At 59.4% G+C, this 50,561-nt stretch carries 50 protein-coding genes and 1 pseudogene; 28 read left to right on the top strand and 23 right to left on the bottom strand.

The genetic code is table 11. The features are described from left to right. Positions 1–95 precede the first annotated feature (95 nt). The 6 genes and pseudogenes from QO005_RS22185 to QO005_RS22160 form a co-directional block, all read right to left on the bottom strand. The gene (locus QO005_RS22185) at positions 96–1,742 is read right to left on the bottom strand and encodes an FAD-binding dehydrogenase (RefSeq protein WP_307160207.1); all 1,647 of its coding nucleotides are present in this window, start codon (positions 1,740–1,742) and stop codon (positions 96–98) included. 192 nt (positions 1,743–1,934) lie between these two features. Next, positions 1,935–2,966: a peptidoglycan -binding protein gene (locus tag QO005_RS22180; RefSeq protein ID WP_307160206.1), complete on the bottom strand. Its 1,032-nt coding sequence runs from the start codon at positions 2,964–2,966 to the stop codon at positions 1,935–1,937. Next, positions 2,966–3,985: a flagellar motor protein MotA gene (locus QO005_RS22175; RefSeq protein WP_370878139.1), complete on the bottom strand. Its 1,020-nt coding sequence runs from the start codon at positions 3,983–3,985 to the stop codon at positions 2,966–2,968. The genes QO005_RS22180 and QO005_RS22175 overlap by 1 nt, the downstream gene beginning before the upstream one ends. A 198-nt stretch (positions 3,986–4,183) precedes the next feature. After that, positions 4,184–4,984: an inositol monophosphatase family protein gene (locus QO005_RS22170; protein ID WP_307160204.1), complete on the bottom strand. Its 801-nt coding sequence runs from the start codon at positions 4,982–4,984 to the stop codon at positions 4,184–4,186. Positions 4,985–5,320: 336 nt separating this feature from the next. Next, a pseudogene (locus QO005_RS22165) lies at positions 5,321–6,442 on the bottom strand (tetratricopeptide repeat protein); the annotation flags it as partial. Positions 6,443–6,450: 8 nt separating this feature from the next. Beyond that, positions 6,451–7,107: a thiamine phosphate synthase gene (locus QO005_RS22160; RefSeq protein WP_307160202.1), complete on the bottom strand. Its 657-nt coding sequence runs from the start codon at positions 7,105–7,107 to the stop codon at positions 6,451–6,453. 139 nt (positions 7,108–7,246) lie between these two features. Between QO005_RS22160 and QO005_RS22155 the strand changes: the two genes are divergently transcribed. Both QO005_RS22155 and QO005_RS22150 read left to right on the top strand, forming a co-directional pair. Next, the gene (locus QO005_RS22155) at positions 7,247–8,023 is read left to right on the top strand and encodes a sulfite exporter TauE/SafE family protein (RefSeq protein WP_307160201.1); all 777 of its coding nucleotides are present in this window, start codon (positions 7,247–7,249) and stop codon (positions 8,021–8,023) included. A gap of 81 nt (positions 8,024–8,104) precedes the next feature. After that, the gene (locus tag QO005_RS22150) at positions 8,105–8,365 is read left to right on the top strand and encodes an ArsR/SmtB family transcription factor (protein ID WP_307160200.1); all 261 of its coding nucleotides are present in this window, start codon (positions 8,105–8,107) and stop codon (positions 8,363–8,365) included. Between the two features lie 48 nt (positions 8,366–8,413). Here the strand turns inward: QO005_RS22150 and QO005_RS22145 are convergent, their stop codons facing one another. Beyond that, complete coding sequence (locus QO005_RS22145; protein WP_307160199.1) at positions 8,414–8,641, bottom strand: hypothetical protein; 228 nt, start codon at positions 8,639–8,641, stop codon at positions 8,414–8,416. Positions 8,642–8,697: 56 nt separating this feature from the next. Then, positions 8,698–8,871: a YdcH family protein gene (locus QO005_RS22140; RefSeq protein WP_307160198.1), complete on the bottom strand. Its 174-nt coding sequence runs from the start codon at positions 8,869–8,871 to the stop codon at positions 8,698–8,700. A 367-nt stretch (positions 8,872–9,238) separates the two neighbouring features. Between QO005_RS22140 and QO005_RS22135 the strand changes: the two genes are divergently transcribed. From QO005_RS22135 to QO005_RS22105, 7 genes are all read left to right on the top strand, one after another. Continuing rightward, on the top strand, positions 9,239–9,442 hold the full coding sequence (locus tag QO005_RS22135; protein WP_307160196.1) for a YdcH family protein: 204 nt from the start codon (positions 9,239–9,241) through the stop codon (positions 9,440–9,442). Between the two features lie 16 nt (positions 9,443–9,458). Then, the gene (gene purE / locus QO005_RS22130) at positions 9,459–9,956 is read left to right on the top strand and encodes a 5-(carboxyamino)imidazole ribonucleotide mutase (RefSeq protein WP_307160195.1); all 498 of its coding nucleotides are present in this window, start codon (positions 9,459–9,461) and stop codon (positions 9,954–9,956) included. A gap of 11 nt (positions 9,957–9,967) precedes the next feature. Next, positions 9,968–11,026: a 5-(carboxyamino)imidazole ribonucleotide synthase gene (locus QO005_RS22125; protein ID WP_307160194.1), complete on the top strand. Its 1,059-nt coding sequence runs from the start codon at positions 9,968–9,970 to the stop codon at positions 11,024–11,026. A gap of 164 nt (positions 11,027–11,190) precedes the next feature. Then, on the top strand, positions 11,191–11,316 hold the full coding sequence (ykgO, locus tag QO005_RS22120; RefSeq protein ID WP_003497670.1) for a type B 50S ribosomal protein L36: 126 nt from the start codon (positions 11,191–11,193) through the stop codon (positions 11,314–11,316). 101 nt (positions 11,317–11,417) lie between these two features. Beyond that, positions 11,418–12,035 (top strand): tetratricopeptide repeat protein, encoded by a 618-nt coding sequence (locus QO005_RS22115; protein WP_307160193.1) that lies wholly within the window; start codon positions 11,418–11,420, stop codon positions 12,033–12,035. Positions 12,036–12,045: 10 nt separating this feature from the next. Beyond that, positions 12,046–13,017 carry an alpha/beta fold hydrolase gene (locus QO005_RS22110; protein ID WP_307160192.1) on the top strand — a complete coding sequence of 324 codons (972 nt, stop codon included), beginning with the start codon at positions 12,046–12,048 and terminating at the stop codon, positions 13,015–13,017. A 179-nt stretch (positions 13,018–13,196) separates the two neighbouring features. Then, entirely contained in the window at positions 13,197–13,673 is a 477-nt protein-coding gene (locus tag QO005_RS22105) for a hypothetical protein (RefSeq protein ID WP_307160191.1), read from the top strand. A gap of 39 nt (positions 13,674–13,712) precedes the next feature. Here QO005_RS22105 and pyk read toward each other — a convergent pair whose 3' ends face one another. Continuing rightward, positions 13,713–15,152 (bottom strand): pyruvate kinase, encoded by a 1,440-nt coding sequence (gene pyk, locus QO005_RS22100; RefSeq protein ID WP_307160190.1) that lies wholly within the window; start codon positions 15,150–15,152, stop codon positions 13,713–13,715. Further along, positions 15,152–15,622: a DUF1036 domain-containing protein gene (locus QO005_RS22095; protein WP_370878138.1), complete on the bottom strand. Its 471-nt coding sequence runs from the start codon at positions 15,620–15,622 to the stop codon at positions 15,152–15,154. Before QO005_RS22095 ends, pyk begins: the two co-directional genes overlap by 1 nt. Before the next feature lie 319 nt (positions 15,623–15,941). Here QO005_RS22095 and QO005_RS22090 point away from each other — a divergent pair, with 319 nt between their 5' ends. The 3 genes from QO005_RS22090 (at position 15,942) to QO005_RS22080 (ending at position 17,691) form a co-directional block, all read left to right on the top strand. Then, positions 15,942–16,766, top strand: coding sequence for an N-formylglutamate amidohydrolase (locus tag QO005_RS22090; RefSeq protein ID WP_307160189.1), 825 nt, complete (start codon positions 15,942–15,944; stop codon positions 16,764–16,766). Continuing rightward, complete coding sequence (locus QO005_RS22085; protein WP_307160188.1) at positions 16,763–17,068, top strand: DUF1244 domain-containing protein; 306 nt, start codon at positions 16,763–16,765, stop codon at positions 17,066–17,068. The genes QO005_RS22090 and QO005_RS22085 overlap by 4 nt, the downstream gene beginning before the upstream one ends. Positions 17,069–17,436: 368 nt before the next feature. Then, on the top strand, positions 17,437–17,691 hold the full coding sequence (locus tag QO005_RS22080; protein ID WP_307160187.1) for a DUF2312 domain-containing protein: 255 nt from the start codon (positions 17,437–17,439) through the stop codon (positions 17,689–17,691). Positions 17,692–17,842: 151 nt separating this feature from the next. Here the strand turns inward: QO005_RS22080 and QO005_RS22075 are convergent, their stop codons facing one another. From QO005_RS22075 to QO005_RS22050, 6 genes are all read right to left on the bottom strand, one after another. Further along, positions 17,843–18,148 (bottom strand): PAAR domain-containing protein, encoded by a 306-nt coding sequence (locus tag QO005_RS22075; RefSeq protein WP_307160186.1) that lies wholly within the window; start codon positions 18,146–18,148, stop codon positions 17,843–17,845. 217 nt (positions 18,149–18,365) lie between these two features. Next, positions 18,366–19,181, bottom strand: coding sequence for a hypothetical protein (locus QO005_RS22070; protein WP_307160185.1), 816 nt, complete (start codon positions 19,179–19,181; stop codon positions 18,366–18,368). 12 nt (positions 19,182–19,193) lie between these two features. Then, complete coding sequence (locus QO005_RS22065; RefSeq protein ID WP_307160184.1) at positions 19,194–19,859, bottom strand: hypothetical protein; 666 nt, start codon at positions 19,857–19,859, stop codon at positions 19,194–19,196. After that, entirely contained in the window at positions 19,847–21,985 is a 2,139-nt protein-coding gene (gene tssI / locus QO005_RS22060) for a type VI secretion system tip protein TssI/VgrG (RefSeq protein WP_307160183.1), read from the bottom strand. Before tssI ends, QO005_RS22065 begins: the two co-directional genes overlap by 13 nt. A gap of 277 nt (positions 21,986–22,262) precedes the next feature. Further along, entirely contained in the window at positions 22,263–24,236 is a 1,974-nt protein-coding gene (gene mepK, locus QO005_RS22055) for a peptidoglycan L,D-endopeptidase MepK (RefSeq protein WP_307160182.1), read from the bottom strand. 191 nt (positions 24,237–24,427) lie between these two features. Continuing rightward, entirely contained in the window at positions 24,428–25,975 is a 1,548-nt protein-coding gene (locus QO005_RS22050) for a sigma-54-dependent transcriptional regulator (RefSeq protein ID WP_307160181.1), read from the bottom strand. Positions 25,976–26,123: 148 nt separating this feature from the next. Here QO005_RS22050 and QO005_RS22045 point away from each other — a divergent pair, with 148 nt between their 5' ends. From QO005_RS22045 to QO005_RS22000, 10 genes are all read left to right on the top strand, one after another. After that, positions 26,124–26,444 (top strand): hypothetical protein, encoded by a 321-nt coding sequence (locus QO005_RS22045; RefSeq protein ID WP_307160180.1) that lies wholly within the window; start codon positions 26,124–26,126, stop codon positions 26,442–26,444. Continuing rightward, a complete protein-coding gene (locus QO005_RS22040; protein WP_370878137.1) occupies positions 26,434–28,287 on the top strand; it encodes a M3 family oligoendopeptidase in 1,854 nt (617 codons plus the stop codon). The genes QO005_RS22045 and QO005_RS22040 overlap by 11 nt, the downstream gene beginning before the upstream one ends. Then, positions 28,284–29,444 carry an aminodeoxychorismate synthase component I gene (locus tag QO005_RS22035; protein WP_307160179.1) on the top strand — a complete coding sequence of 387 codons (1,161 nt, stop codon included), beginning with the start codon at positions 28,284–28,286 and terminating at the stop codon, positions 29,442–29,444. Before QO005_RS22040 ends, QO005_RS22035 begins: the two co-directional genes overlap by 4 nt. Beyond that, positions 29,429–30,076, top strand: coding sequence for an aminotransferase class IV family protein (locus QO005_RS22030; RefSeq protein WP_307160178.1), 648 nt, complete (start codon positions 29,429–29,431; stop codon positions 30,074–30,076). The genes QO005_RS22035 and QO005_RS22030 overlap by 16 nt, the downstream gene beginning before the upstream one ends. A gap of 146 nt (positions 30,077–30,222) precedes the next feature. Then, complete coding sequence (locus tag QO005_RS22025) at positions 30,223–31,665, top strand: homospermidine synthase (RefSeq protein ID WP_307160176.1); 1,443 nt, start codon at positions 30,223–30,225, stop codon at positions 31,663–31,665. A gap of 260 nt (positions 31,666–31,925) precedes the next feature. Continuing rightward, positions 31,926–32,294: an outer membrane lipoprotein Omp10 gene (omp10, locus tag QO005_RS22020; protein WP_307160175.1), complete on the top strand. Its 369-nt coding sequence runs from the start codon at positions 31,926–31,928 to the stop codon at positions 32,292–32,294. Between the two features lie 209 nt (positions 32,295–32,503). Then, positions 32,504–34,420, top strand: a complete 1,917-nt coding sequence (locus QO005_RS22015; protein WP_307160174.1) for a bifunctional metallophosphatase/5'-nucleotidase — start codon at positions 32,504–32,506, stop codon at positions 34,418–34,420. A gap of 126 nt (positions 34,421–34,546) precedes the next feature. After that, positions 34,547–35,581: a ferrochelatase gene (hemH, locus tag QO005_RS22010; protein ID WP_307160173.1), complete on the top strand. Its 1,035-nt coding sequence runs from the start codon at positions 34,547–34,549 to the stop codon at positions 35,579–35,581. Positions 35,582–35,657: 76 nt separating this feature from the next. Next, positions 35,658–35,912, top strand: a complete 255-nt coding sequence (locus tag QO005_RS22005; protein WP_307160172.1) for a hypothetical protein — start codon at positions 35,658–35,660, stop codon at positions 35,910–35,912. Further along, positions 35,909–36,334, top strand: coding sequence for a hypothetical protein (locus tag QO005_RS22000; RefSeq protein WP_307160171.1), 426 nt, complete (start codon positions 35,909–35,911; stop codon positions 36,332–36,334). Before QO005_RS22005 ends, QO005_RS22000 begins: the two co-directional genes overlap by 4 nt. Positions 36,335–36,395: 61 nt before the next feature. Here the strand turns inward: QO005_RS22000 and queE are convergent, their stop codons facing one another. The 3 genes from queE to queC are packed head-to-tail and all read right to left on the bottom strand — an operon-like array spanning position 36,396 to position 38,187. After that, positions 36,396–37,124 carry a 7-carboxy-7-deazaguanine synthase QueE gene (gene queE, locus QO005_RS21995; protein WP_307160170.1) on the bottom strand — a complete coding sequence of 243 codons (729 nt, stop codon included), beginning with the start codon at positions 37,122–37,124 and terminating at the stop codon, positions 36,396–36,398. Next, positions 37,121–37,477, bottom strand: a complete 357-nt coding sequence (queD, locus tag QO005_RS21990; protein WP_307160169.1) for a 6-carboxytetrahydropterin synthase QueD — start codon at positions 37,475–37,477, stop codon at positions 37,121–37,123. The genes queE and queD overlap by 4 nt, the downstream gene beginning before the upstream one ends. 2 nt (positions 37,478–37,479) lie before the next feature. After that, positions 37,480–38,187 carry a 7-cyano-7-deazaguanine synthase QueC gene (gene queC / locus QO005_RS21985; RefSeq protein WP_307160168.1) on the bottom strand — a complete coding sequence of 236 codons (708 nt, stop codon included), beginning with the start codon at positions 38,185–38,187 and terminating at the stop codon, positions 37,480–37,482. Between the two features lie 196 nt (positions 38,188–38,383). Here queC and QO005_RS21980 point away from each other — a divergent pair, with 196 nt between their 5' ends. Both QO005_RS21980 and QO005_RS21975 read left to right on the top strand, forming a co-directional pair. After that, positions 38,384–39,382, top strand: coding sequence for an SPFH domain-containing protein (locus tag QO005_RS21980; RefSeq protein ID WP_307160167.1), 999 nt, complete (start codon positions 38,384–38,386; stop codon positions 39,380–39,382). A 4-nt stretch (positions 39,383–39,386) separates the two neighbouring features. Further along, the gene (locus QO005_RS21975) at positions 39,387–39,845 is read left to right on the top strand and encodes an NfeD family protein (protein WP_307160166.1); all 459 of its coding nucleotides are present in this window, start codon (positions 39,387–39,389) and stop codon (positions 39,843–39,845) included. 164 nt (positions 39,846–40,009) lie between these two features. Here QO005_RS21975 and QO005_RS21970 read toward each other — a convergent pair whose 3' ends face one another. Next, a complete protein-coding gene (locus QO005_RS21970; RefSeq protein WP_307160165.1) occupies positions 40,010–41,005 on the bottom strand; it encodes a KpsF/GutQ family sugar-phosphate isomerase in 996 nt (331 codons plus the stop codon). A 200-nt stretch (positions 41,006–41,205) separates the two neighbouring features. Between QO005_RS21970 and QO005_RS21965 the strand changes: the two genes are divergently transcribed. Continuing rightward, positions 41,206–42,681, top strand: coding sequence for an outer membrane beta-barrel protein (locus tag QO005_RS21965; protein WP_307160164.1), 1,476 nt, complete (start codon positions 41,206–41,208; stop codon positions 42,679–42,681). A 422-nt stretch (positions 42,682–43,103) separates the two neighbouring features. On the opposite strand, the gene galU is transcribed toward QO005_RS21965, so the two are convergent. Continuing rightward, on the bottom strand, positions 43,104–43,991 hold the full coding sequence (gene galU / locus QO005_RS21960) for a UTP--glucose-1-phosphate uridylyltransferase GalU (RefSeq protein ID WP_307160162.1): 888 nt from the start codon (positions 43,989–43,991) through the stop codon (positions 43,104–43,106). Positions 43,992–44,483: 492 nt separating this feature from the next. On the opposite strand from galU, the gene QO005_RS21955 reads away from it, so the two are divergent. The 3 genes from QO005_RS21955 to QO005_RS21945 all read left to right on the top strand — a co-directional run bounded on the left by QO005_RS21955 (position 44,484) and on the right by QO005_RS21945 (position 47,616). Next, a complete protein-coding gene (locus tag QO005_RS21955) occupies positions 44,484–45,647 on the top strand; it encodes a lytic murein transglycosylase (RefSeq protein WP_307160208.1) in 1,164 nt (387 codons plus the stop codon). A 272-nt stretch (positions 45,648–45,919) separates the two neighbouring features. After that, positions 45,920–47,113, top strand: a complete 1,194-nt coding sequence (locus tag QO005_RS21950; protein ID WP_307160161.1) for an SGNH/GDSL hydrolase family protein — start codon at positions 45,920–45,922, stop codon at positions 47,111–47,113. Between the two features lie 182 nt (positions 47,114–47,295). Continuing rightward, positions 47,296–47,616, top strand: a complete 321-nt coding sequence (locus tag QO005_RS21945; protein WP_307160160.1) for a helix-turn-helix domain-containing protein — start codon at positions 47,296–47,298, stop codon at positions 47,614–47,616. 116 nt (positions 47,617–47,732) lie between these two features. Here QO005_RS21945 and QO005_RS21940 read toward each other — a convergent pair whose 3' ends face one another. Next, positions 47,733–49,433, bottom strand: a complete 1,701-nt coding sequence (locus QO005_RS21940) for a S8 family peptidase (RefSeq protein ID WP_307160159.1) — start codon at positions 49,431–49,433, stop codon at positions 47,733–47,735. A 243-nt stretch (positions 49,434–49,676) separates the two neighbouring features. After that, the coding region (locus QO005_RS21935; RefSeq protein ID WP_370878136.1) for a hypothetical protein at positions 49,677–50,561 on the bottom strand (885 nt) is incomplete at its 5' end.

Genomic DNA, 50,561 nt, shown 5'->3' with positions numbered 1-50,561 from the left:
CCTCACCATCCATCGCCAACCTCCAAAAGTTAGCGTTGAATCTGATTTGCGCCTCAAAGGGAATCCCAAACCATTAATTTGTCACTACAGCCTAATCACCTCAGAACGTTACGCCCGGCAATGCGGCCCGAAAACAGGCAGCCGCCCAGGAAGGTGCCTTCCAGCGCCTTGTAGCCATGCATGCCGCCGCCGCCAAAACCGGCGGCTTCGCCTGCGGCATAAAGGCCGGAAATAATCTGTCCGTCGCTTCCCAGCGCCTGCCCCTTGAGATTGGTTTCCAGCCCGCCCAGCGTCTTGCGGGTGAGGATATGCAGGCGAACGGCAATCAGCGGGCCATGGGCGGGATCGAGCAGGCGGTGCGGGCGGGCGGTACGCATCAGCTTGTCGCCCAGATAGGCGCGTGCGCCGCGAATGGCGGTGACCTGCGCATCCTTGCCGAAGCTGTTGTCGATCTGCCGATCGCGTGCCTCGATCTGGCTGCGAAGGCGGGCGGCATCCAGCCGGTTTTCGCCGGTCATGGCGTTCATCGCCGCCACCAGATCTTCCAGCGTGGAGCGCACGGCGAAATCCTCGCCCCGTTCCATGAAGGCCTTGACCGGTGCGGGCGGCTCTTTGCCCAGCCGCTTCAGCAGCAGACGGATATCCTTGCCCGTCAGGTCCGGATTCTGCTCCGAGCCGGACAGCGCGAATTCCTTGCGAATAATGTCCTTCGTCAGAATAAACCAGCTGTAGTCACTGTTGCGCGCCCTCAAGATTTTCAGGGTTTCCAGCGTATCGAAGCCGGGCAGCGCCGGTGCGGGCAATCTCTCGCCATCGGCATCGCACCAGAAGGAGGATGGACCGGGCAGGATGCGGATGCCATGGCCGGGCCAGATCGGATCGTAATTTTTCAGCCCCTCGGTATAGTGCCACATGCGGTCCGGATTGATCACCCGCGCTCCGGCAGCCTCGGAAATCGCCATCATCCGCCCATCGACATGGGCGGGCACGCCGCAGACCATGGAGGCTGGCGGCGTGCCGAGCCGTTCCACCGGCCAGTTCTTGCGCACCAGATCATGATTGCCGCCAATGCCGCCGGAGGCCACGATGACGGCGCCCGCTTCAAGCGCAAAGTCACCGGTTTCCGCGCGGCTGCTTGCCTCACCTCGCGCCACCGGGTCGTCGGCGAGCCGCATGCCAGTGACACCCGTGACCGCACTGCCGCTTTGCGTCAGATGATCCACCCGAAGCCGGAAGCGGAAGGTTATGCGCCCCTGCTCCGCCAGCGCCCGGGCCTCTTTCACGAAAGGTGCCAGCACGCCGGGGCCAGTGCCCCAGGTGACGTGAAAGCGCGGCACGGAATTGCCGTGACCATGAGCAAGCGCCCCGCCCCGCTCGGCCCAGCCCACCACTGGAAACCAGCGCATGCCCTTGGCATGCAACCAGGCGCGCTTTTCACCCGCGGCAAAATCAAGATAGGCCTCCGCCCATTGCCGGGGCCAGACATCGTCTTCACGATCGAAACCGGCGGAGCCGAACCAGTCCTGCCGGGCGAGATCGAGGCTGTCGCGCACTCGAAGACGGCGCTGTTCGGGACTATCGATGAAAAACAGCCCGCCGAGCGACCAGAAGGCCTGACCGCCCAGATTCTGCTCCCCCTCCTGATCGACAAGGCAGACACTGAGGCCCCGCTCAGCAGCCTCCACCGCCGCCACCAGCCCCGCAAGCCCTGCCCCCACCACGATAACGTCATAGGTCTCCATGCTTCCTCCCAGATGCAAAGAGATTTACTTTTACGAAAACGTCAATGGAACGCAAGCTGAAGCTGCAAGGCCGTCTTTATACCAAGGCTCGAAGATGCTGACGCATCCTCGCCTTTAAGAGATTTCGAAAAGGGAATACGAAATGTCATCTTCAATGACTCTTCGTATGACATCCCACACCTGGATTGGCTGCTATTTTTCGGTGAGTTTCAGCTCGATCCGACGGTTTTGCGCACGAGCCTCAGGGCTGTCGCCGGGGGCGATGGGCTGGAACTCGCCAAAGCCGGCCGCCGCCAGCCGGTCCGCCGGAACGCCCTTGGAAATCAGGAATTTCACCACGGAAATGGCGCGCGCCGAAGACAGCGCCCAGTTATCCGGATAGCGGCCATTGCCGGAGAGCGGCACGTTGTCGGTGTGGCCGTCCACGCGCAGCACCCAGTTGATATCCGGCGGAATCTCGCGTGCCAGATCGACAAGGGCGGCAGCCAGCTTGCTCATCTCATCCAGCCCTTGCGGATTGAGATCGGCGCCGCCGGAGGGAAAGAGCACTTCCGACTGGAAGACGAAACGGTCGCCAACAATGCGGATATTCTGGCGGTCGGACAGGATTTCCCGCAGGCGTCCGAAGAAATCGGAGCGATAGCGGTTCAACTCCTGCACCCGCTGCGCCAGCGCCACGTTGAGGCGCCGCCCGAGATCGGCAATCTTGGCCTGCGAGGACTGATCGCGCGCTTCAGACGCCTGAAGCGCCTGCTCCACCGCCGCGATCTGCGCCCGCAATGCGGCAATCTGCTGATTCAAAAGCTCGATCTGGCTCATGGCACGGGCGCTGACCTGCTGCTCGTCATTGAGCTTGCCGGTCAGATCGTTGATCTTCGCCTCGGATTGCGCCGCAGCACCGCTGCCGCTATCCAGCAGGCTTTGCAGCCGTGTGCGCTCGCTTTCGGACTGGGCGAGCGAGGATTGCAGATTGGCGAGCGTGTCTTCCAGATCCTGCTTGCCGCTCTTTTCCAGCGCCAGCAATTGGGTAAGTTCGGCGATCTGGTTGTTCAGCCGGTTCAGCACCTCATCCTTGCCGGTGATTTCCCGGCTCAGGACGAACTGCGCCACCACGAAGACGGTGAGCAGAAACATGATGGCAATGAGCAGCGTCGACAGGGCATCGACGAAGCCCGGCCAGTAATCGCCGCCCTTGTCCCGTCTGCGGTTGCGCGCCAGAGCCATTATTTGCTCCCGAGCTTGTCGTTCAGCCGCTCCAGCGTCTTGCGCATGGCGCGTGCATCTTCCTGCTGCGCCTCGATCCAGTCCCGCAGCATCTGCTGCTCATTGCGCATGTTCTTCACAAGGCCCTGAATGCTTTCCGCCAGACCGGCAATGGCTGCCGCCGAGCGATCGGCCCCGGTTGCGCCGGGCTGAGAGATACGTCCCAACTGCTCCACCAGACGGTTGAACTGCTCCGGCGCCATGCCGCCGACCCGCGCCCTGTCGGCAGGGTCGGCGCCGACATCGGTGACGGAGGAGAGCCAGTTTTCAAGCTCGGTGTAAAAGCGGTTCTGGGCGCGCCCTGCCTGCAGATCGAGAAAGCCGAGGATAAGCGATCCGGAAAGGCCGAGCAGCGAGGAGGAAAACGCCGTGCCCATGCCGGAAAGCGGCGCCGACAGGCCGTTTTTCAGCGTCTGGAGAATGTCATTGCCTTCGCCGGAGCCCGGATCGAGCGACTGGATGACACTGCTGATCGAGCCGATCGTACCGATCAAGCCCCAGAAGGTGCCGAGAAGGCCGAGAAACACCAGAAGCCCGATGAGATAACGGCTGGTATCGCGCGATTCATCAAGCCGGGTGGCGATGGAATCGAGAATGGACCGCAGCAGCGTGGCCGAAAGGGCGATGGAGCGGCGCTTGCCGATGAGCGCCCGCATCGGCGCGAGCAGCTTCGGCTCACGCCCCACCTTTTCAATCTCACCCACGGTCTGGAAATGGTTGAACCAGCGTACTTCCCCGATCAACCCGACGATATGGGCGAAGATCAGGATGATGCCGACGGCGAGAACGCCGAGAATAAGGCCGTTCAGCCCCGGATTGGTATAGAAGGCCTGCTCCGCCTGCCGGAACAGGATGGCGGCAATGAAGCCCACCAGAATAAGAAAGATCAGCATGGTCAGGATGATCGGCGCAGGGCTCGACAACTTGGCCCCCACCCGTGCCCGCGTCTCATCAGGCGCGTCCACATTGATCTCGTTCATCTCTGCCATGGTCACCACTGCCTATTTAAGGGTTTCGCCCGGAAGCTAGTTCAAATTCATGACGAAATGAAGCAAAAAGCCATACTATCCTACTGCATAATTCCTTGAACCGGAATCGATTAAGGATAAAATTATGCAGCAGATTTAAAGTGTTACAGCGTCCTTTGTGCCTTTGATAAAACGCCCGGCGCTGTAGCCTCAAGCCTTGGGCAGCGGACGGTTCACCACTTCCAGCAGTGCCTTCTGGATATATTCATTGCCGGCCACCACTTCACCGGTGCCGACGGCATCGGGGCCGCCCTTGAAATCGCTGACGAAGCCGCCGGCTTCGCGGATCAGCAGCACGCCGGCAGCGATGTCCCAGGCATTCAGGCCATTTTCCCAGAAGCCGTCAAAGCGGCCGCTGGCGACATAGGCGAGATCCAGCGAGGCCGAACCGAGGCGGCGAATGCCAGCCACTTCACCCATCACATGCCGAAGCTCGATCAGCGACTTGCCGTGATTGCCGCGGCCCAGATGCGGCACGCCGCAGCCGATGACGCAATCGGAGAGAACCCGGCGGGCCGCCACGCGGATGCGGCGATCGTTCATGAAGGAGCCGCCGCCCTTCTCCGCCGTGTAAAGCTCGTCCGTGGCCGGATTGAACACGACGCCCGCGACGATATCGCCATTGCGCTCCAGCGCGATGGACACGGCGAACTGCGGAATGCCGTGCAGGAAATTGGTGGTGCCGTCCAGCGGGTCGACGATCCAGCGATGCGAGCCGTCAGTGCCCTTGATCTCCTCGCCTTCTTCCCCGAGAAAGCCATAGGTGGGCCGTGCCTTGAGCAATTCGTCCCGCACCAGACGCTCGGCCTTCATATCCGCCTGGGAGACGAAATCGCCCGGGCCCTTCACCGAGACTTGCAGGTTCTGGACTTCGCCGAAATCGCGCGTCAGGGATTTTCCGGCCTTGACCGCGGCCTGAACCATAACATTGAGAAGGGCTGAGCGGGCCATGTGTGACGTCCTTGATGTCTCGATTTTGCGGCGTGGCCGGGCTCCGGGTCAATCCCGGAGCGGCGGAGAAGGTCGCGGGAAAACGACAGGCCGGTTCAAGACCACAAAAAACGGCAGATTTCAAGGGGCGGCGGTCGTTCCGGGTGCAGCCTCCGGCTGATCGCCCTTGGCAGGGGCATCGTCGTCGTCATCCATGGCTACGGAAGGATTAAGCGAAACTCCGGGAAGATCCTTGATTTCGCCGGGCCGTGGCTGATTTTGCGGCTTTGCTTCAGCGGCGGCTTTCGGGCTGTTGGCCGGCGTTTCAGCCTTGCCGCCGCGCTCGCGCTGATTGGCGCGGAATTTATTGGCCGCTTCCAGCGCCTGTTTCTGCTGGCTGTCCGGCAGGCCGAGATAGAAATCCTCCAACCCCGGATCGTTCAGCCCCGCCCGGCGGGACAGGATATACCACTTGGCCGCCTCGACCGGATTGGGTCTGGTGCCGAGCGCCAGCACATAGGCATGCGACAGACGGTTTTGCGCCGAGACATTGCCGCGAATGGCGGCAATCCGCAGCCATTTGAACCCGCCTTCCAGATCGATAGGGCCTTCAATGCCGTTGATCAGCCAGATACCCATATCGAGCTGGGCGGTATCGAAGCCGGAGCGGGCGGCGCGTTCCAGATAGCTGCGGGCCTTAGCGCGCTTTTCCTGCGGCAGGCCCGGCAGGCGGCGGTAGATCTGCGAAACGGCATATTGCGCATCGGCAATGCCCTGCTCGGCGGATTTTTCATAATAGGGCAGCGCCTCGCGCAGCCCCTTCTCGCCCGGCGTGCGTGACACGAGGATCTGGCCCCAGTTGAACTGGGCCGAGGCATTGCCCGCATCGGCGGCCTTATGCATATACTCTTCCGCCAGCGGCCTGTCAGGCTGCACAAAGCGGCCCTCCATCAGCATCAGCGCGTATTTGAACATGGCGGAGGGATCGCCTCCCTTGGCCGCCTCGCCATACCAGAAGGCAGCCCCCTTCATGTCGCGCTTGACGGCGAGGCCCCGGCTGATCAATTCGCCGATCAGCGTCTGGGCGGCTGGATCGCCTTTCTGGGCCAGCGGCAGCGCCTTGTCGAAGGCCGTGCCGAACAGGCCGCGCTGGAAGGCGCCATAGGCCTCGTCCACCTTGCCCGCAAAGGGCTTTTCCGGCGGCAGATCCGGCAAGGGCAGGCCCATGCGCTCCATCAGGGTAATGCCGCCTGCGGGCTGATCGGCGCCGTTGGACGGACGCTGCATCTTGCCCGCTTCGCCCGAGGGAGGCGGCACGGTGACGAGGCTCGGCACGCTCACATCCTGCCCCGGCGCGGTCTCGTCCTCAGAGACCGGCTCAAGCGGGGCCGCATCCTGCACCTGCGCAAGCGCCATGGGCGCGGCGAGACACGCCGACAGCAAAAAGGGTGCAGAACTCAGAAGGATGCGAAACGACATGAAAGGGTTCAATCTTCAAACCGTGGCGCTTTTTCGTCAAGCAGCGCATTTACTTCCGCCAGCACCGCCGCTGCCCGGGCAGGATCGGCAAACACCGCCTTGCCAAGCGCTGCGAACTCTGCGCCCGTCTCGGCAATGGCCAGCGCCGATTGCGGGTCCGTGCCGCCCATGACGATGCAGGGAATCTCGATCATGGCCGACCACCATTCGCCCAGCGCCAGGTTCTTGGAATGGGCTTCCGGCTTGATATCGCCATCCAGCTTGCCGAAGAACATGTAATCCGGCCCGGCTTCGCCCAATTCCAGCGCCTGATGGCGATCCATGGCGCCACTGGCGCCGACGATGAGCTTCGGCGTGAATTTTTCGACCGCCTCGGCCAGGACATCCGCCTTGCCAGTGATGTGCAGGCCATCGGCCTTGGCGCGGCCTGCGACACGGCTGTTATCCACCACCAGCGCTGCGGCCCCGGCCTTCTGCACGTCCGGAACGACCGCTTCGGCGCGCGCCTGGAAGTCGTGATCGTTCAGCCCGTATTGCGGCAGGATGACGGATGCCGCATCGCCGCCCCGCAGGGCATCGGCAATGATGCGGGCATACTCCGCCGGTGCATCCGGCAGATCGGGCGCGATGAGAACGAGGCGGCAGCGATTGTCTGGTCCGGTCATGGAATAATCCGTCTTGCTGAATGTCGGGCAACGAAGCATCTCGCCCCCTCGCCAGAAATCCGATAGACCGGACTGGCAAAAGGATCAACACCGGAGCGGCATCAGAGCCGCCGGCAACAGCGGCCTCTGGACCCTAATCATGATGTTCGACAGTCATTTCCTGCTGATCGCCGTGATCGCAGTCACGCTCGTGGGGCTTTCCAAGGGCGGGCTTGGCGGCGCCTTCGGGCTGATGGGCGTCCCCATTCTGGCCATGGCGGTGCCGCCCCTGCAGGCGGCAGCCATCTTCCTGCCGATCCTGATCGCCATGGATTGGGTGGCGCTTTATGCCTGGCGCCACCATAACGACCGGCGCACAATACTCCTGATGCTGCCTGGCGCACTGGCGGGGATTGCCATCGGCTGGGCCACGTCGGCACTGGTCTCCGGAGAAGCCATGCAACTGGTGCTGGGCGCCATCACCATCGTCTTTGCCGGACGCTATTTCTGGAATCGTTTAAAGGGGCGCGGACATGATGACGGGCAAGGCACGCGGCATCATGCGGGAAAGGCTAGTCTCTGGGGCGCCATTTCCGGCTATGGCAGCTTCGTCGCCCATGCAGGCGGCCCGCCTTTCGAAATCTATGCCCTGCCGCTGAAGCTCGATCCCAAATCCTATACCGGGGCCAGCGTGCGTTTCTTCGCCATTCTCAACGCCGTCAAGCTCATTCCCTATATTGCGCTGGGCCAGCTCGATCTTGCCAGCTTCAAGGTGTCGCTGAGCCTGCTGCCACTGGCCCTGGTCGCCACGCTGATCGGCGCGCGGATCGTCCGCCGCATGCCAGCCACCACGTTCTACCCCATCGTCTACGCCATGACGCTGCTGGCCGGGCTGAAGCTCTTCCGGGACGGACTGGTTGTATTCACAGTATTTTAGGCGTCGTTGAATAACCGCAGGATTGCAATTGTTGGTTATTGCAAGTAATTTCCTGCCTGTATTCCGTGACATAGGGCCGCCATGACCACCTCAGATCCGTTTGCCGCAATTGCCGATCCGAATCGCAGGCATCTTCTGGAGGAGTTGCGCCGCGCACCCCGAACGGTCAATGATCTGGCCCGCGGCCTGCCCATCAGCCGTCCGGCGGTTTCGCAACATCTGAAAGCCCTGCTCGATTGTGAGCTCGTTACGGTCACCAGCGAGGGCACGCGGCGCATCTATTCGGTCAACACGCCGGGCTTCAACAAGATGAACCTGTGGCTCGACCAGTTCTGGAACTGATGCGAAGAGTCATTGAAAATGACTCTTCGTATTCCCTTTTCGAATATCTCAAGCCCCTGATGCATTTGAGATATTCGAAATCTCTTCAAGGCGAGGATGCGTAAGCATCTTCGATGCCTTGGTATGAACCGATCCGGATTTCCTCTTTCCTTCAAACAAAAACCCCGAAAGCTTTCGCTTCGGGGTTTCCGGCATGCCGGTCATCATCCAGTCATGCCTATCCTGGAACTTGCTATCTACCATAGTGCCATTGGACATCGGGCTGTCAGGCACCATCAGTATGACCTATATGCATTGGCGGGAAAACTGGAAACAGTCTACCCTAAATGGGTTTAGTGGCGCGTCCTCCTCAGTCGCTCCATCTCATCCTTGATACGCAGTTTGAGACGCTTGATTTCGAGAATTTCACTGTCATCGGCAGAGGGAGAGGAAAGGGCGGCATGAAGCTTCTCCTCCAGAGCACCATGCTTTTTTTCAAGGGATTCAAGATGAGCCTGAATGGTCATTTGATTCTGTCCTTCCTTGTCTACCTCCAGCGTCCATTGCTGGAGCTTTGCGGTTTGCAACAGAAGTGTGACACGAAGAGACAGGATTGTCTAAGGCGAAAAGGCGGTTTGTCTGCGGCAATTTGGCGGCTTTCATGAAAAGTGAATGACGATAGGACAGCCTATCTGACCCAAAGCGATACAAATCTTGCGAGCAAGGAGCGATCTCCACACGCCGATATTCGCCGGAGGCAAGAACGAACAGACCCGGGTGCAAATTGCCCGCTTGCCTTACTTCCCGTTATCGCTGTTTGGTGATAGGAGCTTGCGCGATTCCACGCTGCATCGGATGAAAACACCGACAGTCATAAACAGGGGGAACAGGTATATGGCGGATCAGGATCAGGCGGAGATCAGGCTGCAGCTCGCACGCCTTCGCCAGGAGCACGAAGATTACGATGCAGCCATCAATGCCATGGTTCAGGTCGGATGCGAGGCCTTGCGCATCCAGCGCATGAAAAAGAAGAAGCTGGCGCTCAAGGACATGATTTCCAAGCTGGAAGACCAGGTCATTCCCGATATTATCGCCTGAGGAGGAGAGGCTGCCCATGCAAGACGAAAGACCGCCCGTCGCCATCATCATGGGAAGCCAGTCCGACTGGGAAACCATGAAGAATGCCGCCGATACGCTGGACGCGCTCGGCGTGAGCTACGAAGCGCGCATCGTTTCCGCCCACCGCACGCCGGACCGCATGTATGCCTTTGCCAAGGGCGCGCGGGACGAAGGCTTTCAGGTGATCATTGCTGGCGCAGGCGGGGCAGCGCATCTGCCGGGCATGGTCGCATCGCTCTGCCCGCTTCCGGTTTTCGGCGTGCCGGTGCAATCCAAGAGCATGTCCGGCCTCGACAGCCTCTATTCCATCGTGCAGATGCCGGCCGGCATTCCCGTCGGCACGCTCGCCATCGGGCGTGCGGGGGCTGTGAATGCCGCCCTTCTCGCGGCCCGGGTTCTTGCCATCCATGACGAAGATCTGGCAGACCGGCTGGACGACTGGATCTCCAGCCAGGCCGCTGCCGTGGCAGACTATCCCACCGACGATATGTGATTGACGAGACCATGACTGCAAAAACCATCGGGATCATTGGCGGCGGACAATTGGGCCGCATGCTCGCCATGGCCGCCGCCCGTCTCGGCTTGAAGACGATCATTCTGGAGCCGCAGGCCGATTGTCCTGCCGCGCAGGTGGCCAATACGCATCTCAAGGCCGCCTATGACGATGCCCAGGCGCTGGCGGAACTCGCAAGCCTGTGCGATGTCGTGACGTATGAATTCGAAAACGTACCGGTGGATGCCGCGCTCACTCTCAGCCGCAGCGTTGCCGTGTTTCCGCCGCCGCGCGCGCTGGACGTTTCACAGGACCGGCTGACGGAAAAGCAGTTCCTCAACGACAACGGCATCACCACCGCGCCCTTTCGGGCGGTGGACGATCAGGCCGGGCTGGAGGCAGCGCTTGCCGATTTCGGCGGCGAAGGCGTGCTGAAAACCCGGCGCTTTGGCTATGACGGCAAGGGCCAGCGGGTTTACCGCAAGGGTGAGAGCGCAGAAGGCGGCTTTGCGGCGCTGGGCAGCGTGCCCCTGATCCTTGAGGGGTTCATCCCCTTTGAGCGGGAAATCTCCGTCATCGCGGCGCGCAGCGAGAGCGGCGAAATTGCCTGCTACGATCCGGCGGAGAACGTCCATCGCGACGGCATTCTGCACACTTCGACGCTGCCCGCCCGCATCACCACGGAAACGGCGGAGGCTGCCCGCGCCGCCGCCCGCAAGCTGCTGACGGGCCTCAACTATGTCGGCGTGGTCGGGATTGAATTCTTCCTGATGGCGGATGGCGCGCTGGTCGCCAATGAAATGGCGCCACGCGTGCACAATTCCGGTCACTGGACGGAGGCGGCCTGTGTGATCTCGCAGTTCGAACAGCATATCCGCGCCGTGGCTGGCCTGCCGCTGGGGGCAACCGCCCGCCATTCCGATTGTATCATGACCAATCTGATCGGCGCGGATGTGGATGCGCTGCCCGCCTGGCTCACCAAGGACAATGTGCTGGTGCATCTCTACGGCAAGGCTGAAGCGCGCCCTGGCCGTAAGATGGGCCATGTCACGGAGCTCCTGAAAAGGTGAAAGACACCGGAAAATGGCGGAAAAACCGCCGTGCCGGTTGACATTTGGGCAGGTCACGGGCTATGAGCCACCAACCCTGAAACGGCGCGCCCCGCGGCGCGCTTTTCAATGTCAGAGATACCGGTGGAATCGATGGATTCCCTGGCAACCATGCGGACCGTAAAATGAAGATCAAGAACTCGCTGAAAGCGCTGAAGGCTCGTCACCGCGACAACCGTCTGGTTCGCCGCAAGGGCCGCGTTTACATCATCAACAAGCAGAACCCGCGCTTCAAGGCCCGCCAGGGCTGATATTGCTGCCCGCTGCCCATAGGCGCGGCGGGAATATGGCCTCAACAGATCTTGATGGCCAACAGCAGTAGACGTGCAAAATTCAGTTTGAAAGAAAGCGCATGCGCGATAGAGTTATCGCCATGCGCTTTCTTCGTTTGACCATGGCTCTGTTGTTGTTGGCCCCTGCCGCTTTGATGGCGCAGGAGCAAAAGGACACGGTGGAGCGGCTTGAAAACCCCGATGCGCAAAGTCTCGCCACGAAACCGGTGGCCGACTTGCTGGAGCAGTTGAAGCGCGAACGGCAGCCTGAGACCGCCAAGGCGATCAGCGGTGCGATTTTGATCGAATGGAGCGATTCGGGCAGCCCGACCGTCAACCTGATGATGCAATGGGCCGCGGATGCGCTGAAGAAGAAGAACAACGCAGCCGCCCTGGATTTTCTGGATCAGGCCATCGTTCTTGAGCCCGATTTCGCGGAAGCCTGGCACAGGCGCGCCACCCTGCATTATGCGATGAATGATTATCGCAAGGCCGTATCCGACCTTAATCATGTCCTGCAATTGCAGCCTCGGCATTTCGCCGCACTGTCCGGGCTGGCGGCCATTCTGACGGAAACGGGCCGTGACGCCAAGGCGCTGGAGGCCTGGCAACGCTATCTCGACATCTATCCGGCAGATCGCGATGCCCAGGAGGCTGTCACCACTCTGTCCGAAAAGCTGGCCGGCAGCAGAACATGAGCCATAACCAGTGACGGGCACTCTTGTCCTGATCCTCACCTGCATGCTCGGGGCGCTGGCGCTCGGGCTCCTGATGTTTTCATGCTGGTTCACCCACCGCGTCGAGCGGGACGTTCCCAATATCGGCGAACGGCTTGACCTCGGAGACCTGCGGCTGAACGTGCTGCACATTCCAGCGGGCCCGAAGGCGGACCTGCCCCCGATCGTTTTCATTCACGGCGCCAGCGGCAATCTGCGCGATCAGGCCGGTGCATTTCGGACAGATCTTGAGGGTCGAGCAGAGTTACTGTTCATCGACAGGCCTGGGCATGGCTATTCCGATCGCGGCGGCCCGGAAAACGCCTATCCGGACGGCCAGGCGCGATGTCTGGCGCGCGCCATGGAGCGCCTTGGCATGGATCGCGCACTCATTGTCGGCCACTCTTTCGGCGGCGCCATCGCCGCCAGCTTTGCCGTGCTCTTTCCCGAAAAGACGCTGGGGCTGCTCTTTCTGGCACCGGCAACCCATCCCTGGCCGGGCGGTGTCGACTGGCATTACCGGCTCGCCAGACGGCCATTCCTCGGGCGGCTCTTCGCCCACCTCATCGTGCCGCTTGCCGGCTGGCTGAAACTCGACGCAGCGACGAAAGCCGTCTTCGCTCCGGACGACCGTCCGGCGGACTATGTGGCCACCACCGGACCGGCGCTGGTGCTCAGGCCAAAGACCTTTCGCTGGAATGCGGAGGACATTTCCTCCCTTCACGAATATGTTACCGCGTTTTCGCCGCGCTATCGCGAGATAAAAATCCCCACCATCATCCTCTCTGGCACACAGGACCCCATCGTTTTGGCCGAAATTCACGCACGTGGCCTGGAACGGGACATCGAACATGCCGAGCTGATCTGGCTGGAGGGGAGAGGGCATAAACCCGATTATATTGAGGGGAAACGGGCCATACGAGCCCTTGAGCGCCTCACCCTGAAGTCTGAGAAAAGCAAGTGAACACAACCTGGGATGATTGTCACTGCGGAACAGGCGCGCATTTGCTGCACCATTAAATTGCCCTGAATTTTAAGCTCAACCGCGATTTTGACCCTTACAAGCACCGGGGTAAATGGGGGTTAAGCCCTCCATAACCACGCAGGGAGAGGGTGACAACTTTTGCTGGCTGAGTATTGACAATGCAAGCAAAAATTTGTATTGAGTTAAGCGTAGTAACGAGGGAATTTTTGAAGAAGAAATTTTCTCAACGACGTAATTATATTTTAGTTATTATAATATTCTTCATATTCGAATATGATAAAAAGCCGCCATTGTGCGGCTTTTTTCGTTACGTCATCGACCATGAAAGCCTAAATCTGTTTCAAAACAATGACAAGGCCGGAGGTAAAAGCTTCCGGAAGAAAGATTTCATCGCAAGGAGGTGTGGATTGCGCTGCATGTGCGAAATGAAATTTGCTGCAACGCATTCAAAAAACACGGTTTTCTCAGTCAAGAAAGCTGCGGCCGGATCTCATAAAAGTCACGGGAATAAAGACCACCGTAAATTGAAGAGCACCGACGTTGCTCACGACGCCTCGATTGCTTTCTTCACAGGTCGGTCTCAGCCGCTGCAAACAAAAAACGCCCCCACCGATTCGGTGGGAGCGCTTGACTGAATTCGCAGGGAGGATACCCCTCCCCCTCAGGGCCTTCGATCAGACGCCACTCAGGCCGTCCGGGCCAATATAGGCGATGCGCAGCATGTTGGTCGCGCCGGGCGTGCCGAGCGGCACGCCTGCGGAAATGATCACGCGATCACCTGGCTTGCCGAATTCTTCCGAAACGACGATACGGCAAGCGCGGTTGACCATGTCGTCCAGATCGGTCGGCTCTTCAGAGACCACGCAATGCAGGCCCCAGACCACCGACAGGCGGCGTGCCGTCTGAATGACCGGCGACAGCGCGATGATCGGCACTTCCGGGCGCTCACGCGAGGCACGCAGGCCGGTATTGCCGGAAGAGGTATAACAGACAATGGCGGTGAGCTTGAGCGTTTCTGCGATCTGGCGGGCAGCCAGCGAAATCGCATCGGCGCCAGTGGCTTCCGGCTGCGGACGCTGGGCATAGATGATGCCCGGATAATGCGGCTCACGCTCGATGGTGCGGGCAATCGAGGCCATGGTGGAGACAGCTTCGACCGGATACTGACCCGAGGCCGATTCCGCCGACAGCATGATGGCGTCGGCACCTTCGAAAACGGCTGTTGCCACGTCAGATACTTCGGCGCGGGTTGGCACGGGCGCGGAGATCATCGATTCCAGCATCTGGGTGGCGACGACCACCGGCTTGCCGGATTTGCGGCAGGCGCGGATCAACTGCTTCTGCAGGCCAGGAACGGCTTCCAGCGGCATTTCAACGCCAAGGTCACCGCGCGCCACCATCAGCGCATCCGACAATTCGATGATTTCATCGATCCGTTCGATCGCCTGCGGCTTTTCGATCTTCGACATCAGGCCGACGCGACCGCGGGCGATCTTGCGCACTTCCGACAGATCTTCCGGACGCTGGATGAAGGAGAGCGCCACCCAATCCACCTCGCCCACGGCGAGAACGGCATCGAGATCGGCCCGGTCCTTGTCGGTCAGCACGCCGGTGGCCAGAATCGTATCGGGCAGGCTGACACCCTTGCGGTCGGAAATCTTGGTGCCGGCGATCACGGTGCAGACAATGCTTTTCCCATCGGTCTTTTCGGCCCGCAGATGCAGCTTGCCGTCATCGATCAGCAGACGGTCACCCGGCTTGACGGCTTCCAGAATTTCCGGATGCGGCAGGAAAACGCGGGTGTCGTCGCCCGGCTCATCCTTGTTGTCCAGCGTAAAGGTCTGGCCCGGCTTCAGCTCCACCACCGTATTGGCAAACTTGCCGACGCGGAGTTTCGGACCCTGAAGATCGGCCAGAATGCCGATCGGGCGGCCACAGGCAGCCTCGACATTGCGGATACGCTGCACCAGCGTGCGCATCAGATCGTGGCTGGCATGGCTCATATTGATTCGGAAAAGATCGGCGCCTGCCTCATGCAGCTTGCGGATCATCGCTTCTTCCTGCGAGGCCGGGCCCAGCGTTGCGAGGATCTTTACTTTGCGGTTGCGCTTCATCACTTCTGGCCTTCCTGCGTCCCTGGCGTGTCGGACAACTGAACCATCCAGCTTCCCTGGCGGCCCGTGTCATATTCCTTGAATCCCATCTGCTGATAGCCGCGCTTGAAGCAATCCTCGACACCGACGATCTTGAACTCGTTCTCCGCCACGCACATGTTGACGTTTCCGGTCCAGCGGCCACCACGGGCCGCATCCTCGGCATAAAGATAATAGTAGCGCGACTGGAGTTCCCCCTCGATCAGGGTGGCGCAGGTGGAGGCAGGCACCTGCCACCAGCCCTCGCTGATCCAGCCTTCCTGGGCGCGATAGCCGATGGCCACGCCCACAAGGTTTTGCGTGCCGTTGCACACGCGAAATTCGGCGCGCGCCGGAGCCGCGAAGGCAAAAGACGCGACCACGAGGCTGGAAAACAGGAAAAGGCGCGGCAAAAGGCCGGATCCTGCTACGGAAGAGAGTGTGTTGGAGATGGGCACGGCTTCCGACGGAACTCCATTTTTCTGTGCTGCCTTCTTGCGACTATGGGCCGAGAAAGTCAACGCGAGTCTAATCGATTATATTGTGACAACAAATCATCGTGACGGAGTTTGGCACAAAGGTGACCGCCGGGTAAATGCGCGCAACGTTATCCTCTATAAATTCATCAACAAGGGATTTCCATTTCCCCACCAGCTGTCCGCAAAGAAAAGCATACAATTTTTCCTCTCATAACAAATCCGCATGACAGGGTCGTAAAAGCGCCGCAGAGACAGCGCTGATGAAACAAGGACTTGATATAACACGATGCCCATGACCGATTTCCCCCCCTTCGAAATTCTGCCCGGTGAGGCCGAACGTGGCCTGGTGCTGCTGGCCGATCATGCCATGAACCTGCTGCCAACGGCCTATGGCGATCTTGGCCTGCCGGAAAGTGCTTTTCACCGTCATATCGCCTATGACATCGGCATCGAACCGCTGACCCGCAAACTGGCGGCGAAGCTTCGGGTTCCGGCTGTGCTGTGCCGCTTTTCCCGCCTGCTGATCGACCCCAATCGTGGCGAGGATGACCCAACGCTGATCATGCGCATTTCCGATGGCGCCATCATTCCGGGAAATCACCCCATCACCGCCGAGGAATGGCAGCACCGTATCGAGGCCTATCACCGGCCCTATCATCAGGCCGTGGCGGAGACGATCCAAGATGCCGCCACAAAGAGCGGCAAGGCGCCGCTGGTGCTGTCGCTGCATTCCTATACGCCCGCCTGGAAGGGCGTGCCCCGCCCCTGGCATGCCGCCGTGCTGTGGGACAGCGATGACCGGGCCGTTCTTCCGCTTCTGACGGCGCTTCGCTCGCTAGGCGACCTTCTGATCGGCGACAATGAACCCTATGATGGCGCGCTGAAAGGCGATACCATGTACCGTCATTGCATGATGGCGGGGCTACCACATGCCCTGCTGGAGGTTCGCCAGGATCTGATTGGCGATGCCTCGGGCATTGACCTCTGGGTGGAACGGCTCGCACCGATTTTCGAGGCCTTGAACGCAGATCCTGCCCTGCATATGGAGCGGCACTTCATCTCCCGTGCTGACGGCACAGGACAAGACCGGAAAGAAACAAGCGTGAGGACACCATGACTGAACTGACGCGCCAGCAGCAGACGGAACTGGAAGCAGCAGCCTTCCGCCGGTTGATCACCCATTTGCGGGAACGCACCGATGTGCAGAACATCGACCTGATGAACCTGGCGGGCTTCTGCCGCAACTGCCTGGCCAACTGGTATCAGGACGCAGCAGACGAAGCCAGCATCGAGATGGTCCGGGATGAGGCACGCCATCATATTTATGGCATGCCGTATAAGGAGTGGAAGGCGCTTTACCAGCGGGAAGCTACCGAGGACCAGAAGCGCGCTTTCGAGGAAAATCGCCCCGAGGAATAAGGGCTGCCGCAAAAAAGCTTGACCTCGCGTTCACTTCAAGGCAGGTCAACGCCACCTGTGCCAGGGTGGTGTGGCCAGGGGAACGCCTTCCGGCTCATCATGTTTCAACTGCGGCAAAAGCCCGCTCTCTCAGAGAAGCGCCTGCCGCCCGTGCAGATGCAAGGAGATCTCGATGTCTGATGCTGATGGCATCGCCCGCGATAAGCCTGAGCGCTTCCATGGAACGGTTGGCGCAATGAAAACCCCTCTCCGGACCTGACGGCACAAAGTCCCTCCCCGACCTGCCACCCCATATCACTGACCGATCACACTTGGCCCGGCCTGTTGCAGGCCAGCAGACAGCGTGAGCCATAGCTAGAGGAAACAGCATGAGCGAAGAAACCGGCGTAGAAAACGTAGCAGCAGCCGAACTGCGGCAGTTCATCGAACGGATCGAACGCCTTGAGGAAGAAAAGCAGACCATCGCCGACGACATCAAGGACGTCTATGGCGAGGCAAAGGGCCGTGGCTACGACACCAAGGCCATGAAAACCATTATCCGCCTGCGCAAGAAGGATGCCAACGAGCGTCTGGAAGAAGAAACCATTCTCCAGACCTACATGGCCGCTCTTGGCATGGAATGAGAAAGACGTTCTACGGTCGCGAAGCAAAGGCACGCGACCGTAGAACGGCACACCTCGCGCGCTATAACGCTAAAAACAAAATCTTTTCGCCAGTTCAAGCGCTGGCCTCTTTCGGCCAATGACGTGCCTGCCAAGAATTGTGGAACCTTATTCAGGCACCGTCATCCAGAAAGACATCAGCCGAGCCTTCCGCCGCCGCACCTCCACAATCGATCGCGTCACCAATCCGCCCCGCAGGCTTGCCGTTGATAAAAACTGTCGGCGACCCCGCAGCCAGCGCTCGCCCATGACTGGGCTCCGGGCAGGAAGAGCAGGCATGCGCGGCATAAGCATCGCCAACCCGCACGGCCCCGCGCCCATTGATGAACACATCGCCACTCGCCTCTACAGACGGCGTGGGCGGGAAATGGCAGGCGTGGCCGGAACCGATATCTCCGAGACGGGTGATGGCGGGCATACTGCTGCTCCTTGAAAGTTAGTTTTTCTAAGGAAAACGGTCACATTCTAAGAAAATATAGAAAATCGGCTATTTTGATCATGAACTTTATTTAGCTTGACCCCCTGTGACAGACAATGTAATTGCTTCATCCCCTGCTGATATCCAGCCTAAAACGCCATCGAGCTTTGCAGATAGAACGGCGGCACCTAGAACCATATTTTCATTGGGATGGAATTTACTTCGCCTGTAACGATTTATTAGATTTATAAAACTCGGCATTTTGCTTCGATCTATCAATCAGCACCTCAACGATTAGATCGACATTAATAGAAAACCCGGAAGATCGATTGATAATGTCAAAGATCACGGGGATTGAACGCCCGACAGGATATGTAATAGGAAAAACTCGGCGTTCATTCGCGTGGTTACCGAATGAAAAGGTTTCAATGGAATTTTGCTTTAGAAGTCTCTGACCTTCCTCGCTTGTGGCAAGCACACATCGAGGATCGACTGGCAGGGTGCGACCACTTCCATCTGGTTCATAACCTGGCATCCGCAAACGAATTTCATAGGTCGTAGCCTGAGAAGGCAACGTGGGCTGTGCCACGAGTTTACCAGCCTCCAAAGTGTCCATCGCATCAGCAAACGCGCCTTTCGCTTTCGGCCCCACATTCCCTGCCAAAGCATCCATCGACTCCCTGAAGATCGCAATACCCGCACCAGTAAAGCGGATCTCAAACGTCCCCTTCAAATCTGCACTCTCTTGGTAAGAGAATGTTTGGTAGACACGACGGAAAGATTGGGGCTTCAGAGTATCACTGACGTGAAACCTGCCAATCATAATATGCGACGATCGCCCGAGGACGGGCATGTCAGTCAGAAAGTTGTCTTTGAACGGTTCCGTGCGTCGAAAAAGCTCTTCCGACTCTGCCATCTTAGGTCCCTCGGCTTTCCCGTTGCCCGATGGAGAAAGGAAGGGACCGTCACCAATATCTTCGGGCAAGTTGATTACCGGAATACCGAGAGCATTCAGCTTTTCTGTCTGCGGCATGGCACCTGTTCCTTAGTCGCCTAGAATAATTGTCGCTTGCTTAAGCCAACTGTTTTGAGCAGTCACCGATGAATTACCAGCACCTGCACACATCAATGGCAAAGCGGCAGGATTCGGAGGCCACTCGATATTTGCCGTTCCACCTTCAGCAAAATCGCAAAAAACCGGGCTCGTCTTCAGAAACTCAGCCGGAAACGCTTCAACATTCTCTTTTAGACAGGCTGACCTATGATCTGCATGCCCGGGACAAAGGAGCCAGACAAAACTCGCCAATACAATATCGTTACGATAACGAAATGATCTATCTGTGTCCATACGTCGATCAGCCAGTTCTGGCTCCATGGCCCTCGCGACATAAAAGGCAAAAAAAGACGAGCGGGAATCTTTTGCTTTCTCCATGTCACCGCTACCGACGATATTTAAGATAGCGCGCACCGTAGAGCTATCGCATGCCGCATCAGGAGCAGGTGATCGCCCGTTTCGGAGACCGCTGAAATAGTCGAGCCATGGTTTAACCTCGTCTAATTTCTCTAGAACGAAGGTTTGGCGCTCACAGAACGCCTTGGCTGCATCAAATGATTGAGCACCACCAGATGCGGCAGAAGCCACAGGTATGCATCCAAGCACCGAAAGAACAGCAACCATCAAGAAGCGGGATACGTTGGTTAATTGAGACATATTTTCTCGCCCTGAAGCGTTATAGTTGTACCCTTTATGGAAATCTCACCGTTTGGGTTCAATATTATTTCAGCCGCACCAGCACGCAGAATCATGGCGGAATCTGATGCCAATACAAAGTTACCCCCTGCATAGGTTATGATAGATTGACCGGCCGTCAGACGAATGTTTTCGCTGGACGACAATGTAACACTTTCCTGAGCGCTTATAGAAACGCTCTCCTGGGCCCCAATTGCGACATCACCGGCAGCATGCACTGCACACTCGGCAGCGCTATTAAGACTGATAGAGCCGGGACGATAGGCAATATTCTCCTCAACGTCGGTCAATAAATTTGTGAAGTGAGGCAAAATTGTTCCGCCTGACGAAAAAAACGCGGGATCAATAACGCTTATCGGGCTCGCGCGGCCAGCGGACAAGGAGAGTGTTCCCTGCGTAGCAACCATATAACCAAGACCAGAATAATGGGCTTCAAACCCTCCGGCAAATTTTGTCAGATTTCGCATGATTTGCGTGTGTTGATTTCCGCCTACATTTTTGGTCTCGTTATTACGGACCTCGGTATTAAAGTCCCTTTGCGCATGCATAAAAATTTCTTCACGTGCCGACGCATCTTCAAATCGAAGCTCGTTGAAGCCATAGCCTTTATGCGTCTTCGTCTTGAAAACACTCCGCGTCTTGTTCCCCGGTAACTCATAAGGCACAGGATTATGCGGATTGGGTACAACTCCCGTCACCAATGGCCGGTCCGGGTCGCCGTCGATGAAGGCAACCATGACTTCCATGCCGATGCGGGGGATGACCTGGGAGCCCCAGAGGCCGCCCGCCCAGCTTTGGGAAACGCGGACCCAGCAGGTGTCGGAGCCGTCTTTCTTGGCGCGGCGGTCCCAGGGGAACCAGAGCTTGATGCGTCCGTATTTATCCGGATGGATTTCTTCGCCTTCGGGGCCTGCGACGATCGCCACCTGGGCGCCCTCGATGCGCGGGCGCGGCGTTGACCGATGCGGGGTCAGCGGCAGGCGGGCAGGCAGCGCCTCGAAGTGGTTGCCATATTCCGGCTGGCTTTCCACCGTCTCGTAGGAGCGGTCCACCACCTCGTGGACAATACGCGTGATGACGTATTCCTCATACTCGTGCTCGGGGTTCGGCTCCTCATAAGGCGTGAAGCGCCGTCCGGGTTCCAATATGCGCACGGTCGAACTGCCCGTGACGCGCTCATGATCCGCTTCGCTGGCCTGGGCGCGCAATTTTCCGGCCCGCTCCGCCTCGGGATGATCGGAGATGCGGGCCGGATATTCGTAGAGTTCGCGGGCGGTTGATCCCGGCATCTGCACCATGGAGGGCGTTGTGCTGCGCGGCACGGTGCCGGGGGTCTCGAAATTCCAGTCGGCATCCACGCGGCGGCCCGGAATATAGCGGAACCGGCGCATCCATTCCGTGATATGGTTGCGGTCCGAAGACCCCTGGGCAATGCGCACGCGCTCCTCACCCTCGGCGCTTTCGGAAGGGTCTGACCAGCCGATCTGGTGATCTGTAACCCGCAGGCGGTGCTGACCGGGCTCATGCAGAAACCAGAAGAAGATTCCGTCCTCTTGCAACCGGCGCAGAAGGTAATCCAGATCGCTTTCATTCCACTGGACAGAATAGATTTGTGCCGGTGGCTTGTTGTGCATGATGCCGATGTCCGGCGCAGGCAGGCCATGTTCGGAAAACAGTGTTTCCAGCACCTGCACCGAGGTCATGTCCTGCCAGATGCGGCAATCGGACCGGCGGGACAGCAGCCACATCTGCGGGCGGATGGTCAGTGTATAGGAGCGCAGACCGCGCGTAACCGGCGGGCCTTCCTCAAGGTCCGTGACAAGGCCGTTGAAGGGGCGGCGAAGGCCCTCCTCATCGAATTCTCCTTGCCGTATTTCCAGCGAGACGTCCACAAGATGGCCGATCAACTCGTCCGGCTTCACCGCCTCACGCTTGGCGCGCACCGAAAGCTTGATTTCGAACAGACGATTGACACCCTCATCCACCGTCATCCGTTCCGGTAGCAATTGATCCTCACCCAAAGGCGAGGAAAGCTTCAGCACGCGGTTCGCCTGAATGAAACCGGTCGGCAATATTATATCGTCCATCAACGCCCCTTCCCCACAGCACGTCATCAAAAATGCAAAAACGGACACGCCAAGCTTGCCCGGACTATTTCAAACGCGTCATATTTGTGTCGAGATTAGAGCAGCTTCCCAAAAGGTCAAGCCTGAGCTAGCGGGTTACCTAAGCAAGATTGGACCATTGCTGATCGGTCTGCGTTGAGAACGGGCGCAGCACAGAGGCTGCTTCACTGCGCAGCCAACAAAAACGGCGGAAGATGTGCATCTTCCGCCGCTTGTTTTTCAATCTGTGAAAGCGTGTTTACCGGATCGCGCCAAAGCGGGCCGGATCAATCGGCGGCGCGGAATTCAGGCCAACCGGCATGTCCGGCTCGGCCGGGGTGGAAATGATGGCGCGCGGCACAACGCGACCGGACTTGCCGGATTTCGGAGCCGTTGCCTCACCCTTGTTCAGCGCCCATTGCGACACCATGGTGCGGGTCAACTGATTGCCGCCGGGAAGGCCGAGATTGGCAGCTTCCGCCTCGCTCGGGCCCGGGCGGGCACCCTTGACCGGCAGGCCAGGCTCGGCAGCCTTGGCCACCGGCTTCGGCTGGTCGAAAACATCGCCATAATTGCCCGGCTGATTACGCGGCTTGGCCGGCGCAAGCGATGCCACCTGCTGCGGCGGAGACTGCTTGACCACGACCGGCGCATTGGAAACCGGCATTTGCGGCTGCGGCTTGCCTGGTGCTGCAAGCGCCAGAGCCTGGGTTGGAGCCGGCTGCATGGCCGGCGGGGCCGAAGGAACCGGGGCATTCGCCGGTGTTGCGGCAAAATCAGGCTGCGGACGCTGGGCAGGGATCACGGCAGGCACCGACATGCTGCGGTCCAGCGCATCGGCGGCAGCGGGCGAGAGCATGGCTTCCTCAACCGTCGTCGGTTCCTTTGCCGATTGCGGCTGCGTTGCCGCCATGGCATCGGCCAGTGCCGGACGACCGGCAGGAACGGGAATATGCATGACCCCATCTTCCACTGGCGGCAGCGAGCCGGGCGCCAGCGATGCGGTCATCAGACCCTGCTCACCACGGCCGGAGCGCTGATCAAGCAGTGTGGGAACCGGGATCTTGTAGGACGCGAGATCCGCATAGCCGTTCTGGGCATTGGCCTGATCGGGCGAGATCGGGATCGGCACATTGCGCGGTTGGGCCTCGGCCACCTTCTGCAAGGCGTCCTCCGCCGCATTGCGGCCACCGGGAGAATAAAGAGCCACGGCAAGGCTGCCCGGTCCCTGTTCCATGGCCGGACGCGACAGCGGCACGGGCGCATCGATGGCAGGCGACGACGGCTGGGCCGAAGCGACGGCAACGGAAGCCTGCGGCGGCGGTGTCGGGTTGGTCAGCTCAGGCTGGCGCGGCGGCGTCTGGGCACGCTGCGGCTGGGTGGGCGCGGGCGCGGAATCTTCATCCTCGTCTTCATCACCACCGCCAAACAGCATCGCCATCAGGTTTCGAGGTCGCCCTCGCGCCTTCGGACTGCTATCCGCCATCAGGATTTCTTCGGAGCCCAATCGTCGCTTGTATTCCGCAAGCGCCAGATCATAGCCCGGCAAAGGCTTGCCATCGGCAGGAATATGCAAGGTCTTGCCATCGGGGAAAAGGCGCACCAGTTCGTCGCGCGGCACGCGCGGCCAGGAGCGCACGCCCGCCACGTCCATATGCACGAAGGGCGAGCCGGAATTGGGATAATAGCCAACGCCGCCGGCCTGCATTTTCAGGCCGATGTCACGCAGTGTTTTCAGCGCAACGCCGGGAATGAAGAAGTCCATCGCCGTGCCGCGCATATGCTGGCTTTCCTTGGCGACCCCTGCGGAGCGCGAGCGCAGCATCGCATTGGTCTGGGGCGAGCGATAGCCGGAGACGACGTAGATATAACCGGAGGCGCCCGACTTCTGATAGACGTTCCACACCAGATCGAACAGGCGCGGGTCCATCTTGGTGGCCTCATTGCGCCGCCAGTCACGCAGAATGGTGTTGAGCTGCTGTAGCCCCTTGGGATCGTAACGGCCGTTGCGCTTGTAGGTGATTTCCTGCTTTTCGCCGGTATGGACGAAATAAATGCGGAGAGACCGGGTTTCGGCAGAGGCCGACCCGGTGCTCGAAAACAGTCCGGCAATCGCCACGGCCAAAAACAGGAATGCCGTGAGAAACAGCCTGGAGACTGCTGACCCGCCTTTCACCGCGCGGCAAGACCGCTCGTGCCCGGAGGGCGATGTTGGTACATCAGTATTCCGCAAATCCGTCCCCGTCAGTCTCGACGCATCCCTCAGCCTATCACATGGCCGTGAAATACGGTAACTACATGGCAGAACTGCCACAGCGGCGGGATTGATTCATATATGGTGAACCAATCCATAACAACCCATTGACAAGGACTAATCAAACATCCTTACCCGGAGGTTAACAGTTTGCTGACGGGGATGCGCTATCACGCCGCATGCTTTTGCGGATTATCGGGATCGATACCATAATCCTTGAGCTTGCGATACAGGGTGGAGCGGCCAATCCCGAGCTTGCGCGCCACCTGGCTCATCTGCCCACGATAGAATTTCAGGGCGAAGCGAATCAGCTCTTCCTCGATCTCCGCCAGCCGTCGGACATTGCCATTTTCATCAATGCTTGCAATGGCATTGTCCATGAAGGCAGGACGCGGATCTTCCACACGCGGGGTGGGCAGGCGATCGATGAAGGCCAGTTCCTCGCGGTCGAGACCGCGCGATTGACCTGGCACCGAGGCCCCTTCGCCAAGGGCGGTCAGGCCCGTCCAGAAATTTTCCTGCTTCAGCCCGCCGGGGATCTGGGCGAGAATCTGCGGGAAATCATTTTCCGTCAGTTCCGGTCCTTCCGCCAGGATCACGGCGCGGTAGATGGCGTTTTCAAGCTGGCGCACATTGCCCGGCCAATCGAAAGCCGTCAGCAGGGCAAGCGCCCCGGCCCCCAGCGTCAGCGGACGCGGCAGGCGCTGTTCGATGGAAAAGCGCTCGGTAAAGGCGCGGGCGAGGAAGGGAATGTCTTCCTTGCGGCGGCGCAGCGCCGGAATGGTGATGGGGAAAACATTGAGGCGGTAATAGAGGTCTTCGCGGAAGCGACCGGCCTTGACCTCCTCGATCAGATCCTTGTTGGTGGCCGAGATCAACCGCACATTGACCTTTTGCGGCTGGCGCGCACCGATGGTCTCGATTTCGCCATCCTGCACGGCGCGCAGAAGTTTCACCTGGATTTCCAGCGGCAGCTCGCCGATTTCATCAAGGAAAAGTGTGCCGCCATCGGCTTCGGCAAATTTGCCGAGATGGCGTTCGCCGGCACCGGGAAAAGCGCCCTTCTCATGGCCGAACAGCAGGCTTTCCACCATGCTCGGCGCGATGGCCCCGCAATTGACGGTGACAAAGGGCTTGGAAGCGCGGTCGCTGGCGGCCTGGATGGCGCGGGCCACCATTTCCTTGCCAACGCCCGATTCCCCCTCGAGCACCACCGGAATATGCGACTGCGCGGCGCGGCGCGACAATTCGATGACCCGCGACATGGCCGGGCTTGCCGAAATGATATCGGTAAAATGCACGGCACCGGACCGGGACCGGCGCGCCGGGCGATGATGGGCATCGCGGCTATCCACCCTCAATGCGTTGGTCAGTGCTGCGGCGATGCGATCCGGCGAGACCGGCTTGACCACGAAATCGAAGGCACCGGCCCGCATGGCCTGCACGACCGTATCGATGCCGCCCTGGCCGGTCTGCACGATGACCGGCACATCCGACTCCTGCCCGCCAATGGCATTGAGGAAGTCCAGCCCGGACATGCCCGGCATCATCAGGTCCAGCAGCACCACGGAGATCTCGGCCTGCCGCTGGCGGAAAAGCGCAAGCCCGGTCTGGCCGTCATCGGCCAGAATGGCCACATGGCCTTGCGCTTCAACGGCAGCTTTCAGAAGACGACGCTGTACCGGATCATCATCGACAACGAGAATATGTGCAGTCACCTGAGCCTCTCCACTGTTTCATGGCTATGCCACGGGTTTGTTGACGCGTACCCGCCGGGCTTGCCGGTCCGGGCACGGATAGTGTTTTTACGGCAGGCGACCCTCAACCCGAACGGGCGGGATAGCCACCTGCACCCATGGCGTCACCATGACACGCAGCCTTGAACAAGGCGTTCTCCTTTTCGGTAGGATTTTATCGACCCTGCCTCAATTTGCCCGCTACGATACAGTTGAGGCCTCAAAGCTTGATCCAAAGCGGGCGTCTGTCTATCTCTGGACCGGCGAAAAGGCCCAAAATCAGCCGTTTGTGCGAAAAGCACACAGACGCCCAAAGCAACCGTTAACCCTGTTCAGGAATGGTGGCGCGCGGGCGCAAAAGATGGCAGAGATGAGCCTCGTCACAGGACGGATGGAGTGCAAGGCTCCAACAGAAAGCTACAAGTTAAGGAAGACAGCCCATGCGTTTTGAAAGGTTCAGCGATCGCCGCCTCATGGCACAGGAGGCCGTCTCCACCACCTCCGCCACCCTTGGCGACTTGCCGCAATGGCAGCTGAGCGACCTCTATGCCGCGCCCGATGCAGAAGCCTTCAAGGCCGATCTCGCCAAAGCGGGCGTCATGAGCCGCGATTTCGAGACCAAATGGAAGGGCAAGCTGGCCGACGCCGCCACCCGCAACGGCGAGCAGGGCCTGGGCCAGGTGCTGAAGGAATTCGAGGCGCTGGAGGATCTTTTGGGCAAGATCGGTTCCTATGCCGGACTTTATTATTATAGCGACATGACCGATGCCGCCCGCGCCAAGTTCTTTGGCGACGTTCAGGCAAAGCTTACCGATTATTCGGCGCACCTCCTCTTCCTGACGCTGGAGTTGAACCGGCTGGAAGACAGCCTGCTGAAAGCGGCGATCGAAGGCGATCCCGCCACCGCCCATTACGGGCCATGGCTCATCGACCTGCGCAAGGACAAGCCACATCAGCTGGACGACAAGCTGGAGCAGATTTTCCTTGAAAAATCGCAGACGGGTGCCGCCGCTTTCAACCGGCTGTTCGACGAGACGCTGGCCTCGCTGCGCTTTACCATCGATGGCGAGGAACAGACGCTGGAGCCGACGCTGAACCTGTTGCAGGAGCCGGACCCCGCGGTGCGCGAAAAGGCGGCGGCAGCGCTTTCGAAAACCTTCAAGGAAAACCAGCGGATCTTCACCCTGGTCACCAACACGCTGGCCAAGGACAAGGAGATTTCCGACCGCTGGCGCAAGTTCGAGGATATTGCCGATAGCCGCCACCTCTCCAACCGGGTCGAGCGCCCGGTGGTGGATGCGCTGGCGGCAGCGGTGGAGAAGGCCTATCCGCGCCTGTCGCACCGCTATTACAAGATGAAGGCCAAGTGGCTCGGCATGGAGCAGCTGAATTACTGGGATCGCAACGCCCCGCTGCCGGAAGCCGCCAACCGCACCATTCCCTGGAACGAGGCGAAGGAGACGGTTCTCTCCGCCTATGGCGCCTTCGCGCCGGAAATGGCCGAGATTGCCGACCGCTTCTTTGCCGGCGGATGGATCGATGCGCCCGCCCGCCCCGGCAAGGCGCCGGGGGCCTTTGCCCACCCCACCGTGCCATCCGCCCATCCCTATGTTCTGGTGAACTATCTCGGCAAGCCGCGCGACGTGATGACGCTTGCCCATGAGCTTGGCCATGGCGTGCATCAGGTGCTGGCCGGTGAACAGGGCGCGCTGATGTGCCAGACGCCGCTGACGCTTGCCGAAACCGCCTCGGTCTTTGGCGAAATGCTGACCTTCCGGGCGCTGCTGGACAAGACCACCGACAGGCGCGAACGCAAGGCCATGCTGGCGCAGAAGGTGGAGGACATGATCAACACGGTCGTGCGTCAGATCGCCTTCTACCAGTTCGAGCGCAAGGTCCACACTGCCCGCAAGGAGGGCGAACTGACGGCAGAGCAGATCGGTGAACTCTGGCTGTCCGTGCAGTCGGAAAGCTTAGGCCCGGCCATCCGGATTTCCGAGGGCTATGAGAGCTGGTGGAGCTATATTCCCCACTTCATTCATTCGCCCTTCTATGTCTATGCCTATGCCTTCGGGGATTGCCTGGTGAATTCGCTCTACGCCGTTTACCAGAACGCGGCGGAAGGCTTTCAGCAGAAATATTTCGATCTGCTGAAGGCAGGCGGCTCGCGCCACCATTCCGAGCTTCTTGCCCCCTTCGGCCTGGATGCGACGGACCCGGCCTTCTGGGACAAGGGGCTCTCGATGATCGAGGGCCTGATCGACGAGCTGGAGGCGCTTGACCAGTCCGCATGATTGCCGGGGCGCCCTATATCCTGTTTCGCGATGACAAGAGCGGCGACGTGCTGCTGTTTGACGAACCGCGCGAGATCATCAGGGCGGACCGCGCCGAGGAGGTGCGGCCTGCCTTGAAGCGGCTGGAGGCGGCAAAGGCCGAGGGTCGCTGGCTGGCGGGGTATCTGTCCTATGAAGCGGGCTTCGTGTTCGAGGACAAGCTTCTTCCGCTGATCGGGAACGGGCGCGAAACGCCATTGCTGCTGTTCGGCGTTTTCGATCATCCGAAGGGAAAGGACCATAAGCTGGCCCTTCCCCCTCCCCCCGGGCGCAACAGCGAGGTGCTGACCGAGCCCCGGGCAGGCTGGGATTTTCCGGCCTACAGACAGGCCTTCGATGAGCTTCACCGGCATCTGCGGCAGGGCGATTGCTATCAGGGCAATCTGACCATGCCGATGACCGCGCGCTTTGACGGCACGCCGCGTGACGTGTTCTGGGCGCTGATCGAGCGCCAGCCGGTGCGCTACGGTGCGCTGGTGGAGCTTGGCGGACCCGCCATCGTCTCGCGCTCGCCGGAATTGTTCTTCAAGGTGGATGCGCAAGGCTTCATCGAAACCCATCCGATGAAGGGCACGGCGCGGCGCGGTGCAAGCCGTGAGGAGGATGAGGCGATCAAGGCCGCATTGCTCGGCGATGAAAAGACCCAGGCCGAAAACCGGATGATCGTCGATCTGCTGCGCAACGATATCTCCCGGCTGATTGAAGTCGGCAGCCTCGAGGTGCCGAAGCTTTTCCACATCGAAACCTATCCCACCGTGCATCAACTGGTCAGCCATGTCCGGGGCAAGCTTTTGCCCGGCATCACACTGGAAGCCATCATGGAGTCGCTGTTTCCCTGCGGCTCCATTACCGGCGCGCCGAAGATGTGGGCCATGCAGATCCTGCACCGGCTGGAAAAAGGCCCGCGCGATATCTATTGCGGGGCGATCGGCTTTTGCGATCCGGCGGGGCCGATGCGGTTTTCAGTGGCTATCCGCACACTGTCCCTTTTCAAGACAGGTCAGGCGGTTTTCAATGTCGGCGGGGGCATAGTATTTGATTCGACAGCCGAGGCGGAATATGAAGAATGTCTGCTCAAGGCGCGCTTTGCGGTAGGTGATCAATGGATTTCACGCTGATTGAAACGCTCCGCTGGGAACCCGGCACCGGCTTCATGCGGCTGGACCAGCACATGCGCCGTCTGAGCCGCTCTGCCGATGCGCTGGGCTTTCGACAGCCGGTCAAGGCCGACGCTGCCTTGAAAGAAGCGGTGAGCGGGGCTGAAACGCCGCTGCGCATCCGTCTCACCATGAATTTCCGCGGCCGGGTCGAGGTCACGGCAACACCCTTTGAACCGGTGGCGGAAAACACCCTCTGGCGCATCCGCATTGCGGAAAAGACCAGGCTCAAATCCGACGACACGCTCTACCGGCACAAGACATCAAGGCGCGAGCCCTACGAGGCCGCGCGCGCAGAATTTTCGCCCGAGGCGGCGGATGAAGTGCTGCTTCTCAATGAGCGCGGCGAGATTTGCGAGGGCACCTTTACCAATGTCTTCGTGCAGGCGGCGGATGGCATTCTGATCACCCCGCCACTGACCAGCGGCCTTTTGCCCGGCATTTTGCGGGCCGACCTTATTCGCGAGCGCAAGGCGCGCTCGGAAGTGCTGAAACCGGAAAACCTGCATGGCCGCCCGCTTTTCGTGGGCAATGCCCTGCGCGGCCTTGTCCGTGCCGAACTGGTGGAAACCGCGCAGAAAGCCGTCGCCTGACCACTTTGCCCGCGCAATGGTGATGCACGCGTCACTCAGCCGTCTTTATTCTGTTGCTTATTTATGCTGTAGGGTGAGCGGCAGCGGTTTTCCGCTGAACGAACGAACTGCGCCGCCCTTACCGACCGGCCTTCAAGGAGAAGAGAATGACCACCCAGACTTACCCGGTCCATGGCGAAATCACCGGCCCGATCGTGATGATCGGCTTCGGATCGATCGGGCGCGGCACGCTGCCGCTGATCGAGCGGCATTTCAAATATGACAAGAGCCGCATGGTGGTCATCGATCCCGCCGCAGACGACCAGGGCATTCTGGCCAAGCATGGCGTGAAGCATATCCAGGCGCATGTCACCAAGGACAATTACAAGGAGCTGCTGAAGCCGCTTCTGACCGAAGGCGAAGGCCAGGGCTTCTGCGTCAACCTCTCGGTCGATACGTCTTCGCTCGACCTGATGAAATTCTGCCGCAAGCTCGATGTTCTCTATATCGATACGGTGGTCGAGCCCTGGCTCGGCTTCTACTTCGACAAGGACAAGGGCAATGCCGAGCGCACCAATTATGCGCTGCGCGAAACCGTGCGCCATGAAAAGAAGAAGAACCCCGGCGGCACCACCGCCGTGTCCTGCTGTGGCGCAAATCCGGGCATGGTGTCGTGGTTCGTCAAGCAGGCGCTGGTCAATGTCGCCCATGAGCTTGGCCTGTCCTTCGAGGAGCCGGCTGCCGATGACCGCCATGGTTGGGCCAAGCTGATGAAGAAGGTGGGCGTGAAGGGCATTCACATTGCCGAACGCGACACCCAGCGCACCAAGAACCCGAAGCCGCTCAACGTCTTCTGGAACACCTGGTCGGTGGAAGGCTTCATTTCCGAAGGTCTGCAGCCCTCCGAACTCGGCTGGGGCACGCATGAAAACTGGATGCCGAAAAACGCCAAGAAGCACAAGAAGGGCTGCAAGGCCGCCATCTATCTGGAGCAGCCGGGCGCCAATACCCGCGTGCGCACCTGGTGCCCGACGCCCGGCCCGCAATACGGCTTCCTGGTCACGCACAACGAATCCATTTCCATTGCCGATTACTTTACGGTGGAGAAGGATGGCGAGGTCAGCTTCCGCCCCACCTGTCACTATGCCTATCACCCCGCAAACGACGCCGTGCTGTCGCTGCATGAAATGTTCGGCAATGGCGGGACCGCGCAGCCGGTGCTGCACGTCTTGAACGAAGACGAGCTGGTGGACGGCATCGACGAACTGGGCGTGCTGCTCTACGGCCACGACAAGAATGCCTACTGGTATGGTTCGCGGCTTTCGGTTGAACAGACCCGCGAACTGGCCCCCTACCAGAACGCCACCGGCCTGCAGGTGACCTCCGCCGTTCTGGCCGGCATGGTCTGGGCGCTGGAAAACCCGAAGGCCGGCATCGTCGAGGCCGACGAGATGGATTACAAGCGCTGCCTCGAAGTGCAAATGCCCTATCTCGGCCCGGTGGAAGGCCATTACACCGACTGGACGCCGCTCACCGGCCGCCCGGGCCTCTTCCCGGAGGACCTGGACGAGAAGGATCCGTGGCAGTTCAAGAATATTCTTGTTCGGTAAACTTTGAATGGAACAGAAGGACCCGTCGGCACGTTTCGGCGGGTCTTTTGCTTTTCAATCAATCGGTTGTGTTCAAAGGGCAGGATGAGGCCCGCACTATCTTGCTTTCCCCTCATCTTCGCGGCATGGTCCAATAAGAGCATTTTCAGGAAAAGTGGGAACCGGTTTTCCGTCCGGAAATGCGTGAGAACAAAGATTTGAAGCGTTTCTGTATTGCGATGACATGTGGAAACGCTTCAGGCTTATTGACGGAGACTGTGATGAAGGTCGCTCACATTGCCACCCTGCTTGCTGCAGCCCTTGCCGTATCGTCCTGCATGGGCCCGCCGCCGCCGCGTCAGGTCAGCTACCAGCCGCTGCAGCCGCAGGGCGTGGATGGCGCGTGGGTGGACCCGAACGGCATCGTCTCCACCTTCCAGGCGGGCAGCTTCTCCACCCGCTCCACAGATACCAATGCCCTTTTGGCCTCCGGCACCTATACCAACCTCTCGCCGACCCTGGTGGAAATCAACATGACCTCGCTGGTGCGCAAGACGCAGTCGCGTGTCAATTGCGCACTGGTCTCGCCAAGCCAGCTGAACTGCACCACGGATGCAGGCGCGAACTTTTCGCTGCGCCGCAAGGTTTGAGAGAAAACTCCGTCCTCATGGTCATGACAAGCCGCGCCCCCGCGCGGCTTTTTTCGTGTTGAGCGATGGGTGTTTTTGCTTGCGCTCAATTTACGGGGGTGAAAACATGACCACGCCCGGATAGCCAAAACAAACGTCATCAAAGAGGGGTACGGAACGGCAGGGCTTTGCCGTCCCGCAATGGCTTTTACCAGACAAGGAGTTCACGAATGTCGAAAAGATTTAGGATTGGCCTGCTGAGCATCTCCATGCTCGCGCTGTCTTCGGGAGTGGCCTTTGCCGACTTCGAACTGACCATCCTGCATATCAACGATTTCCATTCGCGCATTGAACCGATCAACAAATACGACGCCACCTGCTCTGCCGAGGAAGAGAGCAAGAACCAGTGCTTTGGCGGCGCTGCCCGCATGAAGACGGCGCTGGACCAGACCCGCGCCGCTCTTGCCGGCAAGAACGTGCTGACGCTGAATGCGGGCGACAATTTCCAGGGCTCGCTGTTTTACACCACCTACAAGGGCAAGGCCGAACTGGACGTGATGAACGCCCTGAAATTCGACGCCATGACGCTTGGCAACCATGAATTCGACGACGGGGAAACCGCCATCGCACCCTTCCTGGAAAAGGCGGAATTTCCGGTTCTCGCCGCCAATCTGGAGGCTGGCCCCAATTCCACCATCAAGGACCGCTTCAAGCCCTCGACCATCGTGACGGTCGGCGGCCAGAAGATCGGCATTGTCGGGGCGATCACGCCGGAAACGGCAGAGCTTGCCTCGCCCGGCCCGAACGTGAAATTCACCGACGACATCGCCGCCATCACCGCCGAGGTGAAGAAGCTGAAGGCCGAAGGCGTCAACAAGATCATCGCGCTTACCCATGTCGGCTATCATCGCGACATGCAGATTGCCCAGATCCCGGATGTGGATGTGGTGGTGGGCGGCCATTCGCACACGCTGCTCTCCAACACCGATCCGAAGGCGGAAGGCCCCTATCCGACGATGGTGGACAATCCCGGCGGCTACAAGGTGCCGGTGGTGACGGCCGCCGCCTACAGCAAATATCTCGGCGATGTCACCGTGGTCTTCGATGACAACGGCGCGGTGAAGAGCGCCAAGGGCGATCCGATCCTGATCGATTCCAAGTTCCAGCCGGACGAGGCCATGGCGGCCAAGGTGAAGGAGCTGGGCGGCCCGATCCAGGCACTGCGCCAGAAGGAAATCGGCGAGGCCACCGACGCTATCGATGGCGCGTCCACCAGTTGCCGCGCCAAGGAATGCGCCATGGGCAATCTGGTGGCGGAAGCCATGCTCGACCACACCCGCAACCAGGGCATGAGCATCGCCATTCAAAACGGCGGCGGCCTGCGCGCCTCCATCGGCGGCGGCAAGGTGACGATGGGCTCGGTGATTACCGTTCTGCCCTTCCAGAACACGCTCGCCACGTTCCAGCTCAAGGGGTCCGACGTGGTGGCAGCCCTTGAAAACGGCGTCAGCCAGGTGGATGACGGCGCCGGTCGTTTCCCGCAGGTGGCAGGGCTGAAATACAGCTTCGACCGCTCCAAGCCCGCCGGCAGCCGCATCATGGATGTGCAGGTGAAGGAAGGCGACGGTTTCGTGCCGCTCGACCGCAACAAGCTCTACGGCGTCGTGACCAATAACTACATGCGCTCCGGCGGCGATGGTTACAAGATCTTCGCCACCGCAGGGCAAAACGCCTATGATTACGGCCCGGACCTGGCCGATGTCACGGCGGATTTCCTGGCCAAGCATTCGCCCTACAAGCCGTTCACCGATGGCCGGGTGAGTGAGGTGACGCCCGCAGGCTATGTTGCGCCCGCCGCCCAGCCGAAGACGGCCACCGCCGCCCAGACCACGGCCCCTGCCCCTGCGCCGGCAGCCCCGGCCACGCCTGCTCCGGCAACACCCGCACCGGCAGCACCTGCGGTTTCCGCACCGCCTTCGGCTGCCCAGCCGACGCAGTATACGGTGGTGAAGGGTGACAGCCTGTGGAAGATCGCCGAGGCCACCTATGGTCAGGGCGAGGAATGGGTGAAGATTGCCAAGGCCAACAAGCTGCCGCGCCCCAACCACATCGAAATCGGCGATGTTCTGACGCTGCCTGCCAAGTAAGCGATAGAGATGCGACAAAAAACCGGCCCAGAACTGTTCGGGCCGGTTTTTTCTTTATGTACAGTGATCCTTTGACGCGGCAAAAGCGTAGTTGGAACAGAAATTCCTGAGCAGGATAATCCAGATATGAGCGTAGACATGAGCCATCTCCCCGCCGACCATCCCAAGGTGAATTTTGGAAAGGTGGGCGTGCTGCTGGTCAATCTCGGCACACCGGACGGCACGGATTACACATCCATGCGCCGCTATCTGGCAGAATTCCTGACCGACCGCCGCGTGATCGAATGGTCGCGGCTGCTCTGGTATCCGATCCTCTACGGCATCGTGCTGAACAAGCGCCCGCAAAAGGTGGGAAAGGCCTATGAATCCATCTGGAACAAGGATCTGGACGAGAGCTATCTGCGCACTTATACGCGCAGCCAGGCCGAGAAAATGGCGGCTTCCTTCAAGGACATGCCGAATGTGATCGTCGATTGGGCCATGCGCTACGGCCAGCCTTCGATTAAATCCAAGATGAATGAGTTGCAGCAGCGGGGCTGCGAAAAAATCCTGCTCTTCCCGCTCTATCCGCAATATGCCGCTGCCACCACCGCCACGGTGAATGACGAGGCCTTCAAGGCGCTCCTCAAGATGCGCTGGCAGCCCGCGCTGCGCACCGTACCGCAATATTCCGACGATCCTGTCTATATCGACGCGCTGGCCAACTCGATCGAGAGCCATCTGAAGACGCTGGATTGGGAACCGGAACTGGTGATCACCTCCTATCACGGTATTCCGAAGTCCTATTTCATGAAGGGCGACCCCTATCACTGTCAGTGCTACAAGACGACGCGGCTCCTGCGCGACCGTCTCGGCTGGTCCAAGGAAAAGCTGATGGTCACCTTCCAGTCCCGCTTCGGACCGGAGGAATGGCTGCAACCCTATACCGACAAGACCGTGGAAAAACTGGCCAAGGACGGCGTGAAACGCATCGCCATCCTCAACCCCGGCTTCGTCTCCGACTGCCTGGAAACGCTGGAGGAAATCGCCGGTGAAGCGGGCGAAGACTTCCTGCACAATGGCGGCGAAAAATTCACCCACATCCCCTGCCTCAACGACAGTGACGATGGCATGCGCGTGCTGGAAAGCGTGGTGCGGCGGGAATTGCAGGGCTGGGTGTGAGAAGGTTGTAAGCCCTGTTACCTTACCCTTGATGAAATGTGTAAAATATGTATTTTACACATAAAGGAGCATAGTCATGGCCCAATCCGTCAAAGTGTCCGCAACGGAATTCGCCCGGAAATTCACCAGATTCCGGGAGCAGGTCCAGACGGCAGGGGTCATTGAGGTGACGGCTCATAACCGAACCATTGGCGCTTTTCTGTCCGCGACAGAGCACCAGCACTATCTCGATATGAAAAAACGCGAGCGCGAGGTCATCAAGACCGCCGACATGGATGATGACACCATGGCGTTGATCATGCGTGCGGAATACGGCAAAGCCGCCGAGTGACTTATCCTGCCCCCGTCCCCGGCCTGATCATTCGCTATAATTACCTTTGGCACGCAGAAAAGGAACAGGGGCTCTCCACAGGCAGCAAGGACCGGCCCTGCGCCATCGTCGTGCATCATTCCCGCTCCGGCGATACCATCGTCGTTCCAATCACCCATTCTCCACCGGAGCTTGGAGAGGACAGCTCGTCGATTGAGCTAGCCCCTGAACTCTCCGTGCAGCTTGGGCTGGATGGTGAAACGAACTGGATCCGCGTCAGCGAGGTTAACCGGTTTGTCTGGCCGGGCATTCACCTTCGCCCGCTGCCATCAAACCCTGATCGTTATGATTACGGCATGATCCCGGCCGACCTGTTTGAGGAGATCAAGGCCCGATTGCAGGACGCGATGATGAGAGGGCGCATACCGGCATCAAAGCGGTAGAGATCGAACCGAAAACGGGTTCCAACTTTTCGGCCCGATGCTGTCACAAGACAGCCGCTCCTCACACCCCGCGCCGGTTTCCCCAGAGCAACACATGCAGTTGCGGCAGCACCCGGGCGGTGAACCAGCCGTCTTCCATCACCTTGTCCACCAGCCAGTGCATGCGGGCCATGATGCCATCCAGGTCGATCACGGCATCCTCTTCCTCCGGCGGTGGCGGGGTGTGGTTGCCGGGCTGGAGAGTGACGGGGAGTGCTGGAAAGCGGGCCGCTGCGGATTTGGCGTAGGCATAGTCGGCGTCATCGAAGACGATGAATTTCAGCACGGTTTGCGGCTTGCCGTCAGCCATGGAAAGACAGTCTTCCAGCTTTTGCCAATCGGTTTCCATGCCGCTGGAGGGTGGCTTGGGGGAAAGCACCAGCACGTCGAGATCGGCAAACCAGTCCTTCGGCACCGAACCTTGCGTTTCCAGTGCGAAACGGTAGCCGCGCGCATGGCCATGCGCAATCAATGGCCCGAGCGGCTGGATCGCCGGATTGCCGCCGGAGAGCGAAACCATCAGCGGCTTGCCGTTCGAAAGCGTTTCCACCTCGGCCCAGATTGCCTCGACGCTCAGAGGCTGCCAGTCTTCGCGAAAGCGGCTTTCCACGGCATGCAGGCTGTCGCACCAGGAGCAGCGATAATCGCAGCCGCCGGTGCGCACGAAAACGGTGGGCTGGCCGATCAGCACGCCCTCGCCTTGAATGGTGGGTCCGAAGATTTCCGAGACCCGGATGGTCGTCTCCGTCATGGCCGGTATTCCGCCCAGGTCTTCTGCGTTTCGCTGACGCGGATGGCAGAGGTTTCCGGGAAGCGCTGCTTGCACCAGTCGTAGAAATGCTTTGCCAGACATTCCGCCGTGGTCTTGTCGTGGCCCAGCACATCATTCAGGTGCCGGTGATCGAAATGGTCGTCGATATAGGTCTTCAGCGCTTTCAACTCGTGATAATCGCGCAGGAAGCCGTGTTCGTTCAACTCTTCACCGGAAAGCTCCACCACCACCACATAATTATGCCCGTGCAGGCGGGCGCATTGGTGATCGGCGGGCAGACCCTTCAACTGATGCGAGGCAGAGAAGTGAAATTCCTTGGAGATGCAATACATGCTCACACCTCCTCGGCCTTGAAGCCTTGCGTGGCGGCCACCCAGAAGTCCGGGTCTTCATAGAGGGTGGGGTCCGTAACACCGGCAAGATGAAAGGCTTCGCGCCGTTCCACGCAGGTGCCGCAGCGGCCGCAATGCTTTTCCCCGCCCTTGTAGCAGGACCATGTTTCGGCAAAGGGCGTATGGTATTTCGCACCCTGCCGGACGATCTCGGATTTCGGCACCGTTACGAAGGGCGCCAGCAGTTTCACATCCGCGTAGCCTTCCAGCGCATGGTTCTGCATCACCTGGAAGGCATCGATAAAGCCGGGGCGGCAATCGGGGTAGATGAAGTGATCGCCACCATGCACGGCCACCGCCACCGCATCGGCCTTTTTCGCCGCCGCCACGCCAAAGGCAATGGCCAGCATGATGGCATTGCGGTTCGGCACCACGGTGATCTTCATGGTTTCTTCGGCGTAATGCCCATCCGGCACATCGAGATCATCGGTCAGCGCCGAACCTGTCAGGCTTTTGCCGATAGCGGTGATGTCGATCACCTGATGCGGCACACCGAGACGTTTTGCGGCCAGCGCGGCAAACTCCACTTCCTTTTTATGGCGCTGGCCATAATCGAAGGAGAGAAGGCCGATCAGTTGCTGTTCCGCCGCGATCTTGTGCGCAAGCGAAACGGAATCCAGTCCGCCAGAGCAGACGACAAGCGTTTTCATGATTTTAGTCCTTGTTTTGACCGGGTAGGCTGCGACCGGTGGTGAAAACCCGGCGGTCTTTTAGAGCGTTTCCAGCAAAAGGGAAAGCAGGTTTTGCCTCCGCAAACACGTAACAACAAAGAGCCCTGCATGCGGCACTGGTCAAACCCGGCGCAACGCCTTACATTTCCTAACATTGTGGGAAGGTGGGGTTTGGATGAGCGGATTTGATATTGTCGTCATTGCGCTTGTGGCATTCGTGGTGCTGGTGCTGTTTGCAGGCATCAAGACCGTGCCGCAGGGCTATCGCTACACGGTGGAGCGCTTCGGCCGCTATACCCGCACGCTGGAGCCGGGGCTGAACATCATCACCCCCTTCATCGAAACCATCGGCGCCAGGATGAACGTCATGGAGCAGGTGCTGGACGTGCCGACCCAGGAGGTCATCACCAAGGACAATGCCAGCGTTTCCGCCGATGCGGTGGCTTTCTTCCAGGTGCTGAACGCCGCGCAGGCGGCCTATCAGGTGGCCAATCTGCAAAATGCCATCCTCAATCTCACCATGACCAATATCCGCTCGGTCATGGGCTCGATGGATCTGGATGAGCTTCTCTCCAATCGCGACGCCATCAATGACAAGCTTTTGCGGGTGGTGGACGAGGCCGTTGGCCCCTGGGGCGTGAAGGTCACGCGCGTCGAAATCAAGGATATCCAGCCGCCAAAGGATCTGGTGGACGCCATGGCGCGGCAGATGAAGGCCGAACGCGAAAAGCGCGCCCAGGTGCTCGAAGCGGAGGGCATGCGCAATGCGCAGATCCTGAAGGCGGAAGGGGCAAAGCAGGCCGCCATCCTGCAAGCCGAAGGCCGGCGCGAGGCCGCCTATCGCGAGGCGGAAGCGCGCGAGCGCCTGGCGGAAGCCGAGGCCAAGGCCACGACGCTGGTCTCCGAGGCCATCGCCGCCGGTGACGTCAATGCCATCAACTATTTCGTGGCGCAGAAATATACCGAAGCCATGGCCTCGATCGGCACCGCCAGCAATGCAAAGATCGTGCTGATGCCGATGGAAGCGTCGTCCCTGATCGGGTCGCTCGGCGGGATCGGGGCCATCGCCCGCGAGGTGTTTGCGGACGGCACACAACCTGCCCGCCAGCCCGCGCCGCGGCCCCAGCCGCGCAGCACGCCAGCCGTCAATCCCCTCACCCCGCCACAGGAGTAGCGCCATGCTGCAATGGCTCGTGGATCAACTGGGCCCGTGGAGCTGGTGGATTGTCGGCCTTGTCTTGCTGGCCGCCGAACTCGTCATGCCGGGCATGTTCCTGATATGGTTCGGCCTGGGCGCCATGCTCACGGGTCTGCTGTCGCTGGCGCTCTGGGGGGATTTCTTCTGGTCATGGCAGGTGCAGGCCCTCACCTTCGCCGTGCTCTCGGTTTTTTCCATCGTGCTTGGCCGCAAGCTTTTGAAGAATGAGGCCGCCAAGAGCGACGAACCCTTGCTGAACCAGCGCACCGCCAGCCTCGTGGGCCGCACGGCCACGCTGGAGGAGCCCATTCGTGACGGCCGGGGCCGGATCAAGCTGGACGATACCTGGTGGCCTGTTCAAGGCCCTGACCTCGACGGCGGCACCAAGGTGATGGTGATGAGTGCACGGGGGCGGGATCTGATGGTAGATATCGCCTAGGATGTGTGGTTATTCAGCTTTGGGCGGACTGCAAACGGCAATTTCCTGCGCTTCCGGTACTCATGTACTTAAGTACACTCCGTTCCGGTTCTCGAAAATCACCGTTTTCGCCACCCCCAAAACTGAATAACCACACATCCTACCGACAGAAACCGCTTAAAAACTCAGGCGACGCCGACGCGTAGCAGATCGTGGAAGTGCACGATGCCGCTCGGCATGCCGTCGGTATCCGTCACGAAGAGCGCTGAAATATTGTACTGGTTCAAAAGCGCCATGGCGCTGGTGGCCAGCGTATCGGTCTTGACGGTCTTCGGGTTGCGGGTCATCACCTCTTCCACCGCACGCTCGCCGAGATTGCGGGTGAGATTACGGGCAATATCGCCGTCGGTGATAATGCCGACCAGACGGCCAGCCTCGTCGGTGACGCCGACGCAGCCGAAGCGCTTTTGCGACAGCATGATGATGGCTTCCGGCACGGAGGTGCCGACCGGCACCAGCGGCACTTCATCGCCGATATGCATCATATCGCCGACATGGGTCAGCATGGCGCCCAGCTTGCCGCCGGGGTGGAAGACGCGGAAATCATTGGCACCGAAGCCGCGCGCCTCCAGCAGCGCCAGCGCCAGCGCATCGCCGATCGCCATCTGCATCATGGTGGAGGTGGTGGGGGCGAGGCCATGCGGGCAGGCTTCCTGCACCTTGGGCAGCAGCAGAACGATATCGGCCTCGCGGGCCAGCGTCGAGGTTTCGCCGGAGGTAATGGCGATCAGCGGAATGGAAAAACGCCGCGTGAACGAGAGAATGCCGTGCAGCTCGGTGCTTTCGCCGCTCCAGGACATTGCAATCACCACGTCATCGCGGGCGATCATGCCGAGATCGCCGTGATTGGCTTCTGCCGGATGGATGAAGAAAGCAGGCGTGCCTGTGGAGGCGAAGGTCGCCGCGATCTTGCCGCCGATATGGCCGCTCTTGCCGACGCCCGATACGATGACGCGACCGGAACTGCTGCCGATCACCTTGATGGCATTGCAGAACGGACCGGCAAGCGGACCCGCCAGAGCCTCCTCCAGCGCCGCAAGGCCGCTCTGTTCCGTGGAGACCACACGAAGCGCGGATTGAACCGCACTGGCTTCTACAAGTTTGACAGCGAGCTTGTTCATGCAAGGTCATCTATCGCGAAAGCGGCCTTCTGTCCATTCACCCTTGCCAACAGACTGTAAAAAAAGAGGAATTTAACATTTCCCAATCTAATCGATTAGATGGGCGAGACGGGTGTGTGAAACGGCAAACACAACGAATAATTAACCAAGTTTATTTACCACTTACCGCACAGGCCGATGCATAAGAGACCCTCGTTTTCATGTCCTTACCCGCACCCCGCTCCAAAGCTTCACAGCGCAGCCCCCGGCTCGCCTGGATGGCGGCCGTGGGCGTGGTGACGCTCGGCACAGTCTCGGCGCTGGCGCAGCAGGCCACGGGCGTTTTGGGGTTGAGGGGCGCGGTGACGACGGATGAGGCAAGCGCTGGCACGGATGCGCAGTCCACAGCCGCCACCCCATCAACGGCATCGGATGCCGCGACCTCTGCCGCCGCCAAGCGAGAGATTCAGGATGCGCTGGATGCGGCAAGTTTTCGCCGTATCACCGATGACTCGCTCGATGCCGGACGGCAGAACCTGCGGCAATCGCCGCTGGACGAGCGCCGCCAGCCCCGCACCGGCGATGACGGCCTGGGCATCCGCATTGGCAGCATGGTGCTGAAACCGGAGGTCAGCCAAGGCGTCAGCATCGAGCGCGAAAACAATGCGGGCGACCGGAAGAACACCACCTATTGGGACAACGGCCTGAAGGGCACGCTGACCTCGGACTGGTCGCGGCATGAGTTGAAGATTACCGGCGATGGTTCCTGGCGGCGCAAGATTGCAGGCGATGGCGACGACGATCCTGCAGGACGGGTGGATGCGGCGCTGAGGCTCGATCTTGCCGATGATTTTGCCGCACGGCTCACCGCCGGCTACGGCTTCAGCCGTGAAAACACCACCGATCCCAACGCCATTCGCGATGCCACCGTGCAATCCGGCGTCAACCAGTTTTCCACTGGCGCGCTCATCGAGCGCGACGCCGGCAAGCTGCGTGGCTCCGTCGGCATCACCTTCGACCGCTATACCTATACCGATGCAACGCTATCGGATGGCAGCAGGCTGTCCAACTCCGACCGCAACCGCAACAGCGTAACACTGGCAAGCCGGATCGGCTACGAGATCTCGCCGGCGCTGACGCCCTTTCTCGAAGCGTCGGTGGGCAAGACCCGCTATGACGATGCCCGCGACAGCGCAGGCTATGCGCGGTCTGGCAATCTTTACGGCGCAAAGGCTGGCATTGCCTCCGATCTGGGCGAAAAGCTGAAGGGTGAGCTGGCGCTGGGCTATGAACGGGCGAGCTTCGATGACAGCCGCCTTGACGATCTTGGCGCCATGACGATCGACGGCACCGTTTCCTGGTCGCCCCGGCGCGGCACCAATGTCGATCTGGGGCTGAAAACCTCCATCGAACCCTCCACCACGGCGGGGGTCAGTGGCGATGTCGCCTATGCGCTGACGGCGCTGGTAACGCATGAATTGCGCAACAATCTCGTGGCAAGGCTCTCCGGCGGCACCACCTGGCGCAATTATCGCGGCGCGAGCGAGGATTCCACCTATTACACCGCAGGCTTCGGACTGACCTATGCGATCAACCGCACGGTCGATCTGACGGCGGATGTCGCCTACGAGCTTTCCAGCAGCAGCACCGATGACAAGACGCTGAGGGCGGGGATCGGACTGAAGCTCAAGCATTAGGGTCAAAACTCAATCAGGATGGGTGTTCTGCAAGGCGTATTTTGTGTCTGAGTAGGAGGAAAGGTGCAGGAAATGCCGATCATTTTTAAACCTTTCCGACACCCGCAGGCGCAAAATACGCCTTGCCCGAAGGGTTGAGCGGGATGGGCCGACTGATTGCGAACAATGCTCGACAAGGCCTCAGGGCCTTGCCTTGCGCTTGTTCGCTGCCATTCAATCCCATCCCGTTCAACAGAACACCCATCCTGATTGAGTTTTGACCCTAGAGCGTTTCATTGTTTCACGGAAACATTGAAACGCTCTAAATCTTTGTTTTTACGCATTTCCGGACGGAAAACCGCTAGGCCCTTTTCCTGGAAATGCTCTAAAAAAAGCCGCTACCTGCACAGGCGGCGGCCTTTTTGACAGTCATGCAACGTCGTTTATTTCAGCGCCGCAACCAGCGCCTTCAACTGTGCTTCCACGGAGGGGCGAATGTCCTCGCGCTGCAGTGCGAAGGCGACATTGGCGAGAATGAAACCATCCTTGGCGCCGCAGTCATAGGTTTCGCCCTTGAAGTGGTAACCTGCGAAATCCTGCTTCTTCGCCAGCTTCAGCATGCCGTCGGTCAGCTGGATTTCATTGCCGGCGCCGCGTTCCTGGGTTTCGAGAATCTCGAAAATCTCCGGCTGCAGGATGTAACGGCCATTGATAAAGAAGTTGGACGGTGCCGTGCCCTTGGCAGGCTTTTCCACCATCTCGGTGATCTTGAAGCCGCCGTCCAGTTGCTGGCCGACGCCAACGATGCCGTATTTATGCGCCTGATCCGGGTGGCATTCCTCAACCGCGATGATGTTGCCGCCAGCCTTGTCGTAAAGCTCGACCATGCCCTTCATGCAGCCCTTGTCGTCCCGCATGATCATATCGGGCAGAAGCAGGGCGAAGGGCTCGTTGCCAACGATGTCGCGGGCGCACCAGACGGCGTGACCAAGACCCAGGGGTTCCTGCTGGCGCGTAAAGCTCGCGGTGCCGGCCTTGGGCAGAATGCCCGACAAGAGGGTGAGTTCCGCATTCTTGTTACGGGCCTTCAGGGTCTGTTCCAGCTCATACTGAATGTCGAAATAATCCTCGATCACGCCCTTGCCGCGACCGGTGACGAAAACGAAATGCTCGACGCCAGCTTCGGCGGCCTCATCGACCACATACTGGATGACCGGCTTGTCCACCACGGTCAGCATTTCCTTCGGCACCGCCTTGGTGGCGGGCAGGAAACGCGTTCCAAGGCCCGCGACGGGGAAAACGGCTTTGCGGATTTTCTTCTGGTTACCCACTCATTCCTCCTGGAGGATCAACGATCAAACATGCACGCCTAAAAAGATCGGCCCCTCCAAACGCGTGAGCCGTCTCTTGGTTCAAATCTTTCACATTTCCGTTTCCGCCGCAGGCTGCGGCTTTTCCCGGAAAGAGCTTCAATCGATTAGCAGTTTCAACATGAATGGATTCTGACTAATTTCGGGCTTATCAAACTTGGCCGTATAAGAGTATTTCCGGGTTTGCGGACGGAAAGACGGTTCGCACTTTTCCTGGAACACTCCAGGGTTGAGGCACGGCACAGCAAGGGAAAGCGGCCTCATTAGCACGGCCGAATTGATTTCGGAATTCTTTCCGGATTTGGTAAATTGGTAAAGAATTTGTTGAGACCTCTGGTCTTACACTGTGGGGCCAATGCCAATCCTTGCCAATGCCACTCCTTGGATGAGCCGATGACCAGAAAAGCCCTCTCTGCCCCCGGCAAGCTGTTTGCAGCATTCGCCCTTGGCTGTATGACCTTCATGCCGCTGACCGCCCATGCCGACGCCGCCTTCCAGAAATGGATCCGCGATTTCTATCCGGTGGCGGCGCGGGAGGGCATCAGCGCGGATACCTATCGCCGTGCCTTTGCCGGCATCAAGGATCCCGATCCGGATGTGCTGCAAAAGGCGGCCTACCAGCCCGAATTCAAATCGGAAGTCTGGGACTATCTGGATTCGCGCGTGAACCCCTACACTGTCAAAATCGGCCGGGAAATGCTGGCCCGCCATGGCCGCACGCTCGCCTCGCTGGAGCGCTATTTCGGCGTAGACAAACATATTCTGCTGGCCATCTGGTCGATGGAAAGCAATTACGGAGCAGTGCTCGTCAAGGATGACAAGCTGCATTACGTGCCGCAGGCGCTGGCGACGCTGGGCTATGCCGATGCGAAACGGGCCAAATATGCCCGCACCCAGTTGATTGCCGCCCTGAAGATCCTGCAAAACGGCGATATCACGCCCAAGGAGATGACCGGCTCCTGGGCGGGCGCCATGGGCCACACCCAGTTCATTCCGACAAGCTACCTGCTCTATGCGGTGGATGCCGATGGCAATGGCCACAAGGATATCTGGAATTCCATTCCCGATGCACTGGCAACCTCCGCCAACCTGCTCTCCAAGAACGGCTGGGAAAGCGGCAAGACCTGGGGCTATGAGGCCCGCGTTCCGCGCGGCGGCGCACGCTATGCCGGCAAGACCCTGACCCTTGCCGAATGGCAGCGGCTGGGCTTCGTACGCCCGAATGGCAAGGCCTTTGCCAGACCGGGTGAACGGGCGCAGTTGAAGCTTCTGGCGGGCGAAGATGGCCCAGGCTTCCTGATGACCTCCAACTTCTTCACCATCAAGAAATACAATGCCGCCGATACCTATGCGCTGGCGGTGGGTCTTCTGGCCGATGAAATCGCCGGTTATGGCGGCATGGTGCAATCCTGGCCGCGCCCGGACGGCACGCTGGACATCAAGGAGAAATTCGAGCTTCAGACCCGCATGAAGGCGCTCGGCTATTATAATGGCGAAATCGACGGCAATTTCGGCTCCGGTTCCAAGGCCGCCATTGCCGCCATCCAGCAGCGGCTGGGCATGCAAAGCGATGGCGAACCTTCCAAGCCATTGCTCGATGTGCTGCGCAAGCACTAGGGTGTGTGGGTATTCAGCTTTGGGCGGGCTGCAAACGGCAATTTCCTGCGCTTCCGGTGCTCATGTACTCAAGTACACTCCGCTCCGGTTCTCGAAAATCACCGTTTTCGCCTCCCCCAAAACTGAATCCCCACACACCCTAGAGCATGTCGCGCCAAAGTGTGCAGCGGTTTTGCGATAACGACATGCGTTAAAACAAGAACGTAACGCACGTTGCATGAAGCTGATAAGCCGCAACGGGCTTTAGAGCATCGGACCTTTGAGAGAGACGCATGACGCGTTCGAGACTTAAACTTGAAGCCCGCGATGTCATGACGATGATCATGGCGCTTGCGCTGTTGGCCGTGTCGGCCGGCGCCTCCATGGCGCAGGATTATCCGCGCCAGCGCCGGACACTGCTGGACTTTCTGTTTGGCCGCTCGGAACCCGCCCCGCGCTATCGCAACCTGCAACGCAATGAATTTCCGACCGCGCCGCAGCGTCCGCGCCGAAAGCCCGCCGCCTCACCGGCCCGCGCCGCCCCACCGCCCGTGGCGACGCCCGAGACGCCGCCCGCACCGGCCAAGCTGGACAAGGCCCAGAAAATCCTGGTGATCGGCGATTTCTTTGCGTCTTCCATCGGCGATGGCCTGGCGGAGGCCTTCCGCGATTCCCCCGGCACGGTGGTGGAGGTCCGCTCCAACGGCTCCTCCGGTCTCGTGCGCGACGATTATTTCGACTGGCAGAAGCAATTGCCGAAAATGCTGGACGAGGTAAAGCCGGCGCTGGTGGTGATTGAAGTGGGCGCCAATGACCGCCAACAGATGACGGCAAGCGGCGGCGAGCAGCGCTTTCCGACGGACGGTTGGTTCAGCGAATATGAGCGCCGGGTGGACGCGCTGGCCCGCAAGATCACCGACAAACATATTCCGCTGATCTGGGCCGGTCTGCCGCCGGTGAAATCACCCGGCATGTCTGCCGATCTCAGCAGGTTCAACGCGCTCTACCGCAAGAGTGCGGAAAGGCTGGGCGGCGAGTTCGTCGATCTCTGGGACGGTTTTGTCGATCAGGATGGCGCCTTCGTGCTGACCGGCTCGGATGTCAACGGCCAGCAGGTGCGCCTGCGCGGACCGGACGGCATCAGCATGACGGATGCCGGAAAGCGCAAGATGGCATTCTATCTCGAAAAATCGGTGCGCAAGCTTCTGGGCGCCATGGCAAGCCCCGGCCTGGTGCGGCTCGACCTCGATAACCCGCCCAGCCTGCCGGACACGCCGCTGCGGCTGGGGGATGAAGCCTTCCGCACGCCGCCGATGAAGATTTCCGATCCGGCGCTGGATGGCGGTGACAGGCTGCTCGGCGGGCCGCTTCCCGCCCAAACGGCGAAGACGCCTTCGCCACGTGACCTGCTGGTGACGACCGGCATTGCCCCGGATGCCCCGAGCGGACGGCTCGATGACTTCCGGCTGCCCTCAATAGCCAAATAAAGCCGCTCCGCCATTGTAACAGGAGCAGTTGAGGCGCCACATATATGTGTTCTGATGCGCCCAAAGCTTGCGATTGACGCAGAAAGCTAATCTGTGATCCTATTTACGCCCTCTTGAGATCAGCCATCACCAATAGATGAAAGCAGCAGACTTCACGTCTTCCTTTACAAGGGAAGGCAGCAATGAAAACAATTAGTAATAGACTTAAATATGCATTAAAATATAAAGATATTGGAAAACTTTATGCACTTGCAGTTGATTTGGGCGTCGACATCAGCTCGATCAGCAAATGGACCAACAACGGCAGCATATCTCTTCAAAATGCGATCAAGATATCAGATTATCTCGATATTTCTCTGGATTGGCTTCTTCTGGGCCGAGGCCATATAGAACAGCATAAGATCGGCGGATATGCAATCGAAACGAGAAAAATCCTGCAGGCCTGCGAAAAATTATCGGAGGACTCGCTGAAAAAACTGGAGGACTTCCTTACGTCACTGTAAATATTCATAATATTGTATATTCACGCAGCCCTGAAGCAATTCAGGCTTCTGGACCGGCTGCACGAAAAAGAATGGCCGCCAAGCCACAGGCTAGCGGGGGCGGCCATTATATATAATTATCGCCTTGCCGCATCCGCCGCCGCCGCATAAGCCATGCTCGTCTGGCTGATCGATCTATTTGAATATATCATCATTTTAGCCCCCAGATCATTACGTAACTGTTCGATGACATTGTTGCGGAGGCGCCTATCAGGTAACGCTACACCCTCGAGTGTGGGTATGCCTGCCCCGGCCCGGCTGGGCGTCATGACCATGGTCCCTCCCGAAATCTGCATCATGATATCTGCCACAGCCAAAACGCGATCAAACGTGCCTCGCTTGAATGGTCCAGCCTCCTGGAATACCGGCAATTCCGCCAGCAGCAATGCGATCAAACCTGTCACATGCGGCGCCGACATGGATGTACCGGATTGCGCCCCAAACGCATTACCAGGAACAGTAGAGATGATACCTACCCCAGGCGCGCCGAGATCGATTTCCGGACCGTGAGATGAAAAACGCGCAAAAAACAGGCCGTTGTCGGTTGCGCTACCCGGCAGGATCTGCGTCGCGTCGTAGGTGTTGGCAACCACGGCTTCCTTCAGGCCGATAGCGGAAATTGCCAGAGAGGACGGTGAGTTGGCGGGAAACATCACGGCTGAGCCATCGTTACCGGCAGAGGCAACGCAGCAAATGCCATTCAATGTCAGTCTTTCGATCCGCTGCTGTAGAATGGGGCTCAACTGACGCTGGCCAAGGCTGAGATTGACGACATCCACACCGCGGCGCAGGCATTCATCGAGCGCCTCAAGCAGCGCATCGCTACCGCCATAAGGAAAGATTTTGAAAACATGAAGTTCCACACCGGGCGCAATACCTGTGAAAGGGTATTTCTCTGTCGGGCGCGCGCCTATCAGACCTGCCGTGTGTGTGCCATGACCAACCTCGTCGGTATTCCATGCATCAGGCGATTGTTTGGGATTGAAATTTTTGCCATGGACGACGTGAGCAAGAGAGTCGTGTCCGCCATCAATCCCGGAATCGATCACGGCCACCTTGATGCCTTCACCGCGGAACTTCGTCGCGGATCGTGGATGCAAAAGGCCCATCAATTCCTGTCCCCACCCACCGACAACGGTTTTCATCGCGGTTTTGAAAGAACGGATTTTCACGACATTGGTGCGGCGCTTATCAAGCTCGGGCCGCTCTGCATAGAAATCCCAATACCATGCCTTGGGCATGACCCGCAGAGTTTTGATCGGAAAATTCTGGTTGCTGTAAATGCCGATCTGCACCATACCGCGCTCATCGGTCATTGCCGTGCGCTTTTCGAAGTCGGTGGAAAGCGCCACCTGAACACCCGCGACAGGATCACCATTTTCGTCTACGACCTGCAGCGTAAAGCCCGACGTCGTGTCGTCAGACGTCTGCGAGGCTGATGCGATTTCGGCATGGGACATCAGATAGGTCAAGGGTTCCGCCACCACCGTCGGCGGCAGCGAAGCCATCACATGCGGCTCTGCCTGAACCACATAGGTCGGCTGCGCAGACTGCTGATCGGAGTCCACCCCCTGCAGTTGAAGCGGCTCGGATCCGACGATCGTTCGCACGATCTCTAGACCTTCCAGTGTAGCAAGAGCATCCGCCTTGTCCTGCAAATCAGATGCACTCATGGGCGTTAAACCCAGATACACTGCGGCAAGCCCCTGAGTGGAGGTTAGCAGATGGCGCGTCTTAGCCGCAGAGACAACGTTTGGCGGAAGAGTTTTCTCAGTCATGGTATGAAATCCCCAATTACATTGAAAATCAGATATTTAAAGATCTTGGCCAGGAAAGATCGAGGCCTGCTGCATAATTCCTTAAATTGGAATCGATTTAAGGATAAAATTATGCAGCAGATTTAAAGTCTTACAGCGTCCTTTGTGCGTTTGATAAAACGCACGGCGCTGTAATAGACTGTGGTTCGAAAAGCCGGCCACCCACCGAGGCCGGGAAAACCCGGCCTCAGCAAGCGTCAGACATCAGATTGACAGGCGGCTGCGGGCGAAAGTAGAGCCCTGGGATGCGTTGCCCCACTTGGCATCCCCCAGTCCAAGGGACTGCAGGGCAAGGGATTTCATCTGCGTCGAAGTGTTGGAATTCTGCGACGGCGGAGGCGGCGGCGGGTTGCTGCCACCCAATGCATTGATGTACCATTGTACCAGAGGCGGAATCCCGCCAACATTTACAATGACGGGAAGCGCCTTGGCGATCTTCTGCATTGAGTTGCCGGCCATTTGAAGCGCATCCCCCTGTGCAAGCTCCGGATTATAGTAGGAAACCGGCTGGTAGCCGTAGCCGGGGGCCACACTGAAGGGGATGAGCTGCTGGGCGATGCCACCCGCGGCATTGCCAATCGCGCCGCCGATCTGGCCGCCGAAGCCCGGCACGATCATATTGCCGATCATCGAACCTACGGCGGACGCGCCCTGACCGATCAGGTCACCGAAAAAACCTTGCGGCATGACAGCGGCCTGGGCCGGAGCATAAGCCTGCTGGTAGCCATAGGCCGGGGCAACGCTGAAGGGAATGAGCTGCTGGCCAATGCCGCCAACAGCATTGCCAATCGCGCCGCCGATCTGGCCGCCAATTCCGGGGGCAAAATGATTACCGATCATGGAACCGATCACCGGAGCGCCCTGACCAACCAGATCGCCGAAGAAGCCTTGCGGCATAACAGCAGACTGGGACGGAACGTAAGCCTGCTGGTAGCCATAGCCCGGCGCCACACTGAAGGGGATGAGCTGCTGGGCGATGCCGCCAGCGGCATTGCCAATCGCGCCGCCGATCTGGCCGCCGAAGCCCGGCACGATCATGTTGCCGATCATAGAGCCAACAGCAGACGCGCCCTGGCCGATGAGATCACC

Source organism: Allorhizobium paknamense (assembly GCF_030815125.1).
Classification (GTDB): domain Bacteria; phylum Pseudomonadota; class Alphaproteobacteria; order Rhizobiales; family Rhizobiaceae; genus Allorhizobium; species Allorhizobium paknamense.
Note: the sequence above shows the minus strand (reverse complement) of the source record. Positions and strands in the feature narration are given on the sequence as shown.

Bases quoted from the DNA above. Each gene is read 5' to 3' on its own strand.
- ykgO (WP_003497670.1), top strand. From the start codon at position 11,191: ATGAAGATCAAGAACTCGCTGAAAGCGCTGAAGGCTCGTCACCGCGAC.
- QO005_RS22030 (WP_307160178.1), top strand. From the start codon at position 29,429: ATGGATTTCACGCTGATTGAAACGCTCCGCTGGGAACCCGGCACCGGC.
- QO005_RS22035 (WP_307160179.1), top strand. From the start codon at position 28,284: ATGATTGCCGGGGCGCCCTATATCCTGTTTCGCGATGACAAGAGCGGC.
- queC (WP_307160168.1), bottom strand. From the start codon at position 38,187: ATGAAAACGCTTGTCGTCTGCTCTGGCGGACTGGATTCCGTTTCGCTT.
- QO005_RS22125 (WP_307160194.1), top strand. From the start codon at position 9,968: ATGACTGCAAAAACCATCGGGATCATTGGCGGCGGACAATTGGGCCGC.
- purE (WP_307160195.1), top strand. From the start codon at position 9,459: ATGCAAGACGAAAGACCGCCCGTCGCCATCATCATGGGAAGCCAGTCC.
- QO005_RS22015 (WP_307160174.1), top strand. From the start codon at position 32,504: ATGTCGAAAAGATTTAGGATTGGCCTGCTGAGCATCTCCATGCTCGCG.
- queE (WP_307160170.1), bottom strand. From the start codon at position 37,124: ATGACGGAGACGACCATCCGGGTCTCGGAAATCTTCGGACCCACCATT.
- QO005_RS22140 (WP_307160198.1), bottom strand. From the start codon at position 8,871: ATGACCATTCAGGCTCATCTTGAATCCCTTGAAAAAAAGCATGGTGCT.
- QO005_RS21950 (WP_307160161.1), top strand. From the start codon at position 45,920: ATGACGCGTTCGAGACTTAAACTTGAAGCCCGCGATGTCATGACGATG.
- QO005_RS22065 (WP_307160184.1), bottom strand. From the start codon at position 19,859: ATGTCTCAATTAACCAACGTATCCCGCTTCTTGATGGTTGCTGTTCTT.
- QO005_RS22175 (WP_370878139.1), bottom strand. From the start codon at position 3,985: ATGAACGAGATCAATGTGGACGCGCCTGATGAGACGCGGGCACGGGTG.
- QO005_RS21965 (WP_307160164.1), top strand. From the start codon at position 41,206: ATGTCCTTACCCGCACCCCGCTCCAAAGCTTCACAGCGCAGCCCCCGG.
- QO005_RS22150 (WP_307160200.1), top strand. From the start codon at position 8,105: ATGACCACCTCAGATCCGTTTGCCGCAATTGCCGATCCGAATCGCAGG.
- QO005_RS22105 (WP_307160191.1), top strand. From the start codon at position 13,197: ATGCAAGCAAAAATTTGTATTGAGTTAAGCGTAGTAACGAGGGAATTT.
- QO005_RS22070 (WP_307160185.1), bottom strand. From the start codon at position 19,181: ATGCCGCAGACAGAAAAGCTGAATGCTCTCGGTATTCCGGTAATCAAC.
- QO005_RS22115 (WP_307160193.1), top strand. From the start codon at position 11,418: ATGCGCGATAGAGTTATCGCCATGCGCTTTCTTCGTTTGACCATGGCT.
- queD (WP_307160169.1), bottom strand. From the start codon at position 37,477: ATGTATTGCATCTCCAAGGAATTTCACTTCTCTGCCTCGCATCAGTTG.
- QO005_RS21945 (WP_307160160.1), top strand. From the start codon at position 47,296: ATGAAAACAATTAGTAATAGACTTAAATATGCATTAAAATATAAAGAT.
- QO005_RS22045 (WP_307160180.1), top strand. From the start codon at position 26,124: ATGACACGCAGCCTTGAACAAGGCGTTCTCCTTTTCGGTAGGATTTTA.
- QO005_RS22080 (WP_307160187.1), top strand. From the start codon at position 17,437: ATGAGCGAAGAAACCGGCGTAGAAAACGTAGCAGCAGCCGAACTGCGG.
- QO005_RS21940 (WP_307160159.1), bottom strand. From the start codon at position 49,433: ATGACTGAGAAAACTCTTCCGCCAAACGTTGTCTCTGCGGCTAAGACG.
- QO005_RS21975 (WP_307160166.1), top strand. From the start codon at position 39,387: ATGCTGCAATGGCTCGTGGATCAACTGGGCCCGTGGAGCTGGTGGATT.
- QO005_RS22145 (WP_307160199.1), bottom strand. From the start codon at position 8,641: ATGGTGCCTGACAGCCCGATGTCCAATGGCACTATGGTAGATAGCAAG.
- QO005_RS22185 (WP_307160207.1), bottom strand. From the start codon at position 1,742: ATGGAGACCTATGACGTTATCGTGGTGGGGGCAGGGCTTGCGGGGCTG.
- QO005_RS22135 (WP_307160196.1), top strand. From the start codon at position 9,239: ATGGCGGATCAGGATCAGGCGGAGATCAGGCTGCAGCTCGCACGCCTT.
- QO005_RS22025 (WP_307160176.1), top strand. From the start codon at position 30,223: ATGACCACCCAGACTTACCCGGTCCATGGCGAAATCACCGGCCCGATC.
- QO005_RS22155 (WP_307160201.1), top strand. From the start codon at position 7,247: ATGATGTTCGACAGTCATTTCCTGCTGATCGCCGTGATCGCAGTCACG.
- tssI (WP_307160183.1), bottom strand. From the start codon at position 21,985: ATGGACGATATAATATTGCCGACCGGTTTCATTCAGGCGAACCGCGTG.
- QO005_RS22160 (WP_307160202.1), bottom strand. From the start codon at position 7,107: ATGACCGGACCAGACAATCGCTGCCGCCTCGTTCTCATCGCGCCCGAT.
- QO005_RS22180 (WP_307160206.1), bottom strand. From the start codon at position 2,966: ATGGCTCTGGCGCGCAACCGCAGACGGGACAAGGGCGGCGATTACTGG.
- QO005_RS21980 (WP_307160167.1), top strand. From the start codon at position 38,384: ATGAGCGGATTTGATATTGTCGTCATTGCGCTTGTGGCATTCGTGGTG.
- QO005_RS22075 (WP_307160186.1), bottom strand. From the start codon at position 18,148: ATGCCCGCCATCACCCGTCTCGGAGATATCGGTTCCGGCCACGCCTGC.
- QO005_RS21970 (WP_307160165.1), bottom strand. From the start codon at position 41,005: ATGAACAAGCTCGCTGTCAAACTTGTAGAAGCCAGTGCGGTTCAATCC.
- QO005_RS21955 (WP_307160208.1), top strand. From the start codon at position 44,484: ATGACCTTCATGCCGCTGACCGCCCATGCCGACGCCGCCTTCCAGAAA.
- QO005_RS22005 (WP_307160172.1), top strand. From the start codon at position 35,658: ATGGCCCAATCCGTCAAAGTGTCCGCAACGGAATTCGCCCGGAAATTC.
- omp10 (WP_307160175.1), top strand. From the start codon at position 31,926: ATGAAGGTCGCTCACATTGCCACCCTGCTTGCTGCAGCCCTTGCCGTA.
- pyk (WP_307160190.1), bottom strand. From the start codon at position 15,152: ATGAAGCGCAACCGCAAAGTAAAGATCCTCGCAACGCTGGGCCCGGCC.
- QO005_RS22040 (WP_370878137.1), top strand. From the start codon at position 26,434: ATGCGTTTTGAAAGGTTCAGCGATCGCCGCCTCATGGCACAGGAGGCC.
- QO005_RS22085 (WP_307160188.1), top strand. From the start codon at position 16,763: ATGACTGAACTGACGCGCCAGCAGCAGACGGAACTGGAAGCAGCAGCC.
- hemH (WP_307160173.1), top strand. From the start codon at position 34,547: ATGAGCGTAGACATGAGCCATCTCCCCGCCGACCATCCCAAGGTGAAT.
- QO005_RS22170 (WP_307160204.1), bottom strand. From the start codon at position 4,984: ATGGCCCGCTCAGCCCTTCTCAATGTTATGGTTCAGGCCGCGGTCAAG.
- QO005_RS22090 (WP_307160189.1), top strand. From the start codon at position 15,942: ATGACCGATTTCCCCCCCTTCGAAATTCTGCCCGGTGAGGCCGAACGT.